Source organism: Kitasatospora purpeofusca, from assembly GCF_034043715.1.
GTDB classification, from domain to species: domain Bacteria; phylum Actinomycetota; class Actinomycetes; order Streptomycetales; family Streptomycetaceae; genus Kitasatospora; species Kitasatospora purpeofusca_A.
Genome location: NZ_JAXCLC010000023.1, coordinates 1 through 56075 on the forward strand (window position 1 = coordinate 1; position 56075 = coordinate 56075).

At 74.1% G+C, this 56075-nt stretch carries 51 protein-coding genes and 2 pseudogenes (1 of these 53 running past the window's edge); 18 read left to right on the plus strand and 35 right to left on the minus strand.

All coding sequences use genetic code 11. The annotated features are described in order from the left end of the window. The 3 genes from SM793_RS14130 to SM793_RS14140 all read right to left on the minus strand — a co-directional run. On the minus strand, positions 1-1121 hold a 1121-nt coding region (locus SM793_RS14130; protein WP_320438511.1), incomplete at its 3' end, for a polyprenyl synthetase family protein. Positions 1122-1386: 265 nt separating this feature from the next. Beyond that, positions 1387-2040 (minus strand): phosphoribosyltransferase, encoded by a 654-nt coding sequence (locus tag SM793_RS14135; RefSeq protein ID WP_320438512.1) that lies wholly within the window; start codon positions 2038-2040, stop codon positions 1387-1389. A gap of 279 nt (positions 2041-2319) precedes the next feature. After that, complete coding sequence (locus SM793_RS14140; protein WP_413815955.1) at positions 2320-2973, minus strand: dienelactone hydrolase family protein; 654 nt, start codon at positions 2971-2973, stop codon at positions 2320-2322. Between the two features lie 416 nt (positions 2974-3389). On the opposite strand from SM793_RS14140, the gene SM793_RS14145 reads away from it, so the two are divergent. Next, entirely contained in the window at positions 3390-4241 is an 852-nt protein-coding gene (locus tag SM793_RS14145; protein WP_320438514.1) for a hypothetical protein, read from the plus strand. 54 nt (positions 4242-4295) lie between these two features. Here SM793_RS14145 and SM793_RS14150 read toward each other — a convergent pair whose 3' ends face one another. Next, a complete protein-coding gene (locus tag SM793_RS14150; RefSeq protein ID WP_320438515.1) occupies positions 4296-4709 on the minus strand; it encodes a hypothetical protein in 414 nt (137 codons plus the stop codon). Positions 4710-5318: 609 nt separating this feature from the next. Further along, positions 5319-5993, minus strand: coding sequence for a CBS domain-containing protein (locus tag SM793_RS14155; RefSeq protein WP_320438516.1), 675 nt, complete (start codon positions 5991-5993; stop codon positions 5319-5321). A 364-nt stretch (positions 5994-6357) separates the two neighbouring features. Between SM793_RS14155 and SM793_RS14160 the strand changes: the two genes are divergently transcribed. From SM793_RS14160 to SM793_RS14170, 3 genes are all read left to right on the plus strand, one after another. Then, positions 6358-7287: an ABC transporter ATP-binding protein gene (locus tag SM793_RS14160; protein WP_320438517.1), complete on the plus strand. Its 930-nt coding sequence runs from the start codon at positions 6358-6360 to the stop codon at positions 7285-7287. Between the two features lie 235 nt (positions 7288-7522). Continuing rightward, positions 7523-8104: an ABC transporter permease subunit gene (locus SM793_RS14165; RefSeq protein ID WP_320438518.1), complete on the plus strand. Its 582-nt coding sequence runs from the start codon at positions 7523-7525 to the stop codon at positions 8102-8104. Positions 8105-8287: 183 nt separating this feature from the next. Next, on the plus strand, positions 8288-9160 hold the full coding sequence (locus tag SM793_RS14170) for a universal stress protein (protein WP_320438519.1): 873 nt from the start codon (positions 8288-8290) through the stop codon (positions 9158-9160). Between the two features lie 114 nt (positions 9161-9274). On the opposite strand, the gene SM793_RS14175 is transcribed toward SM793_RS14170, so the two are convergent. From SM793_RS14175 to SM793_RS14190, 4 genes are read right to left on the minus strand one after another with little or no spacing between them, the layout of a single operon-like run. Beyond that, a complete protein-coding gene (locus SM793_RS14175; RefSeq protein ID WP_320438520.1) occupies positions 9275-10285 on the minus strand; it encodes a carbamate kinase in 1011 nt (336 codons plus the stop codon). A 2-nt stretch (positions 10286-10287) separates the two neighbouring features. Continuing rightward, a complete protein-coding gene (gene argF / locus SM793_RS14180) occupies positions 10288-11292 on the minus strand; it encodes an ornithine carbamoyltransferase (RefSeq protein WP_320438521.1) in 1005 nt (334 codons plus the stop codon). 39 nt (positions 11293-11331) lie between these two features. Next, a complete protein-coding gene (locus SM793_RS14185) occupies positions 11332-12555 on the minus strand; it encodes an arginine deiminase (RefSeq protein ID WP_320438522.1) in 1224 nt (407 codons plus the stop codon). Positions 12556-12573: 18 nt separating this feature from the next. Beyond that, entirely contained in the window at positions 12574-14118 is a 1545-nt protein-coding gene (locus tag SM793_RS14190; RefSeq protein ID WP_320438523.1) for an amino acid permease, read from the minus strand. Between the two features lie 360 nt (positions 14119-14478). Between SM793_RS14190 and SM793_RS14195 the strand changes: the two are divergent. Beyond that, positions 14479-14969: pseudogene (locus SM793_RS14195) on the plus strand (response regulator transcription factor). A 350-nt stretch (positions 14970-15319) separates the two neighbouring features. On the opposite strand, the gene SM793_RS14200 reads toward SM793_RS14195, so the two are convergent. The 7 genes from SM793_RS14200 to SM793_RS14230 form a co-directional block, all read right to left on the minus strand. Further along, positions 15320-17029 carry a GAF domain-containing protein gene (locus tag SM793_RS14200; protein ID WP_320438524.1) on the minus strand — a complete coding sequence of 570 codons (1710 nt, stop codon included), beginning with the start codon at positions 17027-17029 and terminating at the stop codon, positions 15320-15322. Between the two features lie 242 nt (positions 17030-17271). Further along, on the minus strand, positions 17272-18672 hold the full coding sequence (locus SM793_RS14205) for a GAF domain-containing SpoIIE family protein phosphatase (protein ID WP_320438525.1): 1401 nt from the start codon (positions 18670-18672) through the stop codon (positions 17272-17274). A 271-nt stretch (positions 18673-18943) separates the two neighbouring features. Then, a complete protein-coding gene (locus SM793_RS14210) occupies positions 18944-19906 on the minus strand; it encodes a pirin family protein (RefSeq protein WP_320438526.1) in 963 nt (320 codons plus the stop codon). After that, complete coding sequence (locus tag SM793_RS14215; protein ID WP_320438527.1) at positions 19899-20426, minus strand: OsmC family protein; 528 nt, start codon at positions 20424-20426, stop codon at positions 19899-19901. Before SM793_RS14215 ends, SM793_RS14210 begins: the two co-directional genes overlap by 8 nt. Next, on the minus strand, positions 20423-20782 hold the full coding sequence (locus tag SM793_RS14220; protein WP_320438528.1) for a GNAT family N-acetyltransferase: 360 nt from the start codon (positions 20780-20782) through the stop codon (positions 20423-20425). Before SM793_RS14220 ends, SM793_RS14215 begins: the two co-directional genes overlap by 4 nt. Before the next feature lie 68 nt (positions 20783-20850). Further along, on the minus strand, positions 20851-21555 hold the full coding sequence (locus SM793_RS14225) for a hypothetical protein (protein ID WP_320438529.1): 705 nt from the start codon (positions 21553-21555) through the stop codon (positions 20851-20853). 104 nt (positions 21556-21659) lie between these two features. Next, a complete protein-coding gene (locus tag SM793_RS14230) occupies positions 21660-22880 on the minus strand; it encodes an MFS transporter (RefSeq protein WP_320438530.1) in 1221 nt (406 codons plus the stop codon). An 82-nt stretch (positions 22881-22962) separates the two neighbouring features. Between SM793_RS14230 and SM793_RS14235 the strand changes: the two genes are divergently transcribed. Beyond that, complete coding sequence (locus SM793_RS14235; protein ID WP_320438597.1) at positions 22963-24066, plus strand: winged helix-turn-helix domain-containing protein; 1104 nt, start codon at positions 22963-22965, stop codon at positions 24064-24066. On the opposite strand, the gene SM793_RS14240 is transcribed toward SM793_RS14235, so the two are convergent. Further along, positions 24024-25715 (minus strand): hypothetical protein, encoded by a 1692-nt coding sequence (locus SM793_RS14240; RefSeq protein ID WP_320438531.1) that lies wholly within the window; start codon positions 25713-25715, stop codon positions 24024-24026. The two genes, SM793_RS14235 and SM793_RS14240, sit on opposite strands and share 43 nt — an antisense overlap. Positions 25716-25807: 92 nt before the next feature. After that, positions 25808-26386 carry a TetR/AcrR family transcriptional regulator gene (locus tag SM793_RS14245; protein WP_320438532.1) on the minus strand — a complete coding sequence of 193 codons (579 nt, stop codon included), beginning with the start codon at positions 26384-26386 and terminating at the stop codon, positions 25808-25810. 91 nt (positions 26387-26477) lie between these two features. Here SM793_RS14245 and SM793_RS14250 point away from each other — a divergent pair, with 91 nt between their 5' ends. Then, a complete protein-coding gene (locus SM793_RS14250; RefSeq protein WP_320438533.1) occupies positions 26478-26924 on the plus strand; it encodes a DUF1772 domain-containing protein in 447 nt (148 codons plus the stop codon). Positions 26925-27005: 81 nt separating this feature from the next. On the opposite strand, the gene SM793_RS14255 is transcribed toward SM793_RS14250, so the two are convergent. Both SM793_RS14255 and SM793_RS14260 read right to left on the minus strand, forming a co-directional pair. Next, positions 27006-27497, minus strand: coding sequence for a hypothetical protein (locus tag SM793_RS14255; RefSeq protein ID WP_030392999.1), 492 nt, complete (start codon positions 27495-27497; stop codon positions 27006-27008). Positions 27498-27954: 457 nt separating this feature from the next. Further along, positions 27955-29799, minus strand: a complete 1845-nt coding sequence (locus SM793_RS14260) for a serine/threonine-protein kinase (protein WP_320438534.1) — start codon at positions 29797-29799, stop codon at positions 27955-27957. Between the two features lie 293 nt (positions 29800-30092). Between SM793_RS14260 and SM793_RS14265 the strand changes: the two genes are divergently transcribed. Next, positions 30093-30488: an SH3 domain-containing protein gene (locus SM793_RS14265; RefSeq protein ID WP_320438535.1), complete on the plus strand. Its 396-nt coding sequence runs from the start codon at positions 30093-30095 to the stop codon at positions 30486-30488. 510 nt (positions 30489-30998) lie between these two features. Then, positions 30999-31958: an NUDIX hydrolase gene (locus tag SM793_RS14270; RefSeq protein ID WP_320438536.1), complete on the plus strand. Its 960-nt coding sequence runs from the start codon at positions 30999-31001 to the stop codon at positions 31956-31958. 420 nt (positions 31959-32378) lie between these two features. On the opposite strand, the gene SM793_RS14275 is transcribed toward SM793_RS14270, so the two are convergent. Beyond that, a complete protein-coding gene (locus SM793_RS14275) occupies positions 32379-33053 on the minus strand; it encodes a TetR/AcrR family transcriptional regulator (protein WP_320438537.1) in 675 nt (224 codons plus the stop codon). Between the two features lie 94 nt (positions 33054-33147). Between SM793_RS14275 and SM793_RS14280 the strand changes: the two genes are divergently transcribed. Both SM793_RS14280 and SM793_RS14285 read left to right on the plus strand, forming a co-directional pair. Next, positions 33148-34749, plus strand: coding sequence for an MFS transporter (locus SM793_RS14280; RefSeq protein ID WP_320438538.1), 1602 nt, complete (start codon positions 33148-33150; stop codon positions 34747-34749). 745 nt (positions 34750-35494) lie between these two features. Further along, positions 35495-36058: a DUF1772 domain-containing protein gene (locus SM793_RS14285; RefSeq protein ID WP_320438539.1), complete on the plus strand. Its 564-nt coding sequence runs from the start codon at positions 35495-35497 to the stop codon at positions 36056-36058. 72 nt (positions 36059-36130) lie between these two features. Here SM793_RS14285 and SM793_RS14290 read toward each other — a convergent pair whose 3' ends face one another. The 6 genes from SM793_RS14290 to SM793_RS14315 all read right to left on the minus strand — a co-directional run bounded on the left by SM793_RS14290 (position 36131) and on the right by SM793_RS14315 (position 42321). Further along, positions 36131-37216, minus strand: a complete 1086-nt coding sequence (locus SM793_RS14290) for an AraC family transcriptional regulator (RefSeq protein ID WP_320438540.1) — start codon at positions 37214-37216, stop codon at positions 36131-36133. Between the two features lie 227 nt (positions 37217-37443). Further along, entirely contained in the window at positions 37444-38004 is a 561-nt protein-coding gene (locus SM793_RS14295) for a DUF1772 domain-containing protein (protein ID WP_320438541.1), read from the minus strand. Between the two features lie 160 nt (positions 38005-38164). Then, positions 38165-39028 carry an NmrA family transcriptional regulator gene (locus SM793_RS14300; protein WP_320438542.1) on the minus strand — a complete coding sequence of 288 codons (864 nt, stop codon included), beginning with the start codon at positions 39026-39028 and terminating at the stop codon, positions 38165-38167. 217 nt (positions 39029-39245) lie between these two features. After that, positions 39246-40061: a putative protein N(5)-glutamine methyltransferase gene (locus SM793_RS14305; RefSeq protein WP_413815956.1), complete on the minus strand. Its 816-nt coding sequence runs from the start codon at positions 40059-40061 to the stop codon at positions 39246-39248. Positions 40062-40411: 350 nt separating this feature from the next. Then, positions 40412-41248 (minus strand): alpha/beta hydrolase, encoded by an 837-nt coding sequence (locus SM793_RS14310; RefSeq protein ID WP_320438544.1) that lies wholly within the window; start codon positions 41246-41248, stop codon positions 40412-40414. A 44-nt stretch (positions 41249-41292) separates the two neighbouring features. After that, positions 41293-42321 carry a saccharopine dehydrogenase family protein gene (locus SM793_RS14315; RefSeq protein ID WP_320438545.1) on the minus strand — a complete coding sequence of 343 codons (1029 nt, stop codon included), beginning with the start codon at positions 42319-42321 and terminating at the stop codon, positions 41293-41295. Positions 42322-42443: 122 nt separating this feature from the next. On the opposite strand from SM793_RS14315, the gene SM793_RS14320 reads away from it, so the two are divergent. Further along, positions 42444-43403, plus strand: a complete 960-nt coding sequence (locus SM793_RS14320; RefSeq protein ID WP_320438546.1) for a helix-turn-helix domain-containing protein — start codon at positions 42444-42446, stop codon at positions 43401-43403. A 199-nt stretch (positions 43404-43602) separates the two neighbouring features. Here the strand turns inward: SM793_RS14320 and SM793_RS14325 are convergent, their stop codons facing one another. The 5 genes from SM793_RS14325 to SM793_RS14345 form a co-directional block, all read right to left on the minus strand. Next, positions 43603-43887, minus strand: coding sequence for a hypothetical protein (locus SM793_RS14325; protein ID WP_320438547.1), 285 nt, complete (start codon positions 43885-43887; stop codon positions 43603-43605). A gap of 146 nt (positions 43888-44033) precedes the next feature. Further along, positions 44034-44303, minus strand: coding sequence for a hypothetical protein (locus SM793_RS14330; protein ID WP_320438548.1), 270 nt, complete (start codon positions 44301-44303; stop codon positions 44034-44036). Between the two features lie 178 nt (positions 44304-44481). Then, a complete protein-coding gene (locus SM793_RS14335) occupies positions 44482-45027 on the minus strand; it encodes a DinB family protein (RefSeq protein WP_320438549.1) in 546 nt (181 codons plus the stop codon). 150 nt (positions 45028-45177) lie between these two features. Further along, positions 45178-46110 (minus strand): carbohydrate kinase family protein, encoded by a 933-nt coding sequence (locus SM793_RS14340; RefSeq protein WP_320438550.1) that lies wholly within the window; start codon positions 46108-46110, stop codon positions 45178-45180. 3 nt (positions 46111-46113) lie between these two features. Next, on the minus strand, positions 46114-47040 hold the full coding sequence (locus SM793_RS14345) for a pseudouridine-5'-phosphate glycosidase (protein WP_320438551.1): 927 nt from the start codon (positions 47038-47040) through the stop codon (positions 46114-46116). Between the two features lie 114 nt (positions 47041-47154). On the opposite strand from SM793_RS14345, the gene SM793_RS14350 reads away from it, so the two are divergent. Next, a complete protein-coding gene (locus SM793_RS14350; RefSeq protein WP_320438552.1) occupies positions 47155-48069 on the plus strand; it encodes a LysR substrate-binding domain-containing protein in 915 nt (304 codons plus the stop codon). Positions 48070-48263: 194 nt separating this feature from the next. Here the strand turns inward: SM793_RS14350 and SM793_RS14355 are convergent, their stop codons facing one another. Continuing rightward, complete coding sequence (locus tag SM793_RS14355; RefSeq protein WP_320438553.1) at positions 48264-48866, minus strand: dihydrofolate reductase family protein; 603 nt, start codon at positions 48864-48866, stop codon at positions 48264-48266. 158 nt (positions 48867-49024) lie between these two features. On the opposite strand from SM793_RS14355, the pseudogene SM793_RS14360 reads away from it, so the two are divergent. From SM793_RS14360 to SM793_RS14375, 4 genes and pseudogenes are all read left to right on the plus strand, one after another. After that, a pseudogene (locus tag SM793_RS14360) lies at positions 49025-49123 on the plus strand (LysR family transcriptional regulator); the annotation flags it as partial. A gap of 320 nt (positions 49124-49443) precedes the next feature. Beyond that, positions 49444-50307: a haloalkane dehalogenase gene (locus tag SM793_RS14365; protein WP_320438554.1), complete on the plus strand. Its 864-nt coding sequence runs from the start codon at positions 49444-49446 to the stop codon at positions 50305-50307. Between the two features lie 489 nt (positions 50308-50796). Beyond that, positions 50797-51615 carry a helix-turn-helix domain-containing protein gene (locus SM793_RS14370; RefSeq protein WP_320438555.1) on the plus strand — a complete coding sequence of 273 codons (819 nt, stop codon included), beginning with the start codon at positions 50797-50799 and terminating at the stop codon, positions 51613-51615. A gap of 149 nt (positions 51616-51764) precedes the next feature. Continuing rightward, on the plus strand, positions 51765-52031 hold the full coding sequence (locus SM793_RS14375; protein ID WP_320438556.1) for a hypothetical protein: 267 nt from the start codon (positions 51765-51767) through the stop codon (positions 52029-52031). Positions 52032-52094: 63 nt separating this feature from the next. Here SM793_RS14375 and SM793_RS14380 read toward each other — a convergent pair whose 3' ends face one another. After that, entirely contained in the window at positions 52095-53747 is a 1653-nt protein-coding gene (locus SM793_RS14380; RefSeq protein ID WP_320438557.1) for a phospholipase D-like domain-containing protein, read from the minus strand. Positions 53748-54132: 385 nt separating this feature from the next. Here SM793_RS14380 and fabV point away from each other — a divergent pair, with 385 nt between their 5' ends. Further along, positions 54133-55347: an enoyl-[acyl-carrier-protein] reductase FabV gene (gene fabV, locus SM793_RS14385; protein ID WP_320438558.1), complete on the plus strand. Its 1215-nt coding sequence runs from the start codon at positions 54133-54135 to the stop codon at positions 55345-55347. Between the two features lie 171 nt (positions 55348-55518). On the opposite strand, the gene htpG is transcribed toward fabV, so the two are convergent. Further along, a protein-coding gene (htpG, locus tag SM793_RS14390) for a molecular chaperone HtpG (RefSeq protein WP_320438559.1) crosses the window boundary here: on the minus strand, positions 55519-56075 show its 3' portion. It continues 1411 nt past the right edge of the window; only the last 557 of its 1968 coding nucleotides appear in the window; its start codon lies beyond the right edge, outside the window; it ends in the stop codon at positions 55519-55521.

Genomic DNA, 56075 nt, shown 5'->3' on the forward strand with positions numbered 1-56075 from the left:
CGGGCGACGATTCCCTCCGGCGGGGTGGGTGATCCGTCCTCGTCGACGGCGGACTCGTCGACGGCGGACTCGTCGACGACGCCGTTGACCCCCCGGTCCCGGACGCCCAGCAGGAACTCCGGGTACAGGTTCACCGTCTGATCGACCAGCCCGTGCAGCCCCGCGACGTACTCGCCCACCCCGCCGGCCTCGTCGATACTCGCGTGCAGCCCGTCGATCAGCGGCCTGACAACCGCCGCGAATGCCCGCAGCCGGCTCGGCTCGGTCAGCTGCGCCGCGAACTCCTCCCGGGCCGCCGCGGAGTCCGCGCACCCGACGAGCAGCTTCTCCGCCACCACGCGCTCCGGCTCGGACAGCGACTTCAGATACTGCACCACCATGAAGGTGGCAGTCCCGTTGCGCAGGTCCTCGTACCGTCCCGAGGAGATGTCCCGCTGGTCGTTGACCAATTGCCGCAGCACGCCGAAACGCGCGCCGAAGTCGCGCCACGCGTCCACCCGCGCCTCGTCGCACCCGGCCAGCATCGCGCCCATCGCCGCGGCCATGGCGTACGGGGCACCGGTCTTCCCCAGGTAGCCGGCCATGACCTCGTCGGCGGTCGCCGTCGCCGCGGTCGCCGTGAGGTCCGCGAGCTGCCCGGCTATCCCCCGGTGCCAGCTGCGCGACAGCTCCTGGCGCAGCCGCAGCGCCCGCTCCGGGTCGTCGCGGCACGCCTCGTCGAGCAGCTCGGCCGCCAGGTGGCAGGCGATCCCGATCACGGCGAGCAGATCCTGGTCCGTACTGTCCGGGCCAGCCGCGGCGGACGGCCGGGGCCCGGCGTCGGACAGGTCGTCCAGGTAGCGTGCCGAAACCCACCACAGCACGTGCGCCACCGCCGCGGGCTCGGCCGGCGCCGGGTCTCCGGTGTGTGTCCCGTGCACCAGGAACGGCAGCGCGACGATCCCGTCCACGGCCGGCCCCGAGCCCCGCCCGGCGATCCGGTCCAGGAAGCCGGTCAGGGCCCGTCCCATCGCGCGGTCGGCGGCTGCGCCGGGACCGGCCGAGCCGGTCAGCCCCTCGCCCGTGCCGCGCAGCCGCCGCAGCACGGCGTCCGAACTCCAAGTGGGTGCGCTTGCCGTCATGATGTCCTCCGTGTGAATGACCGGACTCGTGAATTCGTTCGAAGAGTCGAGAATCAAGGCACGGCGACACTAGTACCGCAACGGTGCTTACCGTGACGGTTATCGGGTTCTCTCCTGGACTGTTCACGGGTGCGGGCCGGAGCGTCCCAGTACGGCCCGGAGCCTCCTGGCGGCTCATCCGCCAGCCGCCCTTCGGCTCGTCCAGCGCCTGTGCGACTCGGCGCAGGTGCTCGCCGATCTCGCGCACTCCCACCACTCCGCGATGTCAGCTGACCGCGTGCTGATGCCCGAGGATGTCGATCACCTCCCGGTCGGACACCTGCCGGAAGTCCTCGTACCAGACGCCGACCGCGTGCAGGTACCGGTGGGGCTGGAGGCAGACGAACTCGTCGGTGTCGCCGCGGAACTCCTCGCCGGCCCGGGCGTCGCAGACCGGCACCGCGAGGATCAGCCGGGCCGGGCCTTCGGCGCGGACCCGGCGCAGCGCGGCGTGGGCGGTGACACCGGTCGCGAGGCCGTCGTCGACCAGGACGACGGTGCGGCCGCGCAGGTCCGGCGCGGGCCGGCTGTTGCGGTAGAGGCGTTCACGGCGGTGCAGCTCCGTGCGTTCGCGGGCGACGTCGGAGGCCAGTTGGTCGGGGGTGATGTCGAGGATCGTCAGGGCGCGCCGGTCGAACAGCGGCGGGTCGTCGCCCGCGATGGCGCCGATTCCGACCTCGGGTTCGCCCGGTGCGCCGATCTTGCGGACGACCAGCACGTCCAGCGGTGCGTCGAGGGCGCGGGCGACCTCGGCCGCGACGGGGACGCCGCCTCTCGGCAGGGCCAGCACGATCGGATCGTCCCACCGCTCGGTGGCGCGCAACTCTGCCAGTCGGGCGGCGAGCAGCCGGCCCGCATGCTGTCGGTCTTGGAACCGCATTGCCGTCTCCTTCCTGTGGCGGATTTCCTGTCGTAGCGGATCCTGTCGTGGCGGATCCTGTCGTGGCGGATTTCCTGTCGTGCCGGATCACATGCCGGTGGGCCAGGTCTCCTCCTCCGCGGTGTCGGGCGGGGAGCCGCCGAGCGGAGTCAGGGAGGTGGTGCGGTCGAGGAAGCAGAACGCGTCGTAGCGTTCGCCGAGCACGGTGGGGACGTAACTGCCCCACGCCTCACATGACCTGGCTGACCTCGTCGACCGTGACGCTGTCCATCGCTCTCCTCAGAAGTCCTCGGTCCGCGGGCGCAGGAACCAGTCCCGCGCCAGTTTCGCGACGTGTTCGAGGGCCCCGGGTTCCTCGAAGAGGTGGGTGGCGCCGGGGACCACATGGATCAGGTACGGCGCGCCGAGGTGCTCGGCGGCCTTCTCGTTGAGGTCCAGCACCTCGGGATCGTTGCCGCCGACGATCAGCAGCACCCGTGCCCCGACCCGGCCGAGGGCGTCGTCGCCGGCCAGGTCGGGCCGCCCGCCGCGGGAGACGACGGCCGCCACCCGCTCGGGCCGCTCCGCCGCTGCCCGCAGGGCGGCGGCTGCCCCGGTGCTCGCGCCGAACAGGCCCACCGGTAGCTCCCGGGTGTCCGTCCGGGCGGCGAGCCAGTCGACGGCGGCGACCAGGCGCGAGGACAGCAGCCCGATGTCGAAGCGGTGCTCCGCGGTCACCACGTCCCGCTGCTCCTCGCGCTGCGTCAGCAGGTCCAGCAACAGTGTGCCGAGCCCGGCCTGCTGCAGGACGGTGGCCACGGCCCGGTTGCGCGGGCTGTGCCGCGAGCTGCCGCTGCCATGCGCGAACACCACCACCGCCGCGCGGTTCGAGGGCACTGTCAGGTCCCCGGACAGCGCCGATCCGTCGACCGGGACCAGAATCTCCTCCGCCATCACAGCACCTCCTCGCGGCCCGCTCCCCTGGCGGCCGGCCCGACACCGGACACCCCGCTTGCCGCCCCGACCACTGTCCCGCGCCTGCCCGTGGTGCTTCGAACGAAACGATGGGAGCACAGACGGGAGCACAGCCGTCCGCCCGAGGCGGGCCGGCGCCGCGCGTGCGGTTGCGGCCTGGCGAGGCGCTGCTCCGGCCGGGTCTGCCTGTGGGCGGCTCACGACCGGCCCGTCCCCTGTCCCGAGGAAGGCGAACCGTCCGTGCTGACGTCCCGCGGACCGTGTCCCTGGAACGGCACCCGGGTAGCTGCCCTGGTGAGAGGCCCTGGGCGCAGCCTGAGCTACGGCGGTCTGGAGGTGCCGTGAAACTCTCATTCCTCAGCCCTGTCTACGCGCGTCCCGGTCCGGTCGCGTCGGTGTATCTCGACACGTCCCGGGACGTCGACGAACCTGACCGGGCCGTCGAGCTGCGCCGGCGGCACTTGAGAGGCCGGCTGCTCGCCCACGACGCCGACCTCGCCACCGTCGGTGCCATCGAGGACGCGGTCGGCGCCGACCGGGAGATCGCCGGCCGCCATGGACAGGCGATCTTCGCCGCGCGGGGGCGTCTCGCCCTCGTCGAATGCCTTCCGGAGCCGCCCGCGTCGGACAGCGCGAAGTTCGGGATGCTGCCCGATGTCCTGCCGCTCGTCCTGCAGCACACACCGGACATTCCCTATGCGGTCGTGGCCATCCACCGTCTCCACTCGCCCGCGCCCGGCGGCGAGGACGAGTTGGAGGTCGACCAGGAGATCGGCCGGTGGCCGATGAGCCGGGTCGCCCCTGCCGGCCGCACCCACCGGCGGATCGCGGTCGGCGCATGGTCGAGCGAGGTCGAACCGCTTCTCGGGCGGGTGGCCGACCGGCTGGATGCCGCGGGCACCGAGGTGATCGTGCTGTCCGGCGACCCGTGGGCGGTCAATGTGGTCACGAGGCCGGCGCCGAAACGGCTGCACGACCGTTTCGTCAAGATCAAGGACGGCAGCCGCCGGAAGCCGGAGCCCGGGCGGGCCACGCTGGAGAAGGATCTGGGCGAGCTGTTCACGGACCGCCTGCCCTCCCGGGACCAGCAACTACTGGACGTCCTCCGGGCCCGCCGTGTCCGCCGTCCGGACGAGGTCGAAGGGCTCGCGGCCGTCGTCACCGCCCTTCAACGAGGACAGACCCGAGCTCACAGGACGCCGGCACGGCGCTGGTCCGGGCGGCGGCCGCGACCGGGGCCGAGCTGATCGCCGTACCCCGCCCAGGCCCCGCTGACTGTTCCTCCCGGGAGAACCACCTGGTCAGTCGCTGCAGTCGACCCAGCCGCCCCAGCCATTGTTGTAGACGCGGCACCACTGACGGTTGTCCCCACCGATCGTCGAGAGCACCGGAGTGAAGTCCCACGTCACGCCCCACTTGAGGTCGTGGCCACCGAGGCTGCCCCAGGGAGCCCAGGGGCCGTTCGGACCGGGGGTTGTCTGCCAGGAGTTCCATACCGCGTGATCGGTTCCCAGGCCGGAAATCTCAAGGCGCCCGTCGTTCCACTGGGCCATTGTGAAATGCGTGCCGCAGAGGAAGAGGGCGGGTGTCGCGCCATTGGGGAAGCTGACGGTGCAACCGCTCACGTTGTCGTTCGGGCCGTCAACGATGTACTCCCATGTGTAGTCGACCTGGCCGGCCGAGAGAGCGGAACCCGTATTGGCGTGGGCCGACACCAGAGTGAACCGAGCGGTCCGGGGGGCCGGGCCGGTGGACGACGTGGTCGCGTGGGAAGGAACCGCGGTGACAAGCAATCCCCCCAGAACCGAGCACAGGATCGTGAAAGCGCGTAACTTCAAGGGTTTCCCCTCCCTGATGGCCGCACAGGCCCGGTTGCCAGTGGCGACAACAGGCAGTATGGCCGTGCAGAATCGTCCAGGGACAGTACGTCTCCCGACTTTGGCCGGATCGACGGCGTTCGCCACGGCCGCTACCGCCCAGGCGCGGCCCACTGCCGCCTCAGTCCAGTTGGCAGCGACGGGCACAGATACTTTCTTCGAGCATCTTCCCAGGTCAGGGGCCTGATCGGCCATCCGGGGTCCGCAAAGGTCAGCAGGACGCCCGGGAGTCAGCAACCGTGGCCACCATCAACCTCGTCTGCTAGCCACCTGGACCGGTGCGGTCCGCAACCTCGTGCTCGGGCCCGCAGCTGGTCGGTCATCGCGTCCCGGCCCCCGCCTGGTGCGCGAGGCCGGTGGGCCGGCACGACGCACTCCGGCGCCGGGACCCGGTGTCCGCCGAACGCTGGCGTCGGGTTCCAGGCGCACGGGGTGGTGCGTACCTGGTCAGCGGACCGGGTGCAGGGCGGCGGTGTCTTCCGTGCGGTGGTCGAGGCGGCTGGTCACGTCGACGACACCGTCCACGCTCCGGCACAGCCGTTCGGCCACCGGTACCAGGGCGCGGTGCTCGACCGTGCCGCTCAGGGTGACCCGGCCCTCGCTGACCCGGACGTTGACGGAGCCGGGGGCGAGTCGCAGGGTGCGGTCGAGGATCTCGTGCGTGATCTCCTCGTTGATGGCCCGGTCCTGGCGGAGGAAGACGCGCAGCAGGTCGCTTCGGCTGACGATGCCGACCAGGCGTCCGGCCTCGTCGACGACGGGCAGGCGCTTGAGGTGCTCGCGCTGCATCAGGCGGGCGGCCTCGACCACGGTCCACTCGGGCCGGGCGCACACCGCCGGGCTGGTCATGAGGCCTTCGGCGGTGGCGGCGCGGCTGCGGGTGTGCTCCTCGGGCGACAGCTGCGGGGTGAGCAGCAGGCCGGCGGGGTCCTCCTGGGCGGCCTCGTTGAGCAGCAGGTCGGCCTCGGAGACGAGGCCGATCGGCCGTTCCTCGTGGTCCAGGACGGGCACGGAGGTGATGTCGTGCTCGGCGAGCAGGCGGGTGATCTCCTTGAAGCCGGTGCCGGGCCGGACGTGCACGACGGCCCGGGTCATCAGTTCTCCCACGATGCGGTGTCGCATGGTCGGCTCCTCGCTTGTCCGGTGCCGGCGGCCTCGGGGCCGCGCGGTCGGGTGTGGTGGGTGCGGTGTGGCGTCCGGCCCGGGTGCCGGACGGGCGGTGTCGCGCTGCCGGGTCCTCCGGTCACGGTGCGTCTCCCTGCCGTTGTGGTCGTCTCCACCATCGGCCGACCGCCGCACGGTGGCGAAGGGCCGATGGGGCCACCGCGCCGGGACCTTCAGCCCCGGCACGCGACGACTGCCGACCCGGGACCGACGGGCCCGCGAACAGGCCCATGAGTCCCTGTCACCACGTGGTTCGTCGCGGTGCAGTTGGTGCGGCGCGACGAAGCCTCCACCGAGGCGGCCGCTGTGCAGGGAGGCAAGCATGGAGCGCGAGGGGCCGGCCATCGAGCTGGCCGGACTGAGCAAGTACTACGGCCGCAAGGCGGGCGTGGACCACCTCGACCTCACCGTGCGGCGGGGTGAGATCTTCGGGTTCCTGGGCCCCAACGGCGCCGGGAAGACCACCACCATCCGCTGCATGGTCGGGCTGCTGCGGCCGAGCGCCGGCCAGATCCGGCTGCTGGGCCTGGACCCGGTCGCCGACCACCGGCGCCTGGCCCCGCGCCTGGGCTACCTGCCGGGAGAACTCCGCCTGTACCCGGAGCTCACGGGCGCCCGGACACTGCGGCTGCTCGGCGATCTGCAGGGCGCCGGTACGCCCCGACGCGCGGAACTGTGCGAACGCCTCGGACTGTCGGCCGCGGATCTGGCCCGGCCGGTGCGGGAGTACTCGCGAGGCATGAAGCAGAAGCTGGGCCTGGTCCAGGCGCTCCAGCACGATCCCGAGCTGGTGATTCTCGACGAGCCCACCGAAGGTCTGGATCCGCTGGTCCAGGAGGTCTTCTTCGCACTGCTCGAGGAGGCCTCGCACGCCGGACGCACGGTCCTGCTGTCGAGCCACGTACTGCCTGAGGTCCAGCGGGCCTGCGGCCGGGTGGCGCTCGTGCGGGAGGGGCGGCTGGTCGCGGTGCGGGCCGTGTCCACCCTGCGGCAGGAGCGCGCCAGACGGGTACGGCTGGTACTGGCCGACGGCCGCGGTCCCCGGAGCCTGGGTGCGGCGGAGCGCTGGTCGCCGCGCTGGAACGGGGACGAGGTCCAACTGCTCGTCCCGCCGGCGGAGTTGGTCGCGGAGCTGCGCGCGCTCCTGGCCGCGCTACCGGTGGCGGACGTGTCGGTGGAGGAGGCCGGGTTGGACGAGGCGTTCCTCGACCTGTACCGGCAGGACGTCGAAGCGGCGGAGGTACGGTCATGAGGACGCGGTTCCCCCTGTTCTGGCTGGCCCTGCACAGGCGCCGCAGGATGCTGGCGTTCCTGGCGGCGGGCATGGTCGTCTTCGAGGCACTGATCGTGACCGTCGCCCGGGCCGTGCCACCGACCCAGTTGTTCGCCGGGACCGGCCCGACCGGACCCGACGCGTTGAAGGCGTTCTCCGGATCGCCGGCGGCGTCTCCATCGCCAGCTACCCCGGACTGCTCGGAGCCGGTCTGGTGCACCCGTTCTGGGCCGCCATGCAACTGACGGCGATCGGCTCGCTCGCAGCGGCTGCCGTCGCGGCCGACGTCGAGTCGGGCACCGTTGAGCTGCTGATGGTCCGTCCGGTCTCCCGCCTGCGGCTGCTGGTCGAACGGGCAGCGGCCGTGGTCGCGGCCTCGCTGGCACTCAACGCCGCCGCCACCCTGGCGGTCGCCGGTGGCGTGGCCGTCACCCCCGCCCTCCACCACGCGGTCCCCCTCCGGGGCGTGCTCGCGGCCGGTCTGGCGGGGTGTGCGTTCACGCTCTGCCTGGCGGGTCCGGCCCTGGCCGTCTCGGCCGCGACTCGCCACCGGGCCCACGTGATCGGCGCGACCATCGCGATCGGCGCCGTCGGCTTCGCCGTCAACTTCATCGCCCTGGCCTGGCACCCGGCTGCTCCGCTGCGGTACCTGAGCCCGTTCCACTACTACACGCCCGGTGACGCACTCGCCCACGGGACGATCGCCTGGGGCCCGCTCGCCGTCCTGGTGGCCGTCGGGTTCGCCGGGATCGCCGCCGCCCTCCCGCTGCTGCTGCGCCGGGACCTGGCTCCCTGAGCACCGGCCCGTCCGCCGCCCCGGGTGCGTGAGCACCCGGGGCGGCGGTGCGCATTCGGGACCTTGGGCCCCACCCGCGGACCCGGCAGGCCCTGGGTCCGCGGGGTGGCCCGGGACGAGGCTGGTCCCCGACCCCGAGCACTGTGCCGGGGCAGTCCCGAGCGACGGAAGCAGGGCATTCCCATGAGCGCTTACATCCTGGCCGGTATCGACGGTTCGGCCGAGAGCACCGCGGCGGCACAGTGGGCGGCCGACGAGGCGGTGCGCCGAAACCTCGCCCTGCGCCTCGTCCACGCCTGGACCTGGCAGGACGACGTCCACGCCGATCCCGGCCAGCCCGCGGACGTGCGCGCCCTGGCCGAGCGCATGCTCGCCGACGCCGCGCAGCAGGTGCGATCGGCCCACCCGGGGCTGGAGGTGCACACCGGCCTCCTGGCCGGCCACGAGCCGGCCGCGTCCCTGCTCGCCGCCGCGGCCGACTCCGAACTGCTCGCCGTCGGTTCGCTGGGCCTGGGCGGCTTCGAGGGCCTGCTGGTGGGATCGGTCGGTCTCGACGCCGCGGCGCGATGCGACGTGCCCGTCGCGCTCGTCCGGGCCGCGCGGTCCCGGCAGCCCGGCGCCCGTGGCAGCGCGGAGGTGGTCCTCGGCCTCGACACCCGGGCCCCGGCGGGCGAGGTCGTCGACTTCGCCTTCCAGGAGGCCGCGGCCCGCGGCGCGGTGCTGCGCGCCGTTCACGGCTGGACGCCGCCGGCGGTCTGGGGCTACGCGGGCTGGGTGGCGCCGGCGGTCGAGACCGAGCAGTTCCGGACCATCGAGGCCGAGCTGCTGAGTCAGGCACTGAGCGTGTGGCGGGACAAGTACCCGCAGGTCGTCGTGATCGAGGACAGCCGGATCGGCGGCGGCGCCGGCGCGGTGGTGGAGGCGTCCGGCGACGCCGCACTCGTCGTGGTCGGTCGCCGTCGCCGCCGCCACCCCGTCGGCCTGCGCCTCGGCCCGGTCACCCACGCGGTCATCCACCACGCCCAGGCGCCGGTCGTCGTCGTCCCCCACGACTGACCGGGGCGGGTGCCCTCCCGGGTACCCGGCGCGCGACGAACACGCGGATGCCGCGTCCACCCGGGGTGGACGCGGCATCCGGTCGTGGTGCCGGCGGTTTCCCTCGCCGGTGCGTCAGGCCCTGAGGTGCGCCTCGGCGGGGTGCTGGGCCGGGGGGTACTGGGCCGGGGGGTGCGGCGTCAGGGTCCCCGGGGCGGGCCGCCCTTCCCCGGAGGCGGTCCGGACGGTGGTACCGGTGGTTCCGAGGAGCATGCCCAGCGCGTTGTCCAGCGGGCCGATGGCGGCGATCCGGCCGGTCCGCTCGGCGAATCCGGCGGCGGCTTCGGCCTTGGGCCGCATCGAGCCCTCGGGCAGGTCGAGTTCGCGCAGGTGCTCGGGGGTGGCGGTGACCAGCGGGCGGGGATCGGCCGTGCCGTACCGGGTGAACACATGGGTGACGTCGGTGAGGAGCAGCAGCGCGTCGGCGTCCAGCTGATCGGCGAGCAGGGCGGCGGTGAGGTCCTTGTCGACGACCGCTTCGACGCCCCGGACCCGGGCGGTGACCGGATCGCGGGTGACCGGGACGCCGCCCCCGCCGGCGGCCACGACCACGGCGCCGGTGGCCAGCAGGGCTCGGACGGCCGCCACCTCGACGATCGCCTTCGGCTGCGGGGAGGGAACCACGCGGCGCATGCGCGCACCGTCCCGCGCGGTGGTCCAGCCCCGCTCGATCTCCGCCGTCCGGGCCTGGCGGTCGGTGAGTTGTCCTCCGATGAACTTGGCCGGCCGCTGGAAGGCGGGGTCGTGGGGATCGACCTCGGTGTGGGTGACCAGCACGGTGACGGCGCGGCCCGGCAGCCGGCCCATGAGCTCCCGGGCGAGCAGGGTACCGATCATGCCCTGGGTCTGGGCCCCGAGGACGTCCAGCGGGTACGGCACGGTGAGCGCCGGGTCGGCCTCGCTCTCCTGCGCGAGCAGGCCGATCTGCGGGCCGTTGCCGTGGGTGATCACCACCTCGTGCCCGGCGGTGACGAGTTCGGCCAGCGAACGGGCCGCGTCGTGGACGTGGTGCTGCTGGACGGCGGCGTCGGGGTGCTCGCCCCGCTGGAGCAGGGCGTTCCCGCCGAGGGCGGCGACGATACGCATGGTCACTTCCTTCCGAGTGTGGCGACGAGGATCGCCTTGATGGTGTGCATGCGGTTCTCGGCCTGGTCGAAGACCAGTGAGGCGGGCGACTCGAAGACCTCGTCGGTGACTTCGAGGCCGTCGAGGCCGTGCTCGGCGGCGAGTTCGGCACCGAGGTCGGTGCGGCGGTCGTGCAGGGCGGGCAGGCAGTGCAGGAACGCGGTGTCGGGGTTGCCGGTCGCCGCCATGGTCTTGGCGTTGACCTGGTAGGGCAGCAGCCGGGCGATGCGCTCGGGCCACCGGGCGTGGTCCTCGCCCATGGACACCCACACGTCGGTGCAGAGGAAGTCCGCGCCGCGCACGGCCTCCTCGACCTCGTCGGTCAGGGTGAACCGGGCGCCGTGCTCCTGGCCGAGCAGCAGGCACTCGGAGACGAGCGCCGGGTCGGGCCACAGGTCGCGCGGGGCGGCGATGCGCACGTCCATGCCGAGGAGGCTGCCCATGGCCATCAGGGAGTGGGCGGTGTTGTTGCGGGCGTCGCCGAGGTAGCAGAAGGAGGTCTCCGCCGGCGGCTTCCCGGTGTGCTCGCGCATCGTGAACACGTCGCACAGGCTCTGGGTCGGGTGCCACTGGTCCGTGAGGCCGTTGTAGACGGGGACACCGGCGTGGGCCGCGAGTTCGGTGACGGTGTCCTGGTCGAAGCCGCGGTACTCGATGGCGTCGTACATCCGGCCGAGCACCCGGGCGGTGTCGGCGACGCTCTCCTTGTGGCCGATGTGGGAGCTGTCCGGGCCGAGGTAGGTGGTGGTGGCGCCCTGGTCGGCGGCGGCGACCTCGAAGGCGCAGCGGGTGCGGGTGGAGTTCTTCTCGAAGATCAGGGCGATCCTGCGGCCGGTGAGGCGGGCGGTCTCGGTGCCGTCCCGCCGGGCGGCCTTCAGTTCGGCGGCGAGGTCGAGGAGGTGGTGGATCTCGTGGGCGGTGAAGTCGAGTTCGCGCAGGTAGTGGCGGCCGTTGAGGTCGACGGTCATGGCGGATTCCCTGTGGTTGCCGAAGTGGGTGTCGGGTGGTCAGTTGACGGCGGAGCGCTGGATCGGGCAGCTCATGCAGCGCGGGCCGCCGCGACCGCGGCCGAGTTCGGAGCCGGCGATGGTGACGACTTCGATGCCCTGCCTGCGCAGGTGGGTGTTGGTGGTGGTGTTGCGCTCGTAGCCGACGACGACCCCGGGTTCCAGGGCGAGGAAGTTGCTGCCGTCGTCCCACTGTTCGCGCTCGGCGGCGCGGGAGTCCTGCTCAGCGGACAGGAAGCGGACCTTGTCCAGGTCGAGCGCCTCGGCGAGCGAGGAGGCGAGGTCGGCGTCGGGCCGGACGTCGAAGCCGACCGGGCGCTCGGGGGCGGGCGTGAGGGTCCAGGAACGCAACTGGTGGGCCAGGCCCGGGTAGAGGGCGAAGGTGTCCCGGTCGATCATCGTCATGACGGTGTCCAGGTGCATGAACGCCCGGCTCTCCGGCAGTCGCACCGCGATCACCCGGTGCGCGGTGTGGGTCAGGAACAGCTGCTGGGCGAGGGACTCGACGGCCGCCGCGGTGGTGCGTTCGCCCATGCCTACCAGGACGGTGCCCGGGGCGATCACGTGGACGTCGCCGCCCTCCACGCTGAGCCCCGGCGCGGTGGTGGTGCCGTCCAGCAGTGGGGGCGCGGTCTCGGCGAACAGCGGGTGGAAGCGGTAGATCGCCGCGGTGTGCAGGGTCTCGCGTCGACGGGCCGGCCTCGCCATCGGGTTGAGGCTGTACCGGGCGCCGATCCAGCAGGAGTTGTCGCGCGGGAAGAGGTGGTTGGGCAGCGGCGGGAGGGCGAAGTCCTGTTCTCCGAGGGTGTTCCAGAGCAGGCTGTGCGGGTTCTTCAGCGGCAGGTCGTCCTTGAGGACGCCGCCGATCAGGTACTCGGCGAGCGTGCCGCCGTCGAGTTGTTCGCACAGCTCGCGCACCGGCTCGACGAGAGCCGGGCCGACGACCGCCGGGGTGACCACCTGTCCGAGCAACCAGGCTCGGGCGGAGGGCAGTTCGAGGGTCTCGGCGAGCAGGTGCGCGTAGTGGTGCACGCGTACCCCGTGGTCCCGCAGGACCTGGGCGAAGGCGTCGTGCTCCTCACGGGCGCGCTTGGCCCACAGGATGTCGTCGAAGAGCAGGTCGTCGACGTTGCGCGGGGTCAGCCGGGCCAGTTCGAGGCCCGGGCGGTGCAGGATCACCTGGTGCAGGCGGCCCGCTTCGGAGTCGACGCGAAGGGTGGACATGGGGGTGCTCCTCGGGTTTCAGTGCTGGTGGCGCGGGGAGATCGCGCGCCGCAGGAGGGTCGGCAGGCTCACGGGTCGGTGGGCTCGGGCCGCCTGCGGCACCGGTCCGTCGCGGTGGGTCGCCTCCGTGACGGCGGCCGGGGCGTCGGTGCCGGTGCCGGTGTCGGTGTCGGTGTCGGTGCCGGTCAGGCTGCCGGCGGCCGGTCGGGCGGGCGCTCGCTTGAGCCAGATGTAGACCGGGATGCCGAGCAGGATGGTGAACAGCCCGTAGTAGACGGTCTGGTAGCCGCTGCCCTGGATCGACCAGTAGGAGAAGGCGAGCGCCAGGGCGGTGACGGTGGTGTCCCGGGCGAAGCGCCGGCGGTCCAGTTCCTCCCGTCCGTGCCGGACCAGCCAGTACAGCTGGGCCGCGGCCGAGGCCAGGTACGGGATGACGGCGGTGAGCACGCTCAGCAGCACGATCTCGGTGAACACCTGGGTGAAGCTGGTGTAGCTGATCACGGTGAGCAGCGAGGCGAGCAGCGTCGCCGAGACGATGCCGAAGGCGGGTACCTCGCCGCGGCCGCGGGTGCCGGCGAAGGCCGCGGGGAACAGCCCGTCCCGTGCGGCGGCCATCGGCATCTCCGCGCAGATCAGGGTCCAGCCGTTGAGTGCGCCGAGTCCGGAGACGATCGCCGCGGCGGCGACCAGGTTCCCGGCCCAGTGGCCGCCCGCGATGTTGTTCACGGCGTCGGTGAACGGCGCGGCGGAGGAGCCGAGTCGGTCGTGCGGGACGGTGCCGAACACGGCCAGCGTGCCGAGCAGGTAGATCGCCGCGCAGGCGAGGGTGCCGTACACGGTGGCCCTGGGGACGTTGCGCTTGGGCTCCCGCACCCGCCCCGCGGCCACCGAGGCGGTCTCCAGGCCGATGTAGCTGAACAGCGCGATCGCGCCGGCCGCCGAGACCGCGCCGAGCGCCGAGCCGCCGCTCGCGTTGAACGCCCCGAAGTTGCCGGACTTGACGAACAGCAGGCCGGCGGTGGCCATGAAGGCCAGCGGCAGGAACTTCAGTACCGTGGTGACCACCTGGAAGGCGCCGATGCTGCGCACACCGGCCAGGTTCACGATCGCCGGCACCCACAGGCCCGCCAGGGCTATCGCTGTCGAAGCCCCGGTGTGGTGGCCCTTGTTGACGAACACCTCGACGTAGCCGACCCAGGCCACCGCGATGGCCGCGTTCCCGGCCCAGGCCGTGATCCAGTAGGACCAGGCGGTCAGGAAGCCGGCGAACTCGCCGAACGCCTCACGGGCGTAGACGTACGGGCCACCGCTGCCGGGCACCCGCTCGGACAGCCTTCCGAAGGTCACCGCGAGGGCCAGCGCCCCGATGGTCACCAGCACGAACGCCACCAGCGCGATCGGCCCGTACGGCGCGAGCGCCGACGGCAGTGCGAACACCCCGGTCCCGATGACGCTGCCGACGACGAGGGAGGTCGCGGTCGGCAGTCCGAACGTGGTGCCGCGCCGCCCGGCCCCGTCAACCGGCGGGCTCTCCGGCGGTGTTCTGTGATCGGGAGTGGACATGAGGGTGCTCCTTTGCCAGGGACCGGAGGACTCGGGGCGGGGGCACCAGCCGTGCCCCGTCACCCACGGTGAAGATCCTCGAACGGCGGCCAGGCCCTGCCCCAGGGACCTCGGACCCTGCTTTCGGCGCCACCGGTCCCGGACGGACACCCCGGTGGTCCCGACCGGAGGTGCGCCGCGGCCTGAACCCGCGGCCCGCAGCAGGACGGACACCCCCCGGCCGGCGCCTCAAGGGCTCTCGTCGGCCGCCTCCCCGGGAACAGGGCCCTCCGGCCCTACCGCCGCACCCACGTCTGCGCCAGACTCCTGCCTGGTGTCGCCCGCACTGTCCGGTACCGGGCCCCGGAGTACGGAGAAGTGATGGCCGATCACGCGGCAGAGCAGTCGATCACACCCGTGAAGGTGTTCCTCCTCGACGACCACGAGGTGGTCCGCCGGGGCGTTCACGACCTGCTGGACGCCGAGCCGGGCCTGACCGTGATCGGCGAGGCCGCCACCGCAGCGGTACCGACCTCGTCTCCGCCGTACGCACCGTCGCCGCCGGCCAGTCCATGCTCGACCCCGGGGCCACCACCCGCCTGATGGCCCGCCTGCGCGGCGACAACGTCGCCCCGCAGGCCCCGGCCTTCCCCGAACTCACCGACCGGCAAAGGGAGATCCTCGCCCTGGTCGGCGAAGGTCTGACCAACCGCCAGATCGGCCAGCGGCTCCACCTCGCCGAGAAGACCGTCAAGAACCACATCTCCCGGCTGCTCGCCGAACTCGGCGTGGAGCGCCGGGTCCAGGCCGCCATCATCGCCACCGAGACCCTCGCCGGCCAGAACCGCACGGCCGGACGACTCGCCCGCTGAACCCGACGCCGACGCCGCGGACCGGCGATCCCCCCGCTCCCCGCCGCCGAAACCGGGCCCGCCGGCCGCCACCGGGGGACCAACGGCCCCCCGTGGGCGAGGGGCCTCCGGCCGCTCCGTACCCCTCGGCGGTCCCGTACGCCGATCAGCTGACCATCCGGATCCGGCCCGAGCTGCTGAAGGGCCGTGTGCTGCCGCCCTCGGCACCCCACCGACCGGAACGGGTGGGTACACACCGGCCGCCGGCATGACCGCAGCGCCCGCCCGGTCCTGGTCAGCCGAACGGCACCGACCAGACGAGCCCGGCCCCGGTCAGCCGAACGGCACCGACCAGACGAGCCCGGCCCCGGTCAGCCGAACGGCACCGACCAGACGAGCCTGGTCCCGCCCTCGGGCGGACTGGCGAGCTCCAGGGTGCCGCCGAGGCTCTCGGCCCGGTCGGCGAGGTTGCGCAGACCGCTGCGCCGGCCCTGCTCCGGGATGCCGACGCCGTCGTCCCGCACGGTCAGCACGACCTGCGCCCCGGTCGCCCGGAGCGCCACCTCGACCCAGCGGGCCTTGGCGTGCCGGGCCGCGTTGCTCAACGCCTCCCCCAGCACCGCCACGACGTGGTCGGCCACCTCCCCCGGCACGTCCGTGTCGAGCAGGCCCTCCATGCTCAGCCTGGGCGCGAAGCCCAGCGCCGCCTGCGCCTCCTCGACCACCCCCACCGCCCGGGCCCGCAGTCCCCGGCTCACGCCCTCGTCCCGGGCGCGGAGACCGAAGATCGTCGAACGGATGATCTTGATGGTCTCGTCGAGGTCGCCGACCGCCCGCAGCACCCGCTCCGAGGCACCGGAGTGGTCGATGAAGCGGGCCGCGCTCTGCAGCGTCATCCCGGTGGCGAACAGCCGCTGGATCGCCAGGTCGTGCAGGTCACGGGCGATCCGGTCGCGGTCCTCCAGCATCGCCAGCTGCTCGGCGTCCTTGCGCCGCTCCGCCAGCTCCAGCGCCAGCGCGGCCTGGTCGGCGAACCCCAGCAGCGGGGCGATCTCCCGCTCGGTGAACGGCTGCTCGCCCGACCGCCTGGCCAACAGCAGCACGCCCTCGACCTGCCCGGTGGCCCGGCCGAGCGGCACGGCCACCGCCGGCCCCAGCCCGTCGAACCGCCGCAGACCCGCGGACAGCCTCGGATCGCCGGCCAGGTCGGCCGTCGCCGCCGGTGAGCCGTGCGCGAACGCCTCGCCCGACAGCGAGCCCTCCAGCGGCACCACCAGGCCCAACCGCTCGGCCTCGTCCCCACCCGTCGCGAGCTCCACCCGCACCGCTCCGGTGCCGGGCACCGGGACGGACACGTCCGCCAGCTCCGACCCGGTGATCTCCCGCGCGCGCTGCGCGATCAGCTCCAGTACCTGTGAGCGCGCACTGCCGGAAAGCAGCCCACGGGTGATCTCGGCACTCGCGCTCAGCCAACGGTGCTGGCCCTGCGCCTCCTCGTACAGGCGGGCGTTGTCGATCGCCACCCCAGCGGCCACCGCCAGCGTCGAGATCACCGACTCGTCGTCGGCGTCGAACTCCTCGCCGCCGCGTTTGTCGGTGAGGTACAGGTTCCCGAACACCTCCTCGCGCACCCGCACCGGCACACCGAGGAAGGTCCGCATCGGTGGATGGTTCGCCGGAAACCCGTAGGACGCCTCGTGCCCGGACAGGTCCCCGAGCCGCAGCGCCTCAGGGTGGTGGATCAACTCGCCGAGGATGCCCCGGCCGGTCGGATAGGGGCCGATCTTCCCGATCTCCTCCTCGGACAGCCCCACGGTGAGGAACTCCGACAGCGTCTCCCCGTCCGGGCCGATCACACCGAGCGCCGCGTACCGGGCATCCACCAACACCGCGGCCGCCTCGACGATGCGCCGCAACACCTGGGTCAGGTCGAGCTCCCGCCCCACCGACAGCACGGCCTCCAACAGGCTGTGGACCCGGTCCCGGGTACCCCGAGCGGCGTCGATGCGCGCCTGCAGCTCCTCCAGCAGCTCGTCCAACCGCAACTGCGGAATCCGCGACCGCTTCTCCTCCCCGCCCAAGGGAGACCTCCTCGCTCGTGTCAACGACCGGTCGATTCTCGCAGACCCGCACCGCACCGGAACAGGCCCGCACCAGCAGCGCAGGAGAAGCTCTGTCTCCGCGTCTTTCGTCGTCGCCTGGTACGGGAATTCGGGTCTTCGTCCGTGGAGTCCTCGCAGGGCGGTACGGAACGGCCGACGAGCCGGGTGGCGTGTCTCCGGGCCGGTCGCCCGGTAGCTGCGGCCCCCAGGACGCGGGGCGGTCAGGCGGGTGCCGGCGGGATGCGCACGGCGAGAACGGCCAGGTCGTCACGGCCGTCGCCGAGGTGGGCGTCGGCCAGGGTCCGGCACAGCTCCTCCAGCGGCAGGTGGGCGTGGGCGGCCGCGATCCGGGCCAGGGCGGTGAGCCCGCTGTCCAGCGGCCGGTCGGAGCGTTCGACCAGGCCGTCGGTGAACAGGACGAGCACGGCGCCGCCGGGAAGCGGGCACACATGATCGGGGCGGGCCACGGCGGTGTCCACTCCGAGGGGCAGGCCCGATTCGGCGTCCAGGTACCGGGCGCCGCCCGTCGGTTCGAGCAGGAGCGGTGGCAGGTGGCCGGCGCTGCTCCAGTGCAGGGTCCAGCCGGCTCCGGCAGGCTCGACGCGGGCCAGGACGGCGGTGGTGATCGGGTTGTCGGTGAGCGGACTGCCGGCCATCGGACGGTCGGTGAGCGGACTGCCGGTCAACGGACGGTCGGGGAGCGGGTCGCCGGTGACCGCGTCGAGGGTGCGATCGAGCCGGGCCAGAACGGCGCTGGGCGGAGTACCGCGCTCGTAGAGCAGGGCCCGGAGCATGTGGCGGGTCTGGGCCATGTGGGCCGCGGCCCGCAGGTCGTGACCACCGACGTCGCCGATCACCAGGGCGCACGCGCCGTCGGGCAGCATCAGTGCGTCGTACCAGTCGCCGCCGACCTGGTCCGGTGCCGCAGCGGGCCGGTAGATCGCGGCCCCGCGGAACGGCGCCAGGTCCGGCAGGCGGGGCAGCAGAAGCCGCTGGAAGTGCTCGGCGCGGGTGCGGACCTCCTGGTGGAGCCGGGCGTTCTCGACGGCCATGCCGGCCGCGCCGGCGAGTGCCAGGACGACGTCCTGGTCGTGCTCGTCGAACGGCAACCCGTCGCGCCGCTCCGACAGGTACAGGTTGCCGTAGACGCGCCCGCGCGAGCTGACCGCCACCCCGAGCAGGGTACGCATCGTCGGGTGCCCGGGCGGGAACCCGACAGAACGCGGATGCCCGGCGATCTCCGCGACGCGCAGCGGCTCGGGGTGGCGGATCAGGTGCCCCAGGAGTCCGCGCCCATGGGGAAGCTCGACGCCGGACAGGTCCGACATCTCCTGCTCACTCAAGCCGACGGGGATGAACTCCTCCAGCTCGGCACCGTCCTCGCTCAGCACGCCCAGCGCGCCGTATCGGGCGTCGACCAGGCCCATCGCCGTGGTGATGATCCGGCGCAGCAGCACGGACAGCTCCAGCTCCCGGCCGACCGCCAGGACCGCTTCGAGAAGGTCCTGGAAACGGCTCTGCGAGCGGGCCGGCTCCCGCAGGCGCCCGACGAGCCGATCCGGTTCGACACCAAGGTCGCCGGTTTCGGGCAACCGCGGCGGCAGGCGTTCCTCCCGATCCATGGCGCCTCCACTGCCCGGCGGTGGGGCCCACGTCGCGGTCACCGGCGCCACGCCGGGAGCTTGCCCGTTGTCGGTTCCATCGCTCGTTCCACGGTAGGCGAGATCCTCGGGCGGCGGGTGGCAGGGAGGAGGCGGGCTGCCGGCCCGTTTCCGGCCGCTCGGCCCGACGGGCGGCCGGTGCGGCGGCCACCCCGGTGGGATCGGCTTATCCGCAGCAGGTCAGCATCGGTACAGCGACGGGCACAGATGCTTCTTCGAGCATCTTCCCAGGTCAGCGCACCCGTCCGCGGGCCTTGAGGGGGATGTCGGGGAGGGCGGGGGCGTGGAGCCGGGCCCCGTCGTAGCCGTGGACCTCGCCGAAGCGGGTGCCGTTCTCCCAGTCGTTGCGGGCCTGGAGGATCTCCTCGCCGGTGCGGCCGATGAAGTTCCACCACATGACGAGCTTCTCCTCGAAGGGTTCGCCGCCGAGGAGGAGGAGGGTGGCGTCCGTGTCGGCGTGGAGGGGCAGGGTGCGGCGGCCGGTGCCGAGGTAGAGCATGGCGCCGGGGTCGAGGGGGACGGAGTCGACGGTGGTGCGGCCGGACATGGTGAGGACGGCGTACTCGAAGTCGGGGTCCAGGGGGAGGTGGAGGTCGGTGGCGGCGGCGAGGGTGAGGTCGGCGCCGACGAGGGGGGTGTGGGTGGTGCCGGGGGAGGTGGCGCCGTCGAGGGTGCCGAGGATGACGGTGGCGTGCAGGCCGGGGGCGGTGACGGTGGGCAGGTCGGTGTGGTGTTCGAAGGCGGGTTCGCGGTGGCGGTGGGCGTCGGGGAGGGCGACCCACAGCTGGGCGCCGTGCAGCAGGGGGGCGTGGGGGCGGGGGGACTCCTCGGAGTGGGAGATCGCCCGGCCGGAGGTCATCAGCCCCAGCTCGCGGGGGCGCACGGTCCGCAGGCTGCCGAGGCTGTCGCGGTGCAGCACCTCGCCCGCGTGCAGCCAGCTGACCGTCTGCAGCCCCATGTGGGGGTGCGGGGGCACCTGCATGCCCGGCTCGTCCGCGATGTCGTCCGGACCGTAGTGGTCCACGAACGCCCAGGCGCCGACCATCCGGCGTCCCAGGTTGGGGAGCAGCCGGCGTACGACGGTGCTGCCGCCGAGGGCGGTCTCGCGCGGGGCGAGGAGTTCGTGGACGGGGCCGCCCGGGGTGTCGGCGCGACCGCCGCGGGCGGAGGGGCTGGGCACGGTGGCGTCAGGCATGCTGGGCTCCACTGGCGGCGCGCGGGGCGGCCGGGACGATGGGGGTGCCGGCGGAGACGGCCCGGGTGACGGGCGTCCGGTCGGCGATGTCGAGCAGGCGGGCGCGCTGGGCCTCGTCGAGGTCGCCGATCAGGTCGATCCGGCGGGTGATGCGGACGGCCTTCTCCGGGCCCTTCTCGTAGCCGAGGTGGACGCGCACGGTGGTCAGCGGCCACTGCTTGCGCTGGGCGTACATCCGCAGGGTGATCGCGGTGCAGGAGCCGAGGGCGGAGAGCAGCAGGCCGACGGGGGTGGTGGCGGTGTCGGCCCCGCCCGCCGATTCGGGCTCGTCGGCGGAGAGCCGGTGGCGGCCGGAGCGGATGTCGACGCGGTAGTCGTCGGCGGTGCTGGTCGCGACGGCGGCGGCGGAGCGGACGAACTCGGCCGGCTCGGCGGGCTCGACGGACTCGGCGGGCTGGATGGGCTCGGCGGGCTTGACGGGCTCGGTGTCCGGGGCTGCCCCGGTACCCTCGGCGGTCACAGGCCGAACCGCTCGTGCTGGGCGGCCGGGACGAGGTCGTGGTAGTCCGGGTGCTTGGTCAGCCAGCCGCGGATGAAGGGGCAGTACGGCAGTACCGCGAGCCCACGGGCACGGGCGTCGTCGAGCACGGTGCGGGCGAGGATGCCGCCGAGGCCCTGGCCGCCGAATTCCGGGCCGATCTCGGTGTGGATGAAGGCGATCTCGTCATCGTGGCGGAAGTACTCGGCGAAGCCCGCGAGTTCGCCGTCGGCGGTGATCTCGTAGCGGGACTTCTCCGGGTTGTCGGCGACGGAGGTCGTCGTCATGGCGTGCTCCTCGGGGTGGGGCTTCGGCGTCGGAGTTAATTTATCATTCAACTATGTGTCGATCAAGACCGCCGGAGGGAATCCGGCGGTCGGCGCCCCGGGCGGAGCCGTGGCGGAACTCAGGAGAGGGTGACCGGCGGGGGCAGCGGGTGGCAGCCGTCCCAGGACGCCATCTGGCCGGGCGGGCAGGAGACCGGGCGCGGCGGCAGGGTCGGGGCCGGGCGCGGCGGCACTGTCCACTGGCTCGGATCGGGGCCGTCGTCGGGGTCTGCGGGCGGCTTGGGAGCCGTGGGAGCCGTGGGAGGCGCCTTGGGGGGCGCGGGCGGCGCGGGGAGGGCGGGCGGCGCGGGTGCGACAGGGGGCGCGGGAACGGCCGGGACGGACGGGGCGGCGGGCGCGGGCGGCGCGGACTTCGACGGTGCGGCCGGGCGCGGCGAGGCCGGTGTCGCGGGCCGGGTGGCCGGTCGCTCGGCCGTCGGGGTGGCGGAGGGGACCGTGGAGGAGGTCGCCGGCTCCGGGGCGGCCCCGGACGGCGCGGGGGCGGCCGCGGGGGCGGGCGGAGTCTCCGGCGCGGGTGCGGACGGGATCGGCTCGGCGGTCGGGAAAGTGGCCTGGGAAGCGGCCGGGGAAGCGGCCGGGGAAGCGGCCTGGGTCGGGGAACCGCTCGGGGCCGGCTCAGCGGCGTCGGACCCGCTCATCGCCCAGCCCCCCGCGCCGACCAACGCGGCGGCGCACAGGCCCACCGCCACACCGATGACGACCCGTCGTCGTCGCACCGCGCCGCCCCCGGCTGCCTGGTCGTGCTTCCGCAATTCGTCCTGCACCGCGCCCGCCCACTCTGTTCGATCATTGTTCGGAATGCGCGGATGCTAGCAGTGCGTGTGCGCCAGTACTTCTGCGTCCACAGGTGCGTGTCAGTGCGGCTGCGTCAGCCCTGTGGAGTCGGCGCGCCGCTGACGCCCGATCGGCCGCCCCCGGCGCGACGGCCGGCACTGCCCCGCCGCAGGCCCGGCGCGAGCAGCGCGGTGGCGGCCAGCGAGGCGGCGGCGGTGCCCGCCATCGCAGTGGTGGGCGAGGTCAGTTCGGCGAACGCGCCCGCCACCGCCGCACCGACCCCCTGCATCGCCAGCATGCCGGAACCGTGCAGGCCCAGCGCCTGCCCGCTCAGCTCGGGCGGCGTCAGCGCGACCAGCCGCTCCTGGAGCAGCAGCCCCGCCCCGTACCCGACGGTGGCCACCGCGACCAGCGCCGCCGCGACCGGCAGGCCGGGCTCCAGGGCGAACGCCAGGTACGGCGCGGCCAGCAGGACGCACAGCGGCACGGCCACCCCCTCCCGCCGGTGCGCGGGCAGCACCCGGCCGACGAGGACGTCCCCGACCAGCATGCCCAGCGCCCCGACGGCGAACAGCGCGCCCGCCGCGTCCGGGCGGTACGGCACGTAGAGCGCCTCGACACCCACGACCAGCCCGTTCGGCACCCACAGCGCGAGGTACACGCACCGGCGCGGAGCGGAGGACCACAGCCGCGCGTTGGCCCGCCAGGTCGCGGCGACGGACGGCCGCCCGGCGGCCCGGGGCGGGCGCCGACGCAGCCCTGCGCGCGCCGCACCGGCGGACAGCAGGTGCAGGGCGGCGGCCGTGAGCAGCGCGCCGGACGGCGTGAGGGCTGCCACCAGCGCGCCGCCGATCGCGAAGCCACCGATCTGGACCGGACCGGACGCCAGGCCGAGCGCGGAGCGGCCCAGCAGGTAGCCCTCCCGGCTCAGCAGTTCGTGGAGCAGCCCGTAGCGCACCCCGCCGCCCGCCGCGCCCGCCACCCCGAGGGCGAGCAGCACCGGGAACAGCGCGCCGGGCGGCAGGCCGGGCACCGCCTGGACGGCCGTGCCGAGGGCGAGCAGTACGCCGAGGCCGGTCAGCGCGGCGCGCGGCGGGAGCCGGTCGGCGGCGGAGAGCACGGTGGCCGCGCCGAGCAGTTGGGCGAACGCCGGGCCGAACATGGCGAGCGCCGCCAGCAGCGGCGAGTCCGTCCGCCGGAACACCAGCACGCCGAGCGCGAGTCCGGCGACGGTCTGGGCCGCCGTCTGGGCGGCGGAGAACAGGAACAGCGCGGTGAACTCGCGCTCGCGGAACAACTCCCGGTAGGTGCGCATGCGGCGGAGTCTTTCCGGCACGGGCGGCGGCGCGTTAGCTTTTCGCCGGAGTGCGAAAGGTGCGGGAGGGGTGGGTCGGGGCATGGGCCGGTGGCGGGTGGACGCGGACACCCTCGCGGGGAGCCGGTTCCTGCTGTCCCCGCTGGCCGAGACGGTGGCCGCGCTGAAGACCCTCCACCGGGGCACAGGCGCCCACCCCGGCGAGCTGCGGTGGCTGGCGACCGCGCTCCCCCGCTACCGGGAGCGGCTGGCCGCCGACCCGGTCGCCGCCGCGCTGGTCCGGACGGCGCTGGGCCAACACTGGAACGCGACCTTCCTCACCCCGACCCCGGGCGGCGCGGACGGCGGCCCGGACGGCCGCAGCGGTGCAGCCGGGGCGGCGCTGTTCGCCCGGGAACTGGCGGAGGTCCGGGCGACACCCCCGGCCGTCGTCCGCGCCGACCTGGCCGAGACCCTGGGCGCCGCCGACGACTCGGCCCTGCCGCCGCCACTGCTGGGGCCCGAGGATCTCGCCGGGCGCGCCGCCGAGCTGCTGTCCTGGGTGTGGTCGGAGACCGTCGCACCGGACTGGGCGCGCCGCCGCCGGATCATCGAGGCGGACATCCTGGCCCGCACCGCCACCCTCGGCTCGGGCGGCTGGGCGGAGGCGCTGGGCGACCTGCGGCCGGGGATGCGCTGGCTCGGCGGCGACGGCCTGCGGACCGGCGCCGACACCGGCGCCGAAACCGCCGCCGAACCGCGCGAACTCACTGCCGCCGAGCTGCTGTTCGTGCCGGTGACGCCGAAACAGAGCTGGCTCTGCTGGGACATGCCGGCGGTCGACGGGCGGCGCGTGCGGCCCGGGCGCCGGTACGCGGTGGTGTACCCGTGCTCGGGCGTGCTGGCCGACGGGGCCGGACCTCCGGTGCCGAAGGCGCTGGCCGCCCTGCTGGGACCGGGTCGGGCCGAGCTGCTCGTCGTACTCGACACCCCGAAGACCACCAGTCAGCTGGTCGCCCTGACCGGCCTGCCGCTGGGGTCGGTCGGCCGCCACCTGCGGATCCTGCGCGAGGCCGGACTCGTCCTGCGCCGCCGAGCGGGCCGTTCGGTGCTCTACCACCGCACTGCGGCAGGCCGGCTCCTGCTGGACGCGGTACCCGGACCTCAGGTCGACTCCGTCGGCTCGGTCGGCTCGGTCGACTCCTGAGCCCCACCCGCCCCCGTCGTCGGCACGGTCCGCACGGTCCGCACCGGCTGCCGGGGCCCACCGGGGACGTACCGGCGGACGGGCGGCGGGAGCATGGTGAAGGCACCGACGGCCGCACCGGCCAGGGTGGCGAACAGGGCCCAGCCGAAGACCAGGCCCGAGGCCTGCGACCAAGCCGATGTCCGGTGCGCGGCCCACAGGAGGTAGGGCAGTAGCGCCACCACCGCACTCCCCGCCGCGAACGCGGACAGGGTGAGGAGCCGGCGTGCCCCCAGGTTCGGGCCGCGCCGCAGGAACCAGAGCATCGGCAGCAGCCCCACCGTCAACACGCCCGCCGGCAGTACCCCGGGCACCTTCCACAACAGCTCGCCGCCGCACAGCCAGGCGGTGAGCCGGACCCAGAACAGGCAGAGCACCTGACGGAGCAGCAGGAGCGACAGTTCCCGTCGGCGCCCGCCGGGTGCGGTGGAACCCAGCAGCCAGACGGCCGCGACTGCCAGCATGCCCGCGAACCCGGCGGCCACCGCGACGGGCAGCCCCAGGGCCCAATGACGGGGCGGCTCGGGGATGACGAAGGTACTGCGAACGGGATACTGCTGCTGTGTCCACGCGCCGTCGGGCGTCCCGCGCAGCAGTCCGAATTCCGGGTAGTTCGCCAGCACCGCCCAGCCCTCGGGTGCTTCGAGGACAAGCAGCTCGGCGCCGTAGGGGTCCAGGCCGTCGGTCGGCGACGCGGACGGGTAAAGGGTTCCCCTTCCGGTTCCGGTTCCGGTTCCGGAAGGGGAGGATGTCTCGGGAAGGGAGGGCGAGGGTGCCTCCGGGACAGGCATCGGACGCGACGGTCGGCGCCACGGCTTCCCGGGGTCGTGAGCCGTGTGCCAGCTGAACCCGCCGTCCTCACTGGCCTCCACCGGCGAGGTGGCGTCGCGGAGCCGGAAGCACAGCCGGGGCTGGGACTCCACGCACTGGCCGTTCTGCGGCTGGCTACGGTCGGGACGGGGCCGCTCCGAGCGGCTCTGCTTCGTCCGTCTCCAAGTCGCGCCGCCGTCCTCGGTGATCCACCGCTGCTCCGGGATGTCGAGCAGTGTCTGCCCGTCCCTGCTCCACAGCACAGGCCGCTCCGGGCCGGTCCGTGGCGACGGCGAGGTGGCCGCCATCGCCACCACTGCCAGCGGCACGGCGACGGCCGCCGTCCACCGCCAGGACCGCCGGACGGCACCCGAGCGCTTCCACAGCCACCAGGAGACCCCCAGCGCCGGGAGCGCCACCAGGTCGCTCCGGTCGCCCTGGATCCGGCTCGGCACCCCGCTCCACGACCAGACCGCCGAAGCGACCTCGCCGCCCCACGGCCCGGACTTCGCGAAGGCGAACATCGCGCCCGTCGCCGCCAGCCCCGCGATCGCGGGCCGGTCCCCGTGCAACCGCAGCCCCGGAACCAGCGACAGCAACAGGGTCAGCAGCAGCGCCAGGACCACCGGTGACACCAGCATCCACGCCAGGTCGCTGACCTTGCCGGTGACCGCGCCCGGCCACAGCCGTTTCCCCACGTGGTCGTTGAACAGCAGCACCGCCACCGCGGCCAGTGTCCCCGGATGTCCCGCCCAGCGGCCGACCGCCCGCACGGCTCCCCACTCCCCCGCCCCTCGCATGCCCCGCAGCTTCCCCGGCCGGCACCCGCGTACGCCAGGGGCGGGTAACGGTTCGCACTCGACGGGCGCCGCCGGCGGGAGGGCGGACTGCGTCAGAGCACGGCGAGCCGGTCCGCCAGCAGCTCCACCCTGGGCCCGGTGTGCTCCGGCGGCAGCCGCCCCGCGCGGGTCAGGGTGGCCAGCCCGTGCAGGGCGGCCCAGAACGTCTCGGTGAACAGTGCCGGGTCGACCCCCTGCCCGGCGACCTCGGCGAGGCTCTCCAGCAGGGCGGCGAAGGCGTCCTTCAGCGGCGCGGGGGTGTCCTCGCGCGCGAAGGCCAGGCCGCCGTCGAGCTGGAACATGGCGTCGTAGACCGCCGGGTTGTGTTCCGCGAAGTCGAGGTAGGCGCGGGCCAGGGCGACGACCCGGGCGCGGGGGCCGTCCGCGGCCGCAGTGGCGGCCCGCAGCACCGCGGCCATCTCGGTGGCGCCCTCCAGGGCGACGGCGCCGATGATCTCGCGCTTGCCGCGGAAGTGGCTGTAGAGGACGGGCTGGCTGTACTCGATGCGCTCGGCGAGCCGGCGGGTGGTGACCGCGTCCCAGCCCTGCTGCTCGGCGAGTTCGCGGGCCGTGGCCACGATGAGGCGGGCGCGGTCCGCCCGTTCGCGCTGCTTGCGTTCCTGTAGGGACATGACCGGATTCTAGCACCGCTAGACAATCGAGCGGCAGTAGGTCTAGCGTTGCCTCAACAGCTAGCAGCGCTAGATCCCAGGAGGGGTCATCATGCTCAACGCACTTGAGGTCTTCACCACCGTGGTCGTCGGAGTGATGGTGGGTGTGGAGTTCTGCGTCGCCTTCGTCGTCAACCCGATCCTCGGCGCACTGCCCGAGGACGCCGGCCAGCTCGGCCGCGCCCACGGCGGCCGGATGCTCGGCGCCCTGATGCCGGTCTGGTACATCACCTCGGTGGCGCTGAGCGCGGTCTGGGCCGTCGCCGGTCGGCACCACTCCGGAGCCGGCCTGGTCGTCGTCGCCGCCGGCCTGCTGATCCTGAGTGTGCTGATGTCGGTCCTGCTGCTCGTCCCGATCAACAACCGGAGCAAGACGTGGACGCCCGAGAACCGGCCCGCGGACTGGAAGGAGCAGCAGAACCGCTGGGACCGCTACCACTACGCCCGGGTCGCCGTCATCGTCGCCGCCTTCGCCCTGCTGGCCTCGGCCCTCGCCTGAGGCTGCGGGCGTCGGCGTCGGCGTCGGCGACGGCAACGGCAACGGCGCAGGCGCAGGCGCAGGCAGCAGCGCAGGACCCTCCTACGCCTCCTCGGCGGCGCGGCGGGCCGCCTTGACCCGGGCGGCCAGCTCGTCGGCGGGGAGGCGGCGCAGGGTGGTGCCGTGGCGGGCCGCCAGCTCGTCGGCAGGCTCCGGGGAGGACTCGACGACGTCCAGCACCAGCAGGCAGTGGCCGTCCTCCACCTCCTCGCTCAGGACGATCAGGCCGGCACCGCCCGCTTCGTCGCGCCAGGTCTCGGCTGCGTTGCCGAGCGCGGTCCCCGCCACCCAGCCCAGCAGGACGCCGATCGGGCCGCCGAGCAGCCCGGCGAGTCCGCCCGCCACCCCGGCGCCGACCGTCGTCGCGCCCGCACCGCGGACCTGGCTGGCCGGGAAGTCCAGGGTGCCGTCCGCCTCGCGCTCGACGATCGCGGACTGGCGCAGACCTGGCAGGTGCGCGGCCTCGTCGAAGGCGGCGCGGCAGGCGGCACCGTCGGTGAAGTCGAGCAGCAGGACGTGGTGGTTCTCGCTCATGGTCTCGACGGCTCCTCGCTCGGGGCGGGGCGCCGGGGGCGACCGGAGGCCCCTCAGGACAACTCCAGCATGACCCCGGAGCCGAGAAATCACGTGCACTGCTCCGCCGTCCGTGATCAAGACATCAGGTCACCCGGCCGGCGAATTCGACCATCCACACCGATTCAGCAGTACAGCCGGTGAGACGCGTTCCTGGAGCTGTCCGGGGCAGCATGTGTGGCGGGACATCCAGGACGGAGCCCTTAGGAGGAAACGGTTCGGACGACGACCGAGCCGGGATCGTCGTCACCCCCATCACCCCGATCGGGACGAGCTGGAACCGGACCAGGGCCTAAAGCGGCCAGGGCGTCCGGGCATGCCTCGGTTCGGGGCCGGTACGGCCCAAGGAACAGACCGCCGGCCCCGTACCGGTCGATCGTCCGAGCCCGGAAGTTCCCCTCCCCCTCGGAAGGCGGACTCAGTTGGCAGGACTGGTGCGGCGCACGGTCCCCTTGGCGTCCGCCAGCAGGTAGCCGCTGTTGTGGTACTCGTCGGACAAGTAGACCCGCATGCACGCATAGCCGTCGGACCACATGTCGATCAGTAGGTAACGGCTGGTCGGGTTCTTGACGTTGAGGGTCTCGTCGGCCTTCTTCAGCAGGGCCGGGACGGTGTCCCAGTCGTACTGCGCGAGGTCGACCGGCTTGTCCGTGCCCATCGACCCGCCGACGCGCTTGGCGACATTGCCGTTTCGGTAGTCGTACCAGTCGTAGCCTCGGCCGTCGGCCGTGGGGACCTGGGCACTCGCGTACTCCGGGTAGACGGAGAGCCGCTTGACCTTGGTGGTGCCGCTCTGTGCGGTGATCGCGGCGACGACGGTGCGCACGCCGTCCGGGGTGAGCAGGTCCTTGGCGGGCGCGGTGGTCTTCGGTGCGCTCGGCGAGGGCTTCGCCGTGGGGGCGGCGGAGGCGGTCGTGTCCGGGCCGGTGGGCGCGGCGGTCCCGGTCGAGGCCGGGGGGCCGCCCGGGTCGGCCGGCGCGTTCGTCCCCTTGGGGGCGGAGCCCGCGCCGGTGGTGCCGCCGGTTCCGCTCGAACCACTACCGTCCGGCCAGAGGGTCCAGGTGAGCACGCTCGTCAGAGCCACCCCGGCGACGGCGAGGGTGACGGTGGCGCCGGTGCGGCGACGGGCGGGCGACGGCGGGGGTACGGCCGGGCCGGTGGCGCCCAGGTACTGGGTGCCGGTGCTGCCGAAGTGCCCTCCGTCGGTGGCGGGTTCGCCCTCGCGGCCGGGCTGCGGGGTGTCGTAGGCGGGGTTCGGCGTACCGAAGGCGGGCTGCGGGGCGGCGTAATCGGTGTGCGGCGTACCGAAGACGGGGTTCGGCGTACCGAAACCGGCGGTGGACTCCGGGCCGGCCGGCGGGCGGGCGGAGTCCAGGAAGGTGGGCTGCCAGGACGGCTGCCCCGCCCCGCCGGGGCCGGCGCCCGCCTCGGCGGCGGCGAGGGCCCGGTCGAGCTGCGCGGCGTCGGGCCGCGCCGCCGGGTTGCGGGCCAGTACGGCGGCCAGCACCGGCCCCAGCCGGCCCGAGCGGGTCGGCGGCGGCAGCGGCTCGTCCAGGACGGCGGCGAGGGTGGCCAGTGTGGTGCCGCGGCGCAGCGGGTGGTGCCCCTCGACGGCGACGTAGAGCAGCATGCCGAGCGACCACAGGTCGGAGGACGGGTTGCCCTCCTCGCCGCGTATCCGCTCCGGGGCGATGTACTCGGGCGAGCCGATCAGCGCGCCGGTGGCGGTGAGCGCGGTGTTGGCGTCCTGCATCGCGGCGATGCCGAAGTCCGTGAGGACGGGCGTGCCGTCGGTGCGCAGCAGCACGTTGCCGGGCTTGACGTCGCGGTGCTGGATGCCGGCCGCGTGGGCGGCGCAGAGCGCGGAGAGCACCCCTCGGCCGATCCGGGCGGCCTCCGGGACGGTGAGCGGGCCGCGGGCGATCCGGTCGGCGAGGCTGCCGCCGCTCACCAACTCCATGACCAGCCAGGGGTGGGGGTGGTCGGGGGTGTCGACGATGTGGTGGATCACCGCGACGTGCGGGTGCTGGAGGCGGGCGAGCGCGCGGGCCTCGCGCAGGACCCGCTCGCGCAGCTCGTGGGCGGCCCTGGGGTCGGCCGCGGCCATCGCCGGGTCCGGCGGGCGGACCTCCTTGAGCGCGACCTCGCGGTGCAGCATGGTGTCACGGGCACGCCAGACCAGGCCCATTCCGCCGCCACCGAGGCGTTCCAGCAGTTCGAAGCGGTTGTCGATGAGCCGTGTCTCCGGCCCCCCAGTGTTCATGGCCGCCATCGTAGGGGCCTGCGGGCCGCGCGGGCCGACCGGCCGGGGCGACCGAACGGTCCGTGGACGCCCGGTCCTTGTCCGATCCGGACCTGAGCCGAAACCGAGCCGAAACTGAGCCGGACTTGAGCGGGAAACGTGGGAGTGCGCGCAGCGGGACGTGGCGGCAGGGCAGGACCCGGAGCGCACCGGCGCGGCGGTGGTTGCACCCGCCCGGGCGAGCCGGAGCGGCCTTCCGGGTGGCCCTGGGCGTGCGTGGTCGGCTGCCGCCGGATCGGCTCGTTGTGCCCGGTATGCCTGCACACCTCGGAAGGGTCAGCTGGACCACGCTCTCCCTTCTGGTTCTCGTCCTCCCGTCGATGGGCGCCGGGACCGACCAACCTCCGCCGCCGGAGCGGCGCGCCGGGCCGCCGCCGAACGCTCCGCGCGGCTGGGTGGTCACGGTGAACGCCGCCAATGTGCGGCGCGAGCATTCGGTGGACGGCGCGGTGCTGGGCCTCGCGCACTGCGGGGAGCGGGTGGAGATCGTCGACACCTGGATCTCCCCGCTCGGGACGCGCTGGAGCCGGGTCGTCGTGATGCACGCCGGGCTGACCGGGTGGGTGCTCTGGCCGCTGCTGGGCCACCCGGCCCCGCCGGGGCACCGCGCCGCGGTGTGTCCGACTCACCCGCCGGGCGGGGAACGGTGAGCGGTGGGCGGGGTGGACGGTGGGAAGGGGGCGAACCCCGGGATCCGGGGAGGGGGACGGGCGTGCGGGGCGCGGAAGGCGGACGGACGCGGGTGCGCCGCGTCGCCGTGCTCCCGGCCCGACGGGGCGGACCGGGAGCGGGCGTTCCGCACCGGACCGGGGCGGGTAGGGGCCGCCGGAACACCCGGCACAGCCAGGCAGGCACCGTGGACGGACGGAGACGACCGATTGACGTGCGCGCAAGCGGAGCGGAAGGACCGACCGGGGGCGGCGGCCCGGTGGACGGGTTCGTGCGGCCGGTCCTCGGCCCCGGGCGGCGGCCGGAGGGCGCCCCCTGAGGCCCGGTCCGGTCCTTCCGCCCCGGTCCCGTTGATCCCCCTCGCCCAAGGAGACCTCCAGGTGCACCGTTCGTCCCGTCCCCTGCCCCCGACCGGGACTCCCGGCGCGGATCCGTCCGTCGCCGGTGTGTCCGACCCCGGCGAATCCACGTCCGCCACCCCGGACCCCGACGTGCCCGCTACCGCTGTCCCCGTTACCGCTGTCCCCGTCGCCGGCGCGCTCGTGGCCGACACGCTCGGCCGGGTCCTGCTGCTGCGCCGCCCGGACGGCCGCTGGGAGCTGCCCTCCGTCGCCGTGCGCCCGGGCGAGGACCCGGCGCGGGGCGCCGTCCGGGCGCTGGCCGAGAGCTGCGGGGTGGCCGGGGTGGCGGGGCGCCCGGTCGGGGTGTTCGAGGACTCCACGGAGTCGACGCTGCGGCATGTGTACGCGCTGTCGGCGCGCGTGCCCGGCGCGCTGGACCGGCTCACGCTCCCCCGGCACAGCACGCACGCCTGGTTCTTCACGGACAACCTGCCGGGCGTCACCCCCGAGACGGTGCGGTTCCTGCGCGCCCACGGCCCCGCGCGGCCGCATCTGCCGCGCAGCCAGTGGCTGGCCACCACCCCGCGCTCGTGGCTCTGTACGGCCGCCGTGGTGACCGCCCCGGACGGGCGGCTGCTGATGGTCAAGCCCCGGGTCCGGGAACCGGACCGGCGGCCCCGGGCCGGGGCGGGGGCCTGGAACTTCCCCGGGGGTGTGCTCGACACCCATGAGGACTCGCCGACCGGGGCGGCCCGCGAGTTGCGCGAGGAGACCGGGCTCGACCGGCCGGCCGGGCCGCTGCTGGCGGTGTTCTGGCGGCACCCCGAGCCGGGGGCGGACCACCCGGTCGTCCAGTTCTTCCACGACTTCGGCACGGCCGACCCCGAGACCGTCCGGCTCTGCTGCCCCGACGGGGAGATCACCGACTGGGCCTGGTTCCACCCCGACGGCGGGGAGTTGGAGGCCGCGGCCGGCGCCGACCGTGCGGACCGGGCCCGGCAGGCCCTGGCCGCCCGCGCCTCGGGTCGCGCCGTCGCCGGCACCTCGCCCGGCCCGGAGCCGACGACGAGCCCGGAACCGGCCACGAGCCCGGAGCCCACCGCCGACTGAGCCGGACGGCCCGCCGCCCCCGAAAGTCCCGGCAGGCCCCGCCGACCCACCACCCGGCCGAGCACGGCCACGGCGGCCTGCCCGAGCGGGCAGCCGCCGGGGCAGCCCGGGACCTGGCCTGCCGTACATGTGCCAAAAGCCGCCAACTCCCGCCCGGAACAGCAGTTTTGGCTTCACCGCCTGCATAGATCCGACCCCGCCCGGCACTGCGGCCACCGTCCGATCGGCCGCCACCGTCCCCAGCGGCCGCTGACGCAGGGCACGCGCCGCGAAGCCGCCCCGACACCTACCCGCCCCGACGCCGTCCCGTCCCGAGGCCCCGGTCGACGCGCACCCTGCGCGCCGGCCGGGGCCGCCGGCACGGGCGCGGCACGTCGGGACCGCGCCGGGGACCCGGACCGGGCCTGCGGGCACGGCGGTTCAGGAGTCGATGCGGCCGAGGCTGCGGGTCATCCGCTCGACGATGTCGGTGGGCGGCCAGGGGAAGCCGGGGAGGTCGGCGCGAAGGGTGACCTGGCCGTGCAGCGCCGTCCAGATGCCCACCGCGTCGGCGAAGGGGTCGGTGCTGGACGAGCGGCCCGCGCCCACGCAGGCTTCGAGGTTCTCGACGAGGATCTGGAACGCGTCCAGGCCCTGCCGGCTGCCGGGGGTCTCGGCGACCGGGGCTTCCGGCCGGGGATGGGCCCGGACGAAGAGGACGCGGTAGCGCGCGGGTTCGCGGACGCCGAAGTCCACGTAGGCGGCGCAGCCCGCGAGCAGCGAATCGACCGGGTCCTCGTGCGCCGCGACGGCGGTGGTGATCGCCCGGTGGAGCTGCGCGACCGCCTCGAGGACGACCGCTTCGACGATCGCGTCCCGGTCGGGGAAGTGCGCGTAGATCGAGGGGGCGGCGATGCCGACCTCGCGGGCGACGGAGCGCAGGGTCACGGCCTGGTCGGAGCCGGTGCGCACGATCAGGGCGGTGGCCGCGCGGACGATCTCCTCCCGCAGGAGCAGGCCCTGCCCGCGCCGGTTCCGCGGCCGGGGGGAGGCGTCCTCGCCCTGGTCCGCAGGGTCGTCGGCGGGGTGGTCGGTAGCTGCGGGGGCCTTCGTCATGGCCGCAACTTTACAGGTGTTAGCCGATCGCTGTAGCGTCCCGCCCAGCAAGCTAACACTCGTAAGCTTACGAGCATGAGGACATGGGGAGACCATGCGCAACGAGGACCTGCCCGACCCCGAGTCGGGCCACCCGCGCCGAAAGCCCGCCCTGGTGGCGCTCTGCCTGGCCCTGGTCGTCACCACCATCGACAACACCGTGCTCAACACGGCCCTGCCCGCGCTCGCCGAGGCACTGCCCGCCTCCACCGCCGACCTCCAGTGGATCAACAACGCCTACACCCTGGCGTTCGCCGCGATGCTGATCACCGCCGGCAGCCTGGGCTCCCGGTTCGGGCACCGCCGCACCCTGACCGGGGGCCTGGCTGTGCTGGCCCTGGCCTCCTCGGCCGCCGCCCTGTCCGACTCGACCGGGCAACTCGTCGCGTTCCGCGCGCTGATGGGCCTGGGCGCCGCATTCGTCATGCCCGCCACCCTCTCGATCATCGTGGCGCTGTTCGGCCCCCGGGAGCGCGGCACAGCGATAGCCGTCTGGTCCGCGACCGCCGGGATCGGCATCGTGGTCGGCCCGGTCACCGGCGGGCTGCTGCTCGACCACTTCGCCTGGGGCAGCACCTTCTGGATCAATGTGCCGCTGGTCGCCCTCGCTCTCGTCTCCGTCCTGCTGCTCGTCCCGGCCCTGCCGGGCCGCCGGACCGGCCGGCTCGACCTCCCCGGCCTGCTGCTCTCGGCCGCCGGGCTGGCCGCGCTGGTGGACGCCGTCGTCCAGGGCCCGGAACGCGGCTGGCTGACGGCCACCACCCTGGCCGAGGCCGCCGCCGCGGCCGTCCTGCTGACCGCCTTCACCCTCTGGGAGCTGCGCACCGCCCACCCGATGGTCGACGTCCGCCTGTTCGCCGACCGGACGTTCAGCGCCGCCGGCGGCATCCTCGGCATCACCTTCTTCGCACTGTTCGGCATGCTCTTCGGCTTTACCCAGTACCTCCAACTCGTGCATGGCTACAGCCCGTTCAAGGCCGGGCTCGGCGCGCTGCCGTTCGCGCTCTCGATGGCGGCCACCGCCGGCACCAGCGACCGCACCTCCGCCCGCTTCGGCCCCTGGAACACCGTCGCGGCCGGACTCGCCGTCATGGCCGCCGGACTCGGCGCCCTCTCCCTGATCACCGTCACCACCCCTTACGCCGTGCTCGCCCTCGCCATGGGGGTGGTGGGCGCGGGAATGGGCCTGGTCATGGCGCCGGCCAGCACGCTGACCGTGGCCGCCGTACCGCCCGCGAAGGCGCCCATGGCGAGCTCGGTGAACAGCGTGGTGCGCGAACTGGGCGGGGCCCTGGGGATCGCGGTGGTCGGCACCGTCGTCTCCGCCTCCTACCGGTCGCAGCTGGCCACCGCCCTGCCGGACGTGCCCGCCCCGGCCGGCGCGGACCTGCCCTCCGCGCACCTGGTCGCCGCCGCACTGCCCCCGGGCCCGGCCGACCGGCTGGTCGCCGCCGCGAACGAAGCCTTCACCATCGCGTTCGACCACGGCACGCAACTCTGCGCCCTGGTAGCCCTGTTGGGCGTCTCGGCGGCCCTCGGCCGACGCCGCCGGCAGCAGCCCGCCGCGCCGAGCCAGGGCGCGGCTCCCGACCCGGCACCCGGGCGACAGGGCTCGCCCGACCGGGAGGAGACACCCACGCCCTCCCCCTGCCGATAGCTCCCTCACCAACGTCGCAGGTCGTCGTGCCACAGGCGGTCGTTCCACAGGCGGTCGTTCCACAGGTCGTCATGCCGGTGGCCTACCCCCCGGCCCCGGGCCGCCATACCCGGTCCACTCGAAAGTGTGCTCCATGAGTAGCGCACCCGAGGGCGGGTAGCGTCACCGGCCGTGGAGGACTTCCCGCCGGTCCTGCCGGTCCTGCCGGTCCGATGGCCCCCGGCCGTCGAGGCGGTCGGCCGTCGAGGCGGTCGGTGCCCGTTCGACTGCCCGGAAGTCTCTACTTCGCCCCGGACTCGCGGGTCCGGGGCGGCGGCACGGCGTTCCACCACCCGCAGGGGCCGGGCCGCCGCCGGAGCCAGGTGTGCCTCGGCACCCTGGACGACCTCCCGGCGCTGACCCCGACCGCCCGGTGGGCGTTCGCCGAGGCCGAACCGAACGCCCCGCGCGCCCGCCACCTGCGTACCATCGCCACCGGACCGGCCGAGGAGCACGGCTGGTCCGCACGCCGGACGGCCGTCCGTCCGACCACCCGGCCGGGCGCGGCCGACCACCGGACGGTCGAGTCCCTGAGCTCCGCGCCGGCCCCGCCCACCGGAGGATCCGCCTCCGCGACGGGTTCCGGCCGCAGTTGTCATGACCATCCGTCATCATCGGGTGTGTATCGGCCAATTCGGTAGGCAAACGGCAGTTCGATGACGGATGATCGGCACGCGGGCCGCTCCGACCGGGCGGTGCCGGGCGAATGAACGGGGGCAGGGACGACATGGAGGCGATGCGGGTCTTCGCGCTGGTGGCGGCGACGGTCACCACCGGGCTGACCGCCGGACTGTTCTACACCTACGCCTGCTCGGTGACGCCGGGGCTCGGCAGTACCGGGGACTTCATGGTCGCCCAGGTGATGCAGCGGCTCAACGTGGCGATCCTCAACGGGTGGTTCCTGGTGGGGTTCGTCGGGGCGCTGGTGTTCACGGGCGTGGCCGTCGTGCTGCACCTTCCGAGCGACGGCCGCCGGGTGCTGCCGGCGGCGGTCGGCGCGCTGGTCTGCTACACCGCTTCCCTGGTGGTGACCAGGATGGTGAATCTCCCGCTGAACCAGGCGCTGGCGCAGCAGGCCGACGAGCTCGGCCGGGCCCGGGAGTTGAGCCGGACCGCGGATCTCGGCCGGGCCGGGCAGTCGGTGCGGATGTGCGGGTCGTTCCGCGCCAAGTTGGTGCGGTGGAACGCGGCGCGGGCGCTGCTGTCCACGGCGGCCCTCGGCTTCCTCTGCTGGGCGCTGGTGCTGCACTGCCACATGCGGCCGAACTGACGGACGGGGCGGCGTAGTTGCCGCACAGCACCCGCGCCGCACCGGCCGCCGACCGTTCAGCCGGCCGACGGATCAGCCCGCCGCCAACACCACCGTGGTCGGGCCCCCGGCCGACGGCGCCGCCGTGGACGACGGCTCGGCCGGGGTGTCGCCCGCCGCGTCCCCCGCCGCTCCCGTTTCAGCGCCGCCCGGCACAGCGCCCGCCTCGGCGGAGGCCGCCAGCCGACGGTGCTCCTGCGGGGTCAGTCCGCGGACGCGCTTGAACGCGGTGCTCAGCGCGAACGCGTCGCCGTACCCGACCCGGCGGGCCACCGCCGCGACGGTCAGCCCCGGGTCGCGCAGCAGGTCCGCCGCCACCGCCAGCCGCCAGTTCGCCAGGTACGCCATCGGCGGCTCGCCGACCAGCGCGGTGAACCGCCGGGCCAGCCCCGCCCGGGAGACCCCGACCTCGGTGGCGAGCGCCGCCACCGTCCACGGCCGGGCCGGATCGTCGTGCAGCAGCCGCAGTGCCGGGCCCACCACCTCGTCCGCCTGGGCGCGCAGCCAGCCGGGCGCCTCACCGTCCGGGGCGGCGAGCCAGCTCCGCAGCACCCCGACCACCAGCAGGTCCAGCAGCCGGTCCAGCACCACCTCCTGGCCCGGCTCGGCGCGGGTGACCTCGGTGGCGAGCAGCCGGACCAGGGTGTCCTCGGTGGTGTCCACCCCGGCGGGCCGCACGAGCAGTGTGGGCAGGTGGCCCAGCAGCCGGCGGCCGATCTCGTGCTCCGCCAGGTAGGTGCCGGACAGCATGACCGAGGGGCGCTCGTCGTCCGGCCGGGCATCGCCCCAGGTCCGCACGCCCAGCGCCATCGAGGTGGCGACACTGGCGCCGTCCCGGGAGCAGATCTGCCCGGGCCCGATCAGGATGTCCGGCTCGCTCCGCGGGTGGTCGGCGACCGTGTAGGCCTGCGGCCCGCGCAGCAGGGCGAGGTCCCCCGGCCGCACCAGGACCGGTTCCGCGCCGTCGGGCAGGATCCAGGCCGCACCGTCCAGCATGGTGATCAGCGACAGCGGCGCGCGGTCCTCGATCCGCAGGGCCCAGGGCGTGCTGAGGACGGAGCGCAGCAGGAACGCGCCACGGGCCTTGGGGCCGTCGAGCAGCCCGGTCAGGGTGTCCATGAGGGGACAGCCTAGACGCGGCGGTGACGCGGCTGCCGCCGACGTCGGCCGGGCCGGGCGCGGGTGACGGGCGGTCAGCGGTCTGCGGGCGGTCCACCGGCCCCCGGCCGACGAGCCCCCGGCAGCCGGGCCCGCAGCAGGAGGGCCCGCAGCAGGAGGGTCCGCAGCAGGAGGGCCCACGGCAGCCAGGCCCACGGCGTGAGGGCCCGCCGCCGCCTGGTCCCCGGTCAACGGGCCCCCGGGCGGCGGTGCAGCAGCAGCGCGCGGGTGAGGGCGACGGCGGCGGCCGTGCAGAGCACCGTGCGGGCGAGGTTGGCCGTCGTCCAGGTCGGCTCGAAGGCGGCGCGGACGGCGGCGAGATCCGGGACGGCGGCGGGGTCACCGGCTGCGGCGAGCCGGTCGTTGAGCGGGACGTTGACGGTGGAGGTGAGGACGAGGGCGGCGAGGTAGAGCAGGGTCGCCACCGCTGTCCAGAGGGTGGCGGCGCGCTGCCCGGAGCGGTGCAGCAGCCAGGTGCCGACGGCCGGCACCGCGAGCGCGCCGACGAAAACGGCCCCGAAGACCGGGTTGAGGACGGACGCGTTGATGTGCTGCATCGCGGTCACGAAGGTGCGGTCGTCGCCGGCGGCGAGGCCGGGCATGACGGCGACGTCGAAGGCGAAGAAGAGGCCGGCCATCAGGCCGGTCGCGGCGGTGGCGGTGGCCAGCACCGGGCCGACGGCGCGGGAGACGGTGGTGGTCGCGGCGGCGAGGTCACGGACGGGGGCGGCGCCGAGGGCGGCGGACATGGCGGGCTCCGGAGGCTGTCGAAGAGGGTGGCAAGGGTGGCAAGGGTGTCGGCGGTGTCGGCGGTGTCGAGGGGCATGACGAGGGGTGGAGCGCGGTCCGGGGATCGCGGCGGGGCGGGATCCCCGGACCGGAAGAAGCAGGAGGCCGGCCCAGGAGGGCTCAGACGTTCCAGACACCGGACGCCGCCGTGGCACGGGCGTAGTCCGCGAAGTCGCGCGGCGGCCGACCGAGCGCGCGCCGAACGCCGTCCGCCAGACGGGCGTTGCGGCCGTCCAGGACCAGCGAGAACAGGTCGGCGAACTCGCCCGGCAGGCCGAGGGTGGCCAGCACCGCGCGGTACTCGTCCAGGGAGACCGCCGTGAACCGGATCTCGCGCCCGGTGGCCGCCGACAGTTCGGCGGCCACGTCCGCGAAGGAGAGCAGGCGCGGGCCGGTCAGCTCGTAGACCTCGCCGTCGTGGCCCTCCTCGGTCAGCGCCGCCGCGGCGACGTCCGCGATGTCCTCGACGTCGACGAACGGCTCGACGGCGGCCCCGGTCGGCAGTACCAGTTCCCCGGCGAGCACCGGATCCAGGAAGAAGCTCTCGGAGAAGTTCTGGTCGAACCAGGCGCAGCGGACCACGGTCCAGCCGGTGCCGGCTTCGGCGACCGCCGCCTCGGCGGCCTGCGCCGCCTCCTCGCCGCGCCCCGAGAGCAGGACCAGGCGGCCGACGCCCGCCTTGGCGGCCCGCTGGGCGAAGGCGCCGACGGTCTCCACGGCGCCGGGGAAGGCGAGGTCGGGGTAGTAGGCCAGATAGGCGGCGGTGACGCCCTCCAGAGCGGCGTCCCAGGTGGTCTCGTCCGCCCAGTCGAACGGGATCGGTGCGGTGCGCGAACCGATCCGGGCGGTGTGGCCGAGGGCGGTGAGGCGCTCGGCCACCCGCCGGCCGGTCTTGCCGGTCCCGCCGGTGACCAGCACGGTCCGGACGGCGGCGGGGGTGGTCGTGGCGGCGGGCTGCTGGTTGCTCTTCGTGTTCTCGTTCATGGGCATCAGTCAACTCCGCCCGCCACCGCGCCGACATGGTCCTCGCGCTCAGCCGCATGTGTAGGCGTCTACGGCGCCGCGACGGCATCCGCGCCCTGCGGACACCGGACCCCCGACGACACCAGCGCCCTGCGGACACCGGACCCCCGACGACACCAGCGCCGTGCGGACACCGGACCGCGGCGGCCGGGCCGCCGCGGTCCGACCGCCCGTGCGGCTACGGCGTCCCGAGCATCGGCCGGACGGCCGTCACCACCGTGGCGTCGAGGTCCTCGTCGTAGCCGAGGGCGGCGGTGAGCCCGGCCGCCGCGACCACCCCGAGGGCCGTCCCGGCCTGCTGCTCGCTGGTCTCGAACAGCAGCGCACCGCCCGGGGCCAGCCAGTACGGGGCCTCGGCGGCGACCCGGCGCAGCACGTCGAGGCCGTCGGCGCCGCCGTCCAGGGCCGGCCGGGCCTCGTGCACCCGGGCCTCGGCCGGGAGGAAATCGATGTCGGCGGTGGGCACGTAGGGGACGTTGGCGAGCAGCACGTCCACCCGGCCGCGCAGGCCGGTCGGCAGGGCGTCGAAGAGGTCGCCCTCGAACACCTCGGCACCGGGGGCGGCGGACCCGGCCAGGTTGCGGCGCGCGCAGCGGACGGCGGCCGGGTCGAGGTCGGCCGCGCACAGCCGGACGGGGTGGCCGGCCTCGGCGGCGAGCGCCGCGCCGAGGGCGCCGCTGCCGCAGCACAGATCGACGACCAGCGCCTGCTCGCGCGCGAGGGCGGCGGCGGTACGGACCAGGAACTCGCTGCGCCGGCGGGGGACGAACACCCCGGGGTCGACGGCGATCCGCAGACCGGCGAACTCGGCCCAGCCGACGACGTGTTCGAGCGGACGGCCGGCGGCGCGGTCACGGATCATGGCGGCCAGCCGGGCGGGGGTGTCGGCGGCGGAGAGCAGGACGCGCGCCTCGTCCTCGGCGAAGACGCAGCCGGCGGCGCGCAGCCTGGCGGTCACGGACGAGCGGAGGGAGGCAGACGGGTGGACAGGCAAGGGAACCCCTCGGAGCACAGGTGGGAGGACATCGTCCGACCCGGGGCTCTCCGCGCACATCTCGCCGGACGGCGGACGCTCCCACGCGGTACGACCGGCTTCAGGGCCTGGCGTGCACCTGCGTGAGGGCGCCGTGGTCACGGCCGGGGAGCACCCGATCCGGCACAGCGGTCATGGGTTCTCACCTCCCCGTTCTTCGCGTTTCCTCTGCGGCGTCCGTCACCCTACCGCACCCGGCCCGGCCCCGGGTGCGGTCCGCCGACGGGCCGCGACGGGCCGCGACGGGCCACGACGGGCGGCGACGGGCCGCACCCCGGGGTACCCGAGGAGCGGCCCCGGGGTCCGGGCCGTCAGGCGCGGCCGAGCACGAAGGCGCGCAGGTCGTCGTTGAGGCGGCCCGCGTGGGTCGCGAACAGTCCGTGGCCCGCGTCCTCGTACACATGGAGTTCCGCCCCCGGGACGAGGGCCGCCGCGCGGCGGCCCGTGAGGGCCAGGGGCGCGGAGGCATCGGCCGATCCGTGGACGACGAGGACCGGGCAGTCGATCTTCACCAGCTCGGGGACGAGGTTGAGGGAGGGCAGGATCTCCCCCAGGGCGGTGGCGGCGCGGGCCGTCGCCCCGTGGCAGCGGTCCACCATGTGCGCGACGTAGGCGTCCGACACCTGCGGGCCGGGCAGGTGGCGGGCGAAGAAGGCGTCGGCGCCGTCGGCGAAGAACTTCGCCCGGTCCTGCCGGAAGGTCTCGTTGAAACTGTGGATCAGCTCGGGGTCCAGTCCCTGCGGGTGGTCCGCGGAGCGGGCCGGCCCGGGGGCGATTCCGCCGACGAGGACCGCGCGCGCCACCCGCTCGGTGCCGCGCAGGGTCAGGTAACGGACCGCCTCGACCGTGCCGAACGAATGCCCGACCAGGGTGACCTCGCGCAGGTCCAGATGATCGAGCAGTGCGCCGAGGTCCCCGGCGAGGGTGTCGAGGTCGAAGCCGTCCCAGACGTCCTCGGACCTGCCGTGCCCCCTGCGGTCGAATCCCACGCACCGGAAGCCTTCGGCCGCCAGCGGCAGCATCTGGTACTCCCACATCTCGGTGCCGAAGTAGGAGCCGGCGACGAAGACGACGACGGGGCCGTCCGAGGGGCCGTAGTCGACGAAGTGGAGGCGGGTGCGATCGGTGGCGGACTCGAAGTACGGCATGGCGGGTGCTCCTTGAGTGACTGGCCGGCGGGTACGGGGGGTTGTCACTGATGGAGTTCCAGGGCGATCTGCGGCGACAGCGCGCGCAGGAAGTCGTCGGCGGAGAACATCCGGCCCGCGGAGGCGACGCCGACCGCGTGGACGCGGCCGTCGAGGACGCGGCCGAGGGCTTCCACGACGAGGGGCGCGGTGACGGCGTAGATGTCCTTCCCCCGCGCGACGGCGCGTCGTTCGGTGTCGCCCGACCGCACGACGGCGTCGATGACGAAGGTCTGGTCGGACCGGCCGCTCTCGTCGGCGGCGGTGGGCGCGGGGGTGTCGGGCGACACGACGTCGCCGGCCGCCTCGACCGTCATGTACGTGGTCACGTCCGGGATGGACAGGTGGCTGGGGATGGTCACCACGTCGGCCATGGTGAACTCGCCGATCACCTGACGTGACCCCAGCGGCTCCGGGAAGGACCAGTCCAGGACGGGCGGGGCATCGGTGCGGTGCTCCCACTGGCCGCCGGTGTAGCGAAGGCGGTAGTCGCCGCGCCGCTCCCGGGAGACCGCGCCGGACAGACGCGTGCCGGCGGTGGGGTGCCAGTGGCTCAGCCCGTAGGCGACGTGCGCCGAGTCGGCCTCCTTCCAGTCACCCATCGCCGCCGTGACCAGCAGGTCGCCCAGCCCGCCGAAGAAGGCCATCGCCGGGACGACGAGCGCTCCCGCTTCGCGCGCCCGGTCGGCGAAGTGCGCGAAGGTGTCGAGGTTGGCCTCGATCTCGGCCGCGACGTCCAGGTACGGAATCCGGGCCCGCAGGGCGGCCTCGATGACGGGCGCCGTCGTGGAGGCGAACGGGCCGGCGCAGTTGATCACGGCCGACGTACCGGCCAGGGCCCGGTCGAGCGAGGCCGGGTCGTCGGCCGACGCCACCCGGACGTCCAGGCCGGCCTCGTGCCCCATCGCCGCCAGCTTGTCGGCGTCACGGCCGGACAGTACGGGGACGTACCCGCGAGCGATCAGCTCTGCCACGACGAACCGTCCGGTGTGCCCGTACGCACCGAAAACCGCCACCTGCCGGCCAGACCCCATGATGTGCTCCCCGTACTCGACCGATCCGCGGTTGCTCCGCCGTGATCCGGTATGAACATCCTGACGGGAAAACAGCACCTGGCGTGAGCGTCTGGAACGACACGCGTCATACACTTTCGGACATGCACACCGTCGCACTGGCCGTCACCGACGGCATGCTGCACTACGAGCTGTCCATGGCGATCGAGGTGTTCGGCTCGGACCTCACCCACCTCGTGGACCCCTGGTACGACTTCTCCCTCTGCGGGCCGGGCGCCGTGCGGGTCGGCCGCTTCGGCCTGGAGATGGACCACGGCCTCGACCACCTTCCGCACGCCGACACCGTGATCGTCCCCGGCTGGGCCGACACGGACGTGGACCCGCCCGCGGAACTCCTCGACGCGGTCCGCGCGGCCCACACGGCGGGCGCCCGCGTGGCCTCGCTGTGCACCGGGGCGTTCGTCCTGGCTGCCGCCGGCCTGCTGGACGGCAGGCGTGCCACCACGCACTGGGCGCACACGGACGAGCTCGCCCGACGCCACCCCGACGTCACGGTGGACCCGGACGTCCTCTACGTCGACAACGGCGACGTGCTCACCTCCGCCGGCAAGGCCGCCGCCATGGACCTGTGCCTGCATCTCGTCCGCACCGACCACGGCTCCGCGAACGCCAACACGATCGCCCGCCGGCTGGTGGTGCCGCCGCACCGCGACGGCGGGCAGGCCCAGTTCATCTCCACCCCGGTTCCCGCACCCGGCAACCACCCCCTCGCCGAACTCTTCCCCTGGGTCCTCCAGCGCCTTGACGAGCCGCTCACCGTGGAAGTCCTCGCCAAGCAGGCCCGGATGAGTTCGCGCCACCTGGGCCGCCACTTCAGGTCACTCACCGGAACGACGCCGCTGCAGTGGCTCCACGCCCAGCGAATCCGCCACGCCCGGGAACTCCTGGAGACCACCGACGCCACCATCGACACCGTCGCCGCCGCCACCGGGATGGGCACCTCCACCACCCTGCGCCGCCATTTCCACCGCACCGTCGGTGTCCCCCCGGACACCTACCGCCGCACCTTCCGCTCCCACCACCAGCCGCCATCCGGCCCCTGACCCGACAGCGGCAGGTGACGCCACGCCACTGAGGGCCGGCTCGACCGGTTGCGGACCGGGGCCGCGAGCCGGTCGGCCCCGCGCGGGCGCTCGCGCCCCCGTGGGACCGGCCGCGCCGCATGCGGCGGCGCCGTCCGCCCCGGCCCGTACGGGCGGGGCGGACGGCGCCGTCGGTGGTGCCGCTGTCGGTGCGTGGCCGTCAGAAGCGGCGGCCCGCCTCGCGCTCGGCCTTCTCCAGCTGGTCGATGCGGCGCTGGATCGCGTCGGCCTGCGAACGGGCCTTGGCGGCCTCGGCGTGCGCGCCGTAGTGGTCCAGGGTGGCGGCCTTCTGGCGCAGGTCGGAGACCTGCTGGCGCAGCTGGTTGATGTTCACGGTGATCGAACCGGCCGCCGCGGGCTGAGCGGTGGCGACCTGGGCCACAGTGGCCAGGCCACCGCCGGCCAGAACGGCGGTCAGGACGAGGGCGGGAAAGCGTCGACGCATGGTGATTCCTTACGGTCGTGCGAGGTTCACTGACGGGACATCAAGCGATAACCCGTCAGTAACATCATGACATGATCTTGAACCTCGGTCTCAACCGGCCCACCCACCGACGCCCCGCAACGGACCGCCCCGCAACGGACCGCGCCTCAGCGGGTCGTGGCCGCACCGGCCTCCGGCTGGACGGCGCAGACCGCACTCGCGGTCGAGCCTGTGAAACCGAGGAAGCCGCCGAGCATCTGGCGGCAGACGGCGGCCTCCTTGGCGTTGTGCGGGCCCTCGGCGGCGGCCGGCTGCGCGGTGGCGAGCGGCAGTGCGAGCAGCGGGGCGGCGAACAGCAGGACGGAGCCGACGGCCCGGGCGGCGGACTTGACGAAGGTCAGGCCGGGAGTCAAGGCGGGAGTCAGGGCGAGGGTCATGGCGAACCCCTTTCGGGTGGCGATGGGACGAGCCATTGACTACCGGACCCGTCGCCCCGGGCGGCGGACACTGCGCCGTTGGTGAGCGTGTCCCGGACAAGGGGCGGGCCCACCGCTCACCGGGGCGCCCACCGCTCACCGCCCCCAAGGGGGGCCCGCCCGGAGGGCAGGACGGGCCTCAGCCCATGGACTTGGCGCCGTCCAGCGACTCGCGCAGGATGTCGGCGTGACCCGCGTGCTGCGCGGTCTCGGCGATCACGTGGAGCAGCACCCGGCGGGCGGACCAGCGGACGCCGGCCTCGAACCACGGGGCCGCCGGCAGCGGGTGCGAGACGTCGAGGTCGGGCAGGACGGCGATCAGCTCGTCCGTGCGGCGGGCCGTCTCGGCGTAGTCGGCGAGCACGCCCGCGAGCGTCTCGCCGGGCAGCAGCTTGAAATCGTCCGCGCGGCTGTCGAGGTCGTCCTGGGTCATGTTCGCGAAGTCGGGCATCGCGGAGGGGCCTTCGAGGATGAAGTCCACCCAGGTGCGCTCACAGGTCGTCACGTGCTTGATGAGACCCCCCAGGCACAGTTCGCCGGCGGTGGTCCGGCGCGCGGCCTGCTCGTCCGTCAGGTCCCGGGTGGTGTACCGCAGGAAGTGGCGCTGCTTGGTGATCTGGTCCAGCAGGTCGGCGCGCTCGCCGGTGGCCGCGACGGTGGGGGTGGTGGCCGTGGTGCCGTTCATGGTGCTCCGCCTTCGTGGTTGCCGTGGTGCGTCGGGCCGTTTCGTCCGACGTGGACCACGATAGGAGCCGTCTAGGTCAGATGATGACCTAGATGACGGTCGGAGTGCCCTCGGAACGGCCCCCGACCACACCCCGGCCGCCGCCCCCGCTCAGTCCTCCGCGCAGGAGGCACCGGGCGAGCCCAGCACCCGCGCCGCGCAGCGGTGCCCGCGCGCCGCCGCCTCGCGCAGACCCGGCACTCCCGGCACTCCCGCCGCTCCCGACGTGCCCGGTCCGGCCCCCGTCAGCCGCGCGTCCAGGAAGGCCGCGAGGAACCCGGCCGCGAAGGCGTCGCCCGCGCCGGTGAGGTCGCGGACCTCGCCCACCGGCGGGACCGGCACGGTGAACGGCGCCTCCCCCGGCACGTCGATCGTGGTCGCCTCCGCCCCCGACTTGGTAACCACCGTGGTGGCCGCCAGCCGGGCCCGCTCCGGGCCGGGCCGCCCGTCGACGAGCAGCCCCAGGTAGGCGGACTCGGAGCGGTTGGCGAACAGCAGGGTCGGCGCCAGTTCCTCGGCGAGGGCCAGGAAGCGCTCGCGTCCGAAGCCCTCCAGCATCCCGGTGGAGGAGGCGTCCAGCGAGGTGGTCCCGCCGGCCGAGCGGACCCGGCGCAGCGCGTCGACGGCCGTCGTGCCGACCGGTTCGCCGTCGAAGGAGTAGGCGGGTACGTGCAGATGGGTCAGGCCGTCCAGCCAGGTGTCCGGGACGGTCTCCAGCAGGGTGGCCGCGCCCCGGTCGGGCAGCATGGTGCGTTCGCCCGCGTCGTCGATCAGCACCACGATGCTGCCGGTCCGGCCCCGGTGCGCGACCCGGACGTCCACGCCGTGGCCGGCCAGTTCGGCGGCCAGGCCGCCGCCGGCCGGGTCGTCGCCGACGCAGCCCAGGAAGCGGACCGGGCACTGCGCGGCGGCGAAGGCCGCGACGTTCGCGGCGCTGCCGCCGCGCTGCCGGAAGACCCGGGCGGTGGAGTCGGTGCCGTGGCGCAGCGGTCCGGCCACCCAGACGACGACGTCCTCGACGAGGTCGCCGAGCACTCCCAGCACCGGTCAGCCCTCGTTCCGGGCGGCGGCCAGCGCGGTGGCGATCTCCCCGCCGAGACGGACGTTGCCCCGGTAGACCTCGATGTTCACCTCCAGGCTGCGGCCCTGGGTGTCACGCTGGATGAAGTCGAGCAGGAACGGGGTGGAGGCGTTGCCCTTGATGCCGCGGGCGTCCGCCTCGGCCCAGGCGCGGGTCAGCAGGGCGTCGAGCTCCCGCGGCGGGAGCTGCTTGTCCGGGTCGACCGGGTTGGCGATCAGGACGGCCTGCGGCAGGTCGAGTCCGTCGCGGGCCTCGATCACCCGCGCCGCCTCCTCCGGGGTGTCGACCCGGTAGGCGATCTCATGGCCGGAGTCGGTGATGTAGAAGCCGGGGTAGCGGCGGGTGCGGTAGCCGATGACGGGGATGTTGAGGGTTTCGAAGCGCTCCAGGGTGGCCCGGATGTCGAGGATCGACTTCACGCCGGCGCTGATCACGGTGACCGGGGTGGCGGCCAGGGTGGTCAGGTCGGCGGACTCGTCGAAGCTCTCGGAGGCGCCGAAGTGGACGCCGCCGAGGCCGCCGGTGGAGAAGACCCGGACGCCGGCCCGGTGGGCGAGGAAGGCGGTCGCGGCGACGGTGGTGCCGCCGTGCCGGCCGAGCGCCGCCACCACCGGGAGGTCGCGCAGGCTCGCCTTGTCGAGGCCGTCGGCCGCCGACAGCTCCTCGATCTGCGCCGTGGACAGGCCGACCGTCGGCACGCCCGCGTGGACGCCGATGGTGGCCGGGACGACACCGGCGGCGCGCAGCCGCTCCTCCGCCTCCAGCGCGACCTCCAGGTTGCGCGGCCGGGGCAGCCCGTGGGTGAAGATCGTCGACTCCAGGGCGACGACGGGGGCGCCGGCGGCGACGGCCTCGGCGACTTCCTGGGAGATGCGGATGGGCAGTCCGGTCATGGCGTGTGCTCCCTGTGAGGCTGCCACCACGGTGTGGCAGCGGTGAACTCAGCCTAGGGAGCGATCACATCGGGAACCAGGATGAATACCGGCCCTTCTCATAGGCTTCGGACTATGAGTCGCGTTTCGAGTCTCACCCTGCGCCAGCTGGAGGTCTTCCTCACGGTGGCCGACACCCTGCACTTCGGCCGGGCGGCCGAGCGCCTGCACATCTCCCAGCCGACGGTCAGCCAGGAGGTCGCCCGGCTGGAGCGCGCCGTCGGGGTGGAGCTGTTCGACCGCAGCCGCCGGTCCGTCCGGCTGACCTCCGCCGGGGAGGTGATGGCCGCCGAGTCCGCCCGACTGCTGGACCAGGCCGGCACCCTGCTCGCCCGGGTCCGGCTGCACGAGGAGGCCAGGCTCGGCACGGCGCGGATCGTCGCCTCCCCGACGGTGGTCAACCGGCTGCTGCCGGCCGTGGTGAGCCGGGCCGAGCGCGAACTGCCGGAACTCGTCCTGGCCGAACTCTCGGTCGACACCGGCCGGGTGTCCGCCACCCTGGCGGGCGAACTCGCCGACCTCGGCCTCGGCCGGTTCCTCGACGACGTCCCCGGCTACCGGCGCGAGCGGATCGCCGACGAGCCGGTGCGCGTCGCCCTCAGCCGGGACCATCCGCTGGCCGGGCGGGACGCCGTCCGGCTGGACGAGCTCGGCGACCTGCCGCTGCTGCTGTGGCCGCGCGAACAGAGCCCGCGCTACTACGACCATGTGCTGGGGCTGTGCGCGGAACGCGGGGTGGAGCCACCGGTCCTGGTCGGCCCGGCCCGGATCGTCGGCTCCCGGCTCTACCTGCTGTCGCAGAGCCGCGCCTTCTCCCTCGTCCCCGCCTCGATGACCGGCCACCTCACCGAGGACGTGGTCACGGTGCGGCTGGCCGGCCGGGCCACGCTCCCACTGGAACTCCAGTGGCGCCTGGACGACCGCCGCCCCGGGCTCGCCGCCCTGCGCGAGCTGGTCCGGGAGGAGGCGGCCGCCCTGGAGACTTGCTGAGCGCTCCGGCCGAGTGGTGGTCAGAACCGGAGCGACCAGCTGTTGACCGTACCGGGGAAGTAGCCGCCGACGTCGGTCACCCGCAGCCGCCGGACCCCGGCCGCGGTGTGCGCGGAGGCGTCCACGCACGAGCGGAACTCGTCCGGTCCTTGGGCGTCGCGGCGTAGAGCCGGCGGGCCCGCGAGCCGGGCCGGTTACACCCCGGCCGCGGCCTTCGGCCGGTAGGTGCAGACGTTCACGCCGGTGCCGCTGACGACCGTGGAGACCAGGTCGAAGGTGCGGAGGTGGCCGTCGGCCGGGAAGATCGTCTTGCCGCCGCCGACGGTCACCGGCAGGACCATGAGCCGGAGTTCGTCCACCAGGCCCTCGGTGAGCAGCACCCGGGTGAGGGACGCGCTCCCCATGACCACCAGGTCGCGGCCCTCGGCCTCGCGCAGCTGCTTGATCCGGTCCAGCGCCTGGTCGCCGGGGATGCGCGTGGTGTTGTTCCACGTCAGCTCGGACTCGTCGAGGGTGCTGGTCACGACGTACTTGGCTATGGCGTTCATGTGGTCGGCGAACGGGTCGCCGGCCCGGTCCGGCCAGGCCGCGGCCATGGTCTGCCAGGTGCGGCGCCCGAACAGCAGGGCGTCGGTGGTGGACTGCCACTCGGCCAGGGCGCCGCCCATCACCTCCGGGTCGAAGAACGGGTGGGTCCAGCCGCCATGGGCGAAGCCGCCGTCGGTGTCCTCGTCCGGCTGTCCGGGTGCCTGGACGACGCCGTCCAGGCTGATGAACTCGCCGATCGCAATGCGCATGGGATTTCTCGTTTCCTGGTGTGCTGGGCCGCTGTTGTCCGCGGCTGGGGCAAAACTATTCCGGGTGCGGAGGCCAGGCAAACGCTCGGCCGTTCGAATTCCGCGTCCGGGCAGGTCAATCGGGGGAAATCGTTGCAACGGGCTTGTCGCCGAATGCAATGGGGGCGGTCGGCGAGGAACTCCACTTCGGCCGGACGGCCGAGCGCCTGCACCTCTCGGTGACCCGGGTCGGCCAGGCCGTCAAGAAGCAGGAGCGTGTCCCGGCAGGACTGCCCGGAGTCCTGCCGCGCGGGCACATCCGGTTGCATTCACCGGCATTTCCATTGCAACGGTTGCGCAGCCGCTCACCTGGGGAAAGGGCGGAATGCGCCGCCGAATCGTTTGACTCGAATACCGGTGCACCATAGTTTTCGTGCCCGGCGGGTATTCCGGCCGGCGCCGTTGCGCAGCCTCGCGTCGAGAGCCGTGGACCCGCAATCGTTTCGGGGCCGCGGCGGTGTTCCGGCCGGAATCCGTACGTCCCGACGCCTGAATTCCGGAGCCCCCGAGCCCGGACACCCGAATGAGAGGCGCTCCTTTGCCCGTTCAGCCCGTACTCGACTCCACGATGTTCCACCGGGAGCACGGCGCCGGTGCGCCGCTGGTCTTCCTGCACGGCAACCCCACCTCCTCCCACCTGTGGCGAGACGTCCTGCCCGCCGTCGGCGGACCGGGCCGGCTGCTGGCCCCGGACCTGATCGGCATGGGCGAGTCCGGCAAGCCCGACATCGACTACACCTTCGCCGACCAGGCCCGCTACCTGGACGCGTGGTTCGACGTGCTCGGCCTCGACGAGGTGGTGCTGATCGGTCACGACTGGGGCGGCGCGCTCGCCTTCGACTGGGCCGCCCGCCACCCCGGCCGGGTGCGCGGCATCGCGTTCACCGAGACCATCGTCAAGCCGATGACCTGGGAGGAGTTCCCCGAGGGCGGCCGGCCGCTGTTCGAGGCGATCAAGACGCCGGGCGTCGGCGAGGCCATGATCCTCGACGAGAACGCCTTCATCGAGCAGGCGCTCCCCGGCACCGTCGCCACCCCGATCGACCCGGCGGACCTGGACGTCTACCGGCGGCCCTACCCGACCGGGCAGAGCCGCCGCCCGCTGCTGCAGTGGCCCCGGTCGATGCCGCTCGGCGGCGAACCCGCCGACGTCGTGGCCCGGATCGAGGCGTACGACGCGTGGCTGGCGAGCAGCACGGACGTTCCCAAGCTGCTCCTCACCTTCGCCCCCGGCCCCGGCGTCATGATGGGCCCCGCGATCGTGGACTGGTGCGCGCGCAGCATCGCCGCGCTGGAGATCGAGCACAGCGACGCGGTCGCCGGGCACCACACCCCGGAGGACCAGCCGCTCGCGATCGCCGCCGCCGTCGCCGGCTGGGCCGACCGCCACAAGCTCCGCTGACCCGTCCACCGGGGCCCTGACCCTCGGGCGGGTCTGCTCCACCGGTGTGCTGGACCTGTCCTACCAGCCGGCCCCAACCCGATGGCCCGTCGCTCCCGGAGGAGCGACGGGCCATCGTGTCGGGACGAGGAGAAGAGCTCGCCCAGCAGCTCGGGCCCGAGGGCGATGGCGGCGGGGCGGTAGGCCGACCTCGCGCATCGGGACGGTGTTGGCGGTGCTGTCCGGGCCGGTGCCGTACCGGTGGTCGGGTGCGCCGTCGGTGGTCTTCAGCGCGTCCTTCGACTCGTTGTTTCTGACATCGAAAACGCTACGTTGTGTTCGCCATTTTGGCAACAGACTTGTTGCATACCTTGGATATCTCCGCAGGTCAACGCCTTCAAATCGTTGCACTGTCATGCCGTTCAATGCAATGACTGTCGCTCGGCTCGTTGCATTGACCTGGGCTGGAACGCTAGGTTGGCGGCATCGGGGAAGCGAGGGGAGAATCCGGTGCCGGGAGGCAGACTCACTCAGCAGGAACGTCGGCGGATCGCGCTGGGGCTGGCCGAAGGGCTCTCCTACGCGGAGATCGCCAGGCGCCTGGACCGCCCCACCTCGACGATCACCCGCGAGGTGATGCGCAACGGCGGCCCGAACGCGTACCGCGCCACCCTGGCCCACCGCGCCACCGAACGCCGCGCTCGGCGCCGGAGTACGGCCGCGCTCCGGGCCCCGACGGCGACCCCGCAGACCCACGGCCGCGACGTCGAGGCGGTGCGCGACTATCAGGAGCTGCTCGTCGCCGCCCTCGTCCGCGGGGGTCTGCCCAACATGTCGGCCCGGGTACTGACCTGCCTCCTCGTCAGCGACGGCGGCAGCCTCACCGCCGCCGAACTCGTCCAGCGCCTACGCGTCAGCCCGGCGTCCGTCTTCAAGGCGGTCGAGCACCTCGACGGGCAGGGCGTGGTTCGCCGGGAGCGCGACGAACGCCGCGAGCGGTACGTCGCCGACGTCGACGCCTGGTACGAGTCGATGCTGGCCGGCGCCCGCGACTCCGCCCGGTTCGCCGAGACAGCGCGGCAGGGCGTCGGTATCCTCGGCCCCGACTCCTCGGCCGCCACCCGCCTGCGGGAGATCGCCGGCTTCGCCGACTTCGTCTCCGCCAGCCTCACCCGCGCCGCGGAGCAGGCCCGCGCGATCGTCCGCCCGGACCACCGGGCGACCGTGCCGGCCGGCCTGGCGGTCACGGTCACCGATGGCCGCCGTGAGCGGCGGACCGGCGAACGACCGGATGCCGTTCGAGGAGCCATTGGACGCTCGGACCGGTGACGCCGGGGCGGGCGGGCGCCCCGCACGTTCCGTTCACGCGGGCGCGGACGGGGCGCGGACAGGGCGCGCGGGGCGCACGGAAAGGTGGCTGGCATCGGCCACCCGGCCCCCGGCCGGAACCGGTCGGGTGAGTCGCCGGTTGCACTCGCGTGAACCACCTCCGCCGCGCACTTCGCGGTACCGCACGCCTCGTCACCCGGCTCCGCACCGCCGTCGAGCAGCTCGACACCCGCGCCGACGCGGCCCTGCGGGCCCGGCTGCGCCCGCTCGTCAGCCGGGCGGCGAACCTGGTGCGACGGATGGCCGCGGCCAACTGCGGCGACGCGCTCACCCGCCACCTCCCCTGCCGTGCCCACGACCGCGGACGCGAACGCGACCGCGCGCACACCCGGGACCGCTCCGCGCTCGAGGACTGACGCACCGCCGGGGCCGGTCGGTCGAGCGGCTCAGGAACGGCTCAGGGACGGGTCAGGCGCGGTTCAGGCGCGGCAGAGCCCGGTGGTCCAGTCGACGGTCGCCGTCGCCTGCGAGTACTTCCACTCCGGCGCGAGCAGCTCGCGGTCGAGCTGGGCGGCGGCGTTGCCGTCCTCGACGATGTGGCCGAAGTCCTGCAGCCAGGCCGGGTAGAGGTTCTTCGAGCCGATGTAGAAGGCGGAGTCGTCCACCGCGACCAGCTTGTGGTGCAGCGCGTACGGGTGGCCGTCGGCCCAGGTGGCGGTGGGTGCGGCGCGGAAGGTGGCGAGCTGCAGGTTGCCGCACATCGCGGCGGCGGCCTTCCCCTTGTCGCCGGCGAGCGCGGTCAGCCGGGCCTTGAGCACGTCGCTGATCTCGGCGAGGGACTTGATCTGCGAGTAGCCGCCGCTGCCGACCGCGCCCCGGTTGGCCGGGTCGCTGACCACGATCCGCACCTTGACCCCGTCGGCGAGCTTGGCCGCGAGGGTGTCGTAGAGGCGGGAGTCGTAGCGGGCCAGCGGCGGGCAGGTGGCGTTGAGGTCCTGCTGCGAGATCTCGATGTGCTTGCGCGCACTGCCGACGAGGGCGCGCAGGGCGTTCTCCTCGGGGTTGACCGTCTCGTAGTCGCGGTCGGCGTTGGTGTTGTCGTGCAGGGTGAGCATGCCGCACTTGGCGTCCGCCGCGCCCGCCACCGGCCCGGGCCGGTACGCGGACGCGGGGTCGACGTCCTTGACGCCGACGCCGAGGCCGCCGACGGCGATCACCGGGATGCCGCCGGTGGCGACGGCCGGCGGGTTGAGCTCGCGCTCGATCGACGGTCGGCACCCGCCGCCGTCCGAGGAGGCGAACCACGCGTTGTCGAACAGCCCGGTGCGCCCGCAGGTCCACTCCCAGAGGGTGTCCAGGTAGCGGGCGGCGGAGGTCGCGGCGGGGCCGTTCAGCGCGAGGTCGACGTCCGACACCGGATGGGTGGTGTCGAGGTAGTCGTTCTTCCAGCCGTTGACTCCGCCGGAGATGACGGTGCGTCCGTCGACGACCAGGATCTTGGAGTGGTTCCAGGAGAAGGCGGTGCGCGAGGCCGTCATCGAGGCGATGTTCAGGCTGACCGAGGCGGCGGCCGGGCCGAGCCTGGCGGCCAGTTCGTCCCGGTAGCGGGAGGGCAGCACATTGGCGTGGTAGACCGGCGCGGCGCCGACCAGGATCCGTACGACGGGGCGGTGGCCGGCCGCGACGGCGGCCTTCAGGCCGGCCACGAGGGCGTCCTCGAAGCCGCCGTCGGGGAACGGCGCGAGGGTGGAGATGTCGACGGTGCGGGTCGCGGCGGCGACGTCGGCGGTCATTTTCGCCAGCAGCGCGCGGGTGCCGGGCCGGTCGGCGCAGGCGGGGTCGCCCCAGCAGCCGGGCGTCTGGAGCAGCCAGTCGGCCGGGTCGGCGGCGTTCCCGGCGCCGGGCAGGCTGTTGCCCTCGGTGCGCTGCCACACGGTGCCCTCCAGTCCGGGGGACACCTCCCGCAGGACACGCTCGACGGCGTCGAGGTGGGTGGCGCCCGAGGCGGCCGGTGCCCCGGCGGCCGCGTGGGCGGGCGCGGTGGGGACGGCGGCGAGCAGGGTGGTGGTCGCGGCGGCGGCGAGGGCGGTGCGCAGCGCGCGACCGGAGCGGCGGGAGCCGGGTCGGGACACGTGATGTTCCTTCAGAGCATGGCGGGCGCTTCGTGGTTCACCCGCCGGACGCCGCAAGATTACCCAGAAGTAACATCGAGTCCAATCCGCCCATGCCAATGAGCCACCGGCCGGAATCGCACCCGCCGTTCGGCCCCCGCCACCCGGCCCCCGCCGTCCGTCGGGCCCATGGCCGTCGGGCCCCTCGCCATCGGCCCCTCGCCGTCGGGCCCCTCGCCGCCGGGCCGCCCATGGTGCAACCCCTCCAAGATCCGCTCGCCATCGTTGTCCCCGGACGCCGCCCGCATCCGTACCCCGGCCGCCGCAGACTGGCAGCACGCGGCGGCCCCACCGGACGCCGCACCTCGTTCCCGCCGACCCCGGCCGACCCCCAGGACGTACCGCCATGACCCCGCGCGTTCTCACCCCCCGCAACCGGGGCTTCCTCTTCCTCGACGCCCACCCGGCGGGCTGCCGGCAGCTGGTGACCGACATGTGGGGGGCCTGCCCCGCCCCGGCCCGGCTGCCCGACGGCGACGGGCCGGTCGCCCTGGTCATCGGCTCCTCGGCCGGCTACGGCCTCGCCGCCACCGTCGCCGGGCTCAAGCGGGCCGGTGTCCGCGGGATCGCGGTGTCCTTCGAGAAGGCCCCGACCGGGCGGCGCACCGCCACCGCGGGCTGGTACCGCACCGCCGCCACCGCCGAACTCGCCCGCGCGGCCGGACGGGACCTGGTGTTCCTGAACGGCGACGCCTTCTCCGACCCGATGAAGGACCAGGTCGCCGAGCTGCTCCAGGAGCGCTTCGGCGGCCGGCTGGACCACCTGGTCTACTCGGTGGCCGCACCCCGCCGCACCGACCCCGACACCGGCACCACCTACGCCTCCGTCCTCAAGCCCATCGGCCGGACGGCCAGCACCAGGACGCTGGTCTTCGACGACGAGGGCGCCCCCGAGGTCCGCGAGGTCGAGACCGCCCCGGCCGAGGGCGACGACATCGAGCAGACGGTGGCCGTGATGGGCGGCGCGGACTGGGCGCGCTGGATCGACCACCTGGCCGGACGGGGCCTGCTCGCCGAGGGCTTCACCACCGCCGCGCTCTCCTACATCGGCTCCCCGCTGACCGAGGCGATCTACCGCAAGGGCACCATCGGCGCGGCCAAGGCCCAGTTGGAGGCCACCGCCCGGACCCTGGACGAGCGCCTCGGCCGGGAGCTGGGCGGGCGGGCCGTGACCTCCGTCAACGGCGCCGCCGTCACCCAGTCCTCCACCGCCGTCCCCGGTATCGCCCTCTACACCGGCCTGCTGCGCGGCGTCCTCGGCGAGGGCATGGTCCCGCCGGTCCACCAGCTCGCCGCCCTGTGGGACCAGCTCACCGGCGCCGCCCCGCTCGCCCTCGACGAGGAGGGCCGGGTCCGTCTGGACGGCTGGGAACTCGCCGACGCCGTCCAGGCCGCCGTGGCCGAACGCTGGCGGGCCGCCACCACGGACACCGTCGCCGGGCTCGCCGACCTCGACTGGTTCCGCGCCGAGGTCCAGCGCCTCTACGGCTTCGGCGTGCCGGGCGTCGACTACACCGCTCCGGTCGCCACCGACGTCCCCTGGCCGGACGCCGCAGGCTGACCGTCCGCACGGGTCGGCCGCCCGGCCCCGGCCCCGGCCCCGGGTCACGGGTCACGGGACGGGCAAGCAAGCAGGCAGCCGGGCGGCGAGCCGCCACACGAGAGTGCGGAAGCCGCCGGGAGGCCGGGTGCGGGCCGCCGCCGGGGGGCGGCGGGCCGCACCCGGGCGGCCCTACAGACCCCGCGTCAGATGGGTGGTCAGCAGCCGGGTGAAGCGCGCCGGGTCGGGCAGGTCCCCGCCCTCGGCGAGCAGCGCGCCGCCGTACACCAGCTCGGCGATCTCGGTCAGCGCCGGGTTCCCCGGGTCGGCCGCATGCGAGGTGCGCAGGGCGGTGATCAGCGGGTGACCGGGGTTGAGCTCCAGAATGCGGCGGACCGGGGGCATCTCCTGTCCGGTCGCCCGGAACATCTTCTCCAGGGTCGGGGAGATGTCGTCGGCGTCACCGACGATGCAGGCCGCGGAGGTGGTCAGCCGCGAGGACAGCCGGACCTGCTTCACCTGCTCGGACAGCGCCGAGGTCAGCCAGGGCAGCAGTTCGGCGAAGTCCTGCTCGCGCCGCGTCCGCTCGGCCTCGGCCTCCTGGTCCTCGCCGGCCGTCTCGTCCAGGTCCACCTGGCCCTTGGCGATGGACTGGAAGCGGTGGCCGTCGAAGGCGGGGATCCGGTCGGCCCAGATCTCGTCGATCGGGTCGCTGAGGACCAGCACCTCGTAGCCCTTGGCGGTGAACG

Excerpts from the sequence above, each read along its gene's own strand:
- SM793_RS14135 (WP_320438512.1), bottom strand. The coding sequence starts at position 2,040 with ATGCGGTTCCAAGACCGACAGCATGCGGGCCGGCTGCTCGCCGCCCGA.
- SM793_RS14140 (WP_413815955.1), bottom strand. The coding sequence starts at position 2,973 with ATGGCGGAGGAGATTCTGGTCCCGGTCGACGGATCGGCGCTGTCCGGG.
- SM793_RS14155 (WP_320438516.1), bottom strand. The coding sequence starts at position 5,993 with ATGCGACACCGCATCGTGGGAGAACTGATGACCCGGGCCGTCGTGCAC.
- SM793_RS14160 (WP_320438517.1), top strand. The coding sequence starts at position 6,358 with ATGGAGCGCGAGGGGCCGGCCATCGAGCTGGCCGGACTGAGCAAGTAC.
- SM793_RS14170 (WP_320438519.1), top strand. The coding sequence starts at position 8,288 with ATGAGCGCTTACATCCTGGCCGGTATCGACGGTTCGGCCGAGAGCACC.
- SM793_RS14175 (WP_320438520.1), bottom strand. The coding sequence starts at position 10,285 with ATGCGTATCGTCGCCGCCCTCGGCGGGAACGCCCTGCTCCAGCGGGGC.
- argF (WP_320438521.1), bottom strand. The coding sequence starts at position 11,292 with ATGACCGTCGACCTCAACGGCCGCCACTACCTGCGCGAACTCGACTTC.
- SM793_RS14185 (WP_320438522.1), bottom strand. The coding sequence starts at position 12,555 with ATGTCCACCCTTCGCGTCGACTCCGAAGCGGGCCGCCTGCACCAGGTG.
- SM793_RS14190 (WP_320438523.1), bottom strand. The coding sequence starts at position 14,118 with ATGTCCACTCCCGATCACAGAACACCGCCGGAGAGCCCGCCGGTTGAC.
- SM793_RS14205 (WP_320438525.1), bottom strand. The coding sequence starts at position 18,672 with ATGGATCGGGAGGAACGCCTGCCGCCGCGGTTGCCCGAAACCGGCGAC.
- SM793_RS14210 (WP_320438526.1), bottom strand. The coding sequence starts at position 19,906 with ATGCCTGACGCCACCGTGCCCAGCCCCTCCGCCCGCGGCGGTCGCGCC.
- SM793_RS14230 (WP_320438530.1), bottom strand. The coding sequence starts at position 22,880 with ATGCGCACCTACCGGGAGTTGTTCCGCGAGCGCGAGTTCACCGCGCTG.
- SM793_RS14235 (WP_320438597.1), top strand. The coding sequence starts at position 22,963 with ATGGGCCGGTGGCGGGTGGACGCGGACACCCTCGCGGGGAGCCGGTTC.
- SM793_RS14240 (WP_320438531.1), bottom strand. The coding sequence starts at position 25,715 with ATGCGAGGGGCGGGGGAGTGGGGAGCCGTGCGGGCGGTCGGCCGCTGG.
- SM793_RS14245 (WP_320438532.1), bottom strand. The coding sequence starts at position 26,386 with ATGTCCCTACAGGAACGCAAGCAGCGCGAACGGGCGGACCGCGCCCGC.
- SM793_RS14250 (WP_320438533.1), top strand. The coding sequence starts at position 26,478 with ATGCTCAACGCACTTGAGGTCTTCACCACCGTGGTCGTCGGAGTGATG.
- SM793_RS14255 (WP_030392999.1), bottom strand. The coding sequence starts at position 27,497 with ATGAGCGAGAACCACCACGTCCTGCTGCTCGACTTCACCGACGGTGCC.
- SM793_RS14260 (WP_320438534.1), bottom strand. The coding sequence starts at position 29,799 with ATGAACACTGGGGGGCCGGAGACACGGCTCATCGACAACCGCTTCGAA.
- SM793_RS14265 (WP_320438535.1), top strand. The coding sequence starts at position 30,093 with ATGCCTGCACACCTCGGAAGGGTCAGCTGGACCACGCTCTCCCTTCTG.
- SM793_RS14275 (WP_320438537.1), bottom strand. The coding sequence starts at position 33,053 with ATGACGAAGGCCCCCGCAGCTACCGACCACCCCGCCGACGACCCTGCG.
- SM793_RS14280 (WP_320438538.1), top strand. The coding sequence starts at position 33,148 with ATGCGCAACGAGGACCTGCCCGACCCCGAGTCGGGCCACCCGCGCCGA.
- SM793_RS14285 (WP_320438539.1), top strand. The coding sequence starts at position 35,495 with ATGAACGGGGGCAGGGACGACATGGAGGCGATGCGGGTCTTCGCGCTG.
- SM793_RS14290 (WP_320438540.1), bottom strand. The coding sequence starts at position 37,216 with ATGGACACCCTGACCGGGCTGCTCGACGGCCCCAAGGCCCGTGGCGCG.
- SM793_RS14295 (WP_320438541.1), bottom strand. The coding sequence starts at position 38,004 with ATGTCCGCCGCCCTCGGCGCCGCCCCCGTCCGTGACCTCGCCGCCGCG.
- SM793_RS14300 (WP_320438542.1), bottom strand. The coding sequence starts at position 39,028 with ATGAACGAGAACACGAAGAGCAACCAGCAGCCCGCCGCCACGACCACC.
- SM793_RS14310 (WP_320438544.1), bottom strand. The coding sequence starts at position 41,248 with ATGCCGTACTTCGAGTCCGCCACCGATCGCACCCGCCTCCACTTCGTC.
- SM793_RS14315 (WP_320438545.1), bottom strand. The coding sequence starts at position 42,321 with ATGGGGTCTGGCCGGCAGGTGGCGGTTTTCGGTGCGTACGGGCACACC.
- SM793_RS14320 (WP_320438546.1), top strand. The coding sequence starts at position 42,444 with ATGCACACCGTCGCACTGGCCGTCACCGACGGCATGCTGCACTACGAG.
- SM793_RS14325 (WP_320438547.1), bottom strand. The coding sequence starts at position 43,887 with ATGCGTCGACGCTTTCCCGCCCTCGTCCTGACCGCCGTTCTGGCCGGC.
- SM793_RS14330 (WP_320438548.1), bottom strand. The coding sequence starts at position 44,303 with ATGACCCTCGCCCTGACTCCCGCCTTGACTCCCGGCCTGACCTTCGTC.
- SM793_RS14335 (WP_320438549.1), bottom strand. The coding sequence starts at position 45,027 with ATGAACGGCACCACGGCCACCACCCCCACCGTCGCGGCCACCGGCGAG.
- SM793_RS14345 (WP_320438551.1), bottom strand. The coding sequence starts at position 47,040 with ATGACCGGACTGCCCATCCGCATCTCCCAGGAAGTCGCCGAGGCCGTC.
- SM793_RS14350 (WP_320438552.1), top strand. The coding sequence starts at position 47,155 with ATGAGTCGCGTTTCGAGTCTCACCCTGCGCCAGCTGGAGGTCTTCCTC.
- SM793_RS14355 (WP_320438553.1), bottom strand. The coding sequence starts at position 48,866 with ATGCGCATTGCGATCGGCGAGTTCATCAGCCTGGACGGCGTCGTCCAG.
- fabV (WP_320438558.1), top strand. The coding sequence starts at position 54,133 with ATGACCCCGCGCGTTCTCACCCCCCGCAACCGGGGCTTCCTCTTCCTC.